Annotated in this window: 58 protein-coding genes (2 of these 58 running past the window's edge); 19 read left to right on the top strand and 39 right to left on the bottom strand. The window is 46.8% G+C overall.

What is annotated here, in order from left to right:
• The 11 genes from BM607_RS00845 to ffh all read right to left on the bottom strand — a co-directional run.
• Nucleotides 1-670, bottom strand: partial view of a sodium:proton antiporter gene (locus BM607_RS00845; RefSeq protein WP_071939190.1) — the 5' portion only. The gene continues 635 nt to the left of window position 1, outside the view; 670 of the gene's 1,305 nt are visible here — the first part of the coding sequence; its start codon is at nt 668-670; its stop codon lies off the left edge, out of view.
• A gap of 43 nt (nt 671-713) precedes the next feature.
• Nucleotides 714-1,049, bottom strand: a complete 336-nt coding sequence (locus BM607_RS00840; RefSeq protein ID WP_071939191.1) for a hypothetical protein — start codon at nt 1,047-1,049, stop codon at nt 714-716.
• Between the two features lie 156 nt (nt 1,050-1,205).
• A complete protein-coding gene (locus BM607_RS00835) occupies nt 1,206-2,390 on the bottom strand; it encodes a hybrid-cluster NAD(P)-dependent oxidoreductase (RefSeq protein ID WP_071939294.1) in 1,185 nt (394 codons plus the stop codon).
• Between the two features lie 131 nt (nt 2,391-2,521).
• Nucleotides 2,522-4,186 carry a hydroxylamine reductase gene (gene hcp, locus BM607_RS00830; RefSeq protein WP_071939192.1) on the bottom strand — a complete coding sequence of 555 codons (1,665 nt, stop codon included), beginning with the start codon at nt 4,184-4,186 and terminating at the stop codon, nt 2,522-2,524.
• A gap of 216 nt (nt 4,187-4,402) precedes the next feature.
• Nucleotides 4,403-5,542: a bifunctional chorismate mutase/prephenate dehydrogenase gene (tyrA, locus tag BM607_RS00825; protein WP_012588257.1), complete on the bottom strand. Its 1,140-nt coding sequence runs from the start codon at nt 5,540-5,542 to the stop codon at nt 4,403-4,405.
• Between the two features lie 27 nt (nt 5,543-5,569).
• Nucleotides 5,570-6,661, bottom strand: a complete 1,092-nt coding sequence (locus BM607_RS00820) for a 3-deoxy-7-phosphoheptulonate synthase (RefSeq protein WP_006085074.1) — start codon at nt 6,659-6,661, stop codon at nt 5,570-5,572.
• A 260-nt stretch (nt 6,662-6,921) separates the two neighbouring features.
• Nucleotides 6,922-7,275: a 50S ribosomal protein L19 gene (gene rplS, locus BM607_RS00815; RefSeq protein WP_006080791.1), complete on the bottom strand. Its 354-nt coding sequence runs from the start codon at nt 7,273-7,275 to the stop codon at nt 6,922-6,924.
• A 34-nt stretch (nt 7,276-7,309) separates the two neighbouring features.
• Nucleotides 7,310-8,056, bottom strand: coding sequence for a tRNA (guanosine(37)-N1)-methyltransferase TrmD (gene trmD, locus BM607_RS00810; protein ID WP_006080790.1), 747 nt, complete (start codon nt 8,054-8,056; stop codon nt 7,310-7,312).
• 15 nt (nt 8,057-8,071) lie between these two features.
• Nucleotides 8,072-8,602, bottom strand: coding sequence for a ribosome maturation factor RimM (gene rimM / locus BM607_RS00805; protein WP_006080789.1), 531 nt, complete (start codon nt 8,600-8,602; stop codon nt 8,072-8,074).
• A 20-nt stretch (nt 8,603-8,622) separates the two neighbouring features.
• Entirely contained in the window at nt 8,623-8,874 is a 252-nt protein-coding gene (gene rpsP / locus BM607_RS00800; protein WP_006080788.1) for a 30S ribosomal protein S16, read from the bottom strand.
• Between the two features lie 218 nt (nt 8,875-9,092).
• Nucleotides 9,093-10,466 (bottom strand): signal recognition particle protein, encoded by a 1,374-nt coding sequence (gene ffh / locus BM607_RS00795; protein WP_006080787.1) that lies wholly within the window; start codon nt 10,464-10,466, stop codon nt 9,093-9,095.
• Between the two features lie 289 nt (nt 10,467-10,755).
• Between ffh and ccsA the strand changes: the two genes are divergently transcribed.
• Nucleotides 10,756-11,544, top strand: a complete 789-nt coding sequence (ccsA, locus tag BM607_RS00790) for a cytochrome c biogenesis protein CcsA (RefSeq protein ID WP_006080786.1) — start codon at nt 10,756-10,758, stop codon at nt 11,542-11,544.
• Nucleotides 11,545-11,643: 99 nt separating this feature from the next.
• Nucleotides 11,644-12,918, top strand: a complete 1,275-nt coding sequence (locus tag BM607_RS00785) for a CNNM domain-containing protein (protein WP_006080785.1) — start codon at nt 11,644-11,646, stop codon at nt 12,916-12,918.
• 101 nt (nt 12,919-13,019) lie between these two features.
• Here BM607_RS00785 and BM607_RS00780 read toward each other — a convergent pair whose 3' ends face one another.
• The 12 genes from BM607_RS00780 to rpoE form a co-directional block, all read right to left on the bottom strand.
• Entirely contained in the window at nt 13,020-13,541 is a 522-nt protein-coding gene (locus BM607_RS00780; protein ID WP_071939193.1) for an Mpo1-like protein, read from the bottom strand.
• 209 nt (nt 13,542-13,750) lie between these two features.
• On the bottom strand, nt 13,751-14,134 hold the full coding sequence (gene acpS, locus BM607_RS00775) for a holo-ACP synthase (RefSeq protein ID WP_071939194.1): 384 nt from the start codon (nt 14,132-14,134) through the stop codon (nt 13,751-13,753).
• The gene (pdxJ, locus tag BM607_RS00770) at nt 14,134-14,871 is read right to left on the bottom strand and encodes a pyridoxine 5'-phosphate synthase (RefSeq protein ID WP_071939195.1); all 738 of its coding nucleotides are present in this window, start codon (nt 14,869-14,871) and stop codon (nt 14,134-14,136) included. The genes acpS and pdxJ overlap by 1 nt, the downstream gene beginning before the upstream one ends.
• A 70-nt stretch (nt 14,872-14,941) precedes the next feature.
• On the bottom strand, nt 14,942-15,652 hold the full coding sequence (recO, locus tag BM607_RS00765; protein WP_006080781.1) for a DNA repair protein RecO: 711 nt from the start codon (nt 15,650-15,652) through the stop codon (nt 14,942-14,944).
• Between the two features lie 28 nt (nt 15,653-15,680).
• Nucleotides 15,681-16,697, bottom strand: a complete 1,017-nt coding sequence (gene era / locus BM607_RS00760) for a GTPase Era (RefSeq protein WP_006085067.1) — start codon at nt 16,695-16,697, stop codon at nt 15,681-15,683.
• Nucleotides 16,694-17,374: a ribonuclease III gene (gene rnc, locus BM607_RS00755; protein WP_006080779.1), complete on the bottom strand. Its 681-nt coding sequence runs from the start codon at nt 17,372-17,374 to the stop codon at nt 16,694-16,696. Before rnc ends, era begins: the two co-directional genes overlap by 4 nt.
• 1 nt (nt 17,375) lies before the next feature.
• Complete coding sequence (gene lepB / locus BM607_RS00750) at nt 17,376-18,293, bottom strand: signal peptidase I (protein ID WP_006085066.1); 918 nt, start codon at nt 18,291-18,293, stop codon at nt 17,376-17,378.
• Between the two features lie 183 nt (nt 18,294-18,476).
• Complete coding sequence (gene lepA / locus BM607_RS00745) at nt 18,477-20,267, bottom strand: translation elongation factor 4 (RefSeq protein ID WP_071939196.1); 1,791 nt, start codon at nt 20,265-20,267, stop codon at nt 18,477-18,479.
• 166 nt (nt 20,268-20,433) lie between these two features.
• Nucleotides 20,434-20,907 (bottom strand): SoxR reducing system RseC family protein, encoded by a 474-nt coding sequence (locus BM607_RS00740; RefSeq protein WP_006080776.1) that lies wholly within the window; start codon nt 20,905-20,907, stop codon nt 20,434-20,436.
• 10 nt (nt 20,908-20,917) lie between these two features.
• Entirely contained in the window at nt 20,918-21,850 is a 933-nt protein-coding gene (locus tag BM607_RS00735; protein ID WP_006080775.1) for a MucB/RseB C-terminal domain-containing protein, read from the bottom strand.
• A 12-nt stretch (nt 21,851-21,862) separates the two neighbouring features.
• Nucleotides 21,863-22,489 carry an RseA family anti-sigma factor gene (locus tag BM607_RS00730; protein ID WP_071939197.1) on the bottom strand — a complete coding sequence of 209 codons (627 nt, stop codon included), beginning with the start codon at nt 22,487-22,489 and terminating at the stop codon, nt 21,863-21,865.
• Between the two features lie 41 nt (nt 22,490-22,530).
• Nucleotides 22,531-23,109, bottom strand: coding sequence for an RNA polymerase sigma factor RpoE (gene rpoE / locus BM607_RS00725; RefSeq protein WP_006080773.1), 579 nt, complete (start codon nt 23,107-23,109; stop codon nt 22,531-22,533).
• A 190-nt stretch (nt 23,110-23,299) separates the two neighbouring features.
• On the opposite strand from rpoE, the gene nadB reads away from it, so the two are divergent.
• Nucleotides 23,300-24,913 carry an L-aspartate oxidase gene (gene nadB, locus BM607_RS00720; RefSeq protein WP_006080772.1) on the top strand — a complete coding sequence of 538 codons (1,614 nt, stop codon included), beginning with the start codon at nt 23,300-23,302 and terminating at the stop codon, nt 24,911-24,913.
• Nucleotides 24,914-24,972: 59 nt separating this feature from the next.
• Here nadB and BM607_RS00715 read toward each other — a convergent pair whose 3' ends face one another.
• From BM607_RS00715 to rppH, 10 genes are all read right to left on the bottom strand, one after another.
• The gene (locus BM607_RS00715; RefSeq protein WP_012088602.1) at nt 24,973-25,413 is read right to left on the bottom strand and encodes a protein YgfX; all 441 of its coding nucleotides are present in this window, start codon (nt 25,411-25,413) and stop codon (nt 24,973-24,975) included.
• Nucleotides 25,394-25,642, bottom strand: a complete 249-nt coding sequence (locus BM607_RS00710; RefSeq protein WP_006080770.1) for a succinate dehydrogenase assembly factor 2 — start codon at nt 25,640-25,642, stop codon at nt 25,394-25,396. The genes BM607_RS00715 and BM607_RS00710 overlap by 20 nt, the downstream gene beginning before the upstream one ends.
• Nucleotides 25,643-25,727: 85 nt before the next feature.
• The gene (nhaR, locus tag BM607_RS00705; protein ID WP_006085064.1) at nt 25,728-26,636 is read right to left on the bottom strand and encodes a transcriptional activator NhaR; all 909 of its coding nucleotides are present in this window, start codon (nt 26,634-26,636) and stop codon (nt 25,728-25,730) included.
• 73 nt (nt 26,637-26,709) lie between these two features.
• A complete protein-coding gene (locus tag BM607_RS00700) occupies nt 26,710-27,096 on the bottom strand; it encodes a hypothetical protein (protein ID WP_006080768.1) in 387 nt (128 codons plus the stop codon).
• Between the two features lie 2 nt (nt 27,097-27,098).
• Complete coding sequence (gene nhaA, locus BM607_RS00695) at nt 27,099-28,268, bottom strand: Na+/H+ antiporter NhaA (RefSeq protein ID WP_071939198.1); 1,170 nt, start codon at nt 28,266-28,268, stop codon at nt 27,099-27,101.
• 117 nt (nt 28,269-28,385) lie between these two features.
• Entirely contained in the window at nt 28,386-29,180 is a 795-nt protein-coding gene (gene thyA / locus BM607_RS00690; protein WP_071939199.1) for a thymidylate synthase, read from the bottom strand.
• Nucleotides 29,177-29,986 (bottom strand): prolipoprotein diacylglyceryl transferase, encoded by an 810-nt coding sequence (lgt, locus tag BM607_RS00685; RefSeq protein ID WP_071939200.1) that lies wholly within the window; start codon nt 29,984-29,986, stop codon nt 29,177-29,179. The genes thyA and lgt overlap by 4 nt, the downstream gene beginning before the upstream one ends.
• Before the next feature lie 42 nt (nt 29,987-30,028).
• Entirely contained in the window at nt 30,029-30,829 is an 801-nt protein-coding gene (locus BM607_RS00680) for a sulfite exporter TauE/SafE family protein (protein ID WP_012588262.1), read from the bottom strand.
• A 59-nt stretch (nt 30,830-30,888) separates the two neighbouring features.
• Nucleotides 30,889-33,123: a phosphoenolpyruvate--protein phosphotransferase gene (gene ptsP / locus BM607_RS00675; RefSeq protein WP_012088598.1), complete on the bottom strand. Its 2,235-nt coding sequence runs from the start codon at nt 33,121-33,123 to the stop codon at nt 30,889-30,891.
• A 23-nt stretch (nt 33,124-33,146) separates the two neighbouring features.
• Nucleotides 33,147-33,671 (bottom strand): RNA pyrophosphohydrolase, encoded by a 525-nt coding sequence (rppH, locus tag BM607_RS00670; protein WP_006080762.1) that lies wholly within the window; start codon nt 33,669-33,671, stop codon nt 33,147-33,149.
• 690 nt (nt 33,672-34,361) lie between these two features.
• Here rppH and mutH point away from each other — a divergent pair.
• Nucleotides 34,362-35,033 carry a DNA mismatch repair endonuclease MutH gene (gene mutH / locus BM607_RS00665; protein ID WP_071939201.1) on the top strand — a complete coding sequence of 224 codons (672 nt, stop codon included), beginning with the start codon at nt 34,362-34,364 and terminating at the stop codon, nt 35,031-35,033.
• A 122-nt stretch (nt 35,034-35,155) separates the two neighbouring features.
• The gene (locus BM607_RS00660) at nt 35,156-36,223 is read left to right on the top strand and encodes an adenylate/guanylate cyclase domain-containing protein (protein ID WP_071939202.1); all 1,068 of its coding nucleotides are present in this window, start codon (nt 35,156-35,158) and stop codon (nt 36,221-36,223) included.
• Between the two features lie 55 nt (nt 36,224-36,278).
• On the opposite strand, the gene oxyR is transcribed toward BM607_RS00660, so the two are convergent.
• The 3 genes from oxyR to BM607_RS00645 form a co-directional block, all read right to left on the bottom strand.
• The gene (gene oxyR / locus BM607_RS00655; protein WP_087486463.1) at nt 36,279-37,190 is read right to left on the bottom strand and encodes a hydrogen peroxide-inducible genes transcriptional activator OxyR; all 912 of its coding nucleotides are present in this window, start codon (nt 37,188-37,190) and stop codon (nt 36,279-36,281) included.
• Between the two features lie 299 nt (nt 37,191-37,489).
• Nucleotides 37,490-37,855 (bottom strand): Hpt domain-containing protein, encoded by a 366-nt coding sequence (locus BM607_RS00650; protein WP_006080758.1) that lies wholly within the window; start codon nt 37,853-37,855, stop codon nt 37,490-37,492.
• Between the two features lie 204 nt (nt 37,856-38,059).
• Nucleotides 38,060-38,989, bottom strand: a complete 930-nt coding sequence (locus tag BM607_RS00645; protein WP_071939204.1) for a TIGR01212 family radical SAM protein — start codon at nt 38,987-38,989, stop codon at nt 38,060-38,062.
• A gap of 587 nt (nt 38,990-39,576) precedes the next feature.
• Here BM607_RS00645 and gltB point away from each other — a divergent pair.
• From gltB to BM607_RS00605, 8 genes are all read left to right on the top strand, one after another.
• Nucleotides 39,577-44,025, top strand: coding sequence for a glutamate synthase large subunit (gene gltB / locus BM607_RS00640; RefSeq protein ID WP_071939205.1), 4,449 nt, complete (start codon nt 39,577-39,579; stop codon nt 44,023-44,025).
• Nucleotides 44,026-44,031: 6 nt separating this feature from the next.
• A complete protein-coding gene (locus tag BM607_RS00635; RefSeq protein ID WP_006085055.1) occupies nt 44,032-45,438 on the top strand; it encodes an FAD-dependent oxidoreductase in 1,407 nt (468 codons plus the stop codon).
• A 347-nt stretch (nt 45,439-45,785) separates the two neighbouring features.
• A complete protein-coding gene (locus BM607_RS00630; protein WP_071939206.1) occupies nt 45,786-46,496 on the top strand; it encodes a 5'-methylthioadenosine/adenosylhomocysteine nucleosidase in 711 nt (236 codons plus the stop codon).
• Between the two features lie 23 nt (nt 46,497-46,519).
• The gene (locus BM607_RS00625; protein ID WP_071939207.1) at nt 46,520-47,509 is read left to right on the top strand and encodes a cobalamin biosynthesis protein; all 990 of its coding nucleotides are present in this window, start codon (nt 46,520-46,522) and stop codon (nt 47,507-47,509) included.
• Nucleotides 47,510-47,564: 55 nt separating this feature from the next.
• On the top strand, nt 47,565-47,942 hold the full coding sequence (locus BM607_RS00620) for a DUF2721 domain-containing protein (protein WP_006085052.1): 378 nt from the start codon (nt 47,565-47,567) through the stop codon (nt 47,940-47,942).
• Nucleotides 47,939-48,565: a trimeric intracellular cation channel family protein gene (locus tag BM607_RS00615; RefSeq protein ID WP_006080751.1), complete on the top strand. Its 627-nt coding sequence runs from the start codon at nt 47,939-47,941 to the stop codon at nt 48,563-48,565. Before BM607_RS00620 ends, BM607_RS00615 begins: the two co-directional genes overlap by 4 nt.
• A gap of 1 nt (nt 48,566) precedes the next feature.
• On the top strand, nt 48,567-49,058 hold the full coding sequence (locus BM607_RS00610; RefSeq protein ID WP_006080750.1) for a nuclear transport factor 2 family protein: 492 nt from the start codon (nt 48,567-48,569) through the stop codon (nt 49,056-49,058).
• A gap of 126 nt (nt 49,059-49,184) precedes the next feature.
• Entirely contained in the window at nt 49,185-49,613 is a 429-nt protein-coding gene (locus tag BM607_RS00605; RefSeq protein ID WP_006085051.1) for a hypothetical protein, read from the top strand.
• Between the two features lie 210 nt (nt 49,614-49,823).
• On the opposite strand, the gene tyrS is transcribed toward BM607_RS00605, so the two are convergent.
• Nucleotides 49,824-51,017: a tyrosine--tRNA ligase gene (gene tyrS / locus BM607_RS00600; protein ID WP_071939208.1), complete on the bottom strand. Its 1,194-nt coding sequence runs from the start codon at nt 51,015-51,017 to the stop codon at nt 49,824-49,826.
• Between the two features lie 126 nt (nt 51,018-51,143).
• On the opposite strand from tyrS, the gene BM607_RS00595 reads away from it, so the two are divergent.
• The 5 genes from BM607_RS00595 (at nt 51,144) to BM607_RS00575 (ending at nt 55,826) form a co-directional block, all read left to right on the top strand.
• A complete protein-coding gene (locus tag BM607_RS00595) occupies nt 51,144-52,550 on the top strand; it encodes a peptidoglycan DD-metalloendopeptidase family protein (protein WP_071939209.1) in 1,407 nt (468 codons plus the stop codon).
• A 20-nt stretch (nt 52,551-52,570) separates the two neighbouring features.
• Entirely contained in the window at nt 52,571-53,680 is a 1,110-nt protein-coding gene (locus BM607_RS00590; protein ID WP_071939210.1) for an anhydro-N-acetylmuramic acid kinase, read from the top strand.
• Between the two features lie 430 nt (nt 53,681-54,110).
• Complete coding sequence (aqpZ, locus tag BM607_RS00585) at nt 54,111-54,806, top strand: aquaporin Z (protein WP_071939211.1); 696 nt, start codon at nt 54,111-54,113, stop codon at nt 54,804-54,806.
• A 164-nt stretch (nt 54,807-54,970) separates the two neighbouring features.
• Nucleotides 54,971-55,351, top strand: coding sequence for a DUF2750 domain-containing protein (locus tag BM607_RS00580; RefSeq protein WP_006080744.1), 381 nt, complete (start codon nt 54,971-54,973; stop codon nt 55,349-55,351).
• A gap of 25 nt (nt 55,352-55,376) precedes the next feature.
• Nucleotides 55,377-55,826, top strand: a complete 450-nt coding sequence (locus tag BM607_RS00575; protein ID WP_006080743.1) for a hypothetical protein — start codon at nt 55,377-55,379, stop codon at nt 55,824-55,826.
• Nucleotides 55,827-55,954: 128 nt separating this feature from the next.
• Here the strand turns inward: BM607_RS00575 and erpA are convergent, their stop codons facing one another.
• Entirely contained in the window at nt 55,955-56,305 is a 351-nt protein-coding gene (gene erpA, locus BM607_RS00570; RefSeq protein WP_006080742.1) for an iron-sulfur cluster insertion protein ErpA, read from the bottom strand.
• Nucleotides 56,298-57,101 carry a DUF6776 family protein gene (locus tag BM607_RS00565; protein ID WP_006080741.1) on the bottom strand — a complete coding sequence of 268 codons (804 nt, stop codon included), beginning with the start codon at nt 57,099-57,101 and terminating at the stop codon, nt 56,298-56,300. Before BM607_RS00565 ends, erpA begins: the two co-directional genes overlap by 8 nt.
• A 74-nt stretch (nt 57,102-57,175) precedes the next feature.
• Between BM607_RS00565 and BM607_RS00560 the strand changes: the two genes are divergently transcribed.
• Nucleotides 57,176-57,671, top strand: partial view of a chloride channel protein gene (locus tag BM607_RS00560; protein WP_071939295.1) — the start only. 1,229 nt of this gene lie beyond the right edge of the window; 496 of the gene's 1,725 nt are visible here — the first part of the coding sequence; the start codon lies at nt 57,176-57,178; its stop codon lies off the right edge, out of view.

The following is a 57,671-nucleotide window of genomic DNA, read 5'->3' as shown; positions in this document are numbered from 1 at the left end:
GATGCAGCAGAAAACCAAGAACGCCACCATAAATAACCCCGCCTAACGCCTCACGAATAAATAACTCAGAGATATGGATAAACGTCAGCGGTTCAGTGGAGAAGGCTAATTGCGATATTGCCACAAAAATCACTAACCCTATGCCATCGTTAAATAAAGATTCACCTTCCACTTGGATAGCAATATCTTCCGGTGCGCCCATTTTCTTTAAAATAGCCAAAACGGCGATGGGGTCGGTTGGCGAAATCAAGGCGCCAAACAGCAAGCAGTGGCTGAGTTGTAGCGGTAGACCCAACATAGGTGCGACCCAAAATAACAGTCCTCCTATGATAAATGTCGATAATAAAGTGCTGACAAAGGCAAGGATTAAAATCTCCCACTTCTGATGCCTCAGTATTTTTAAACGGATCTGCAATGCGCCCGCAAAGAGTAAAAAACCTAACATGCCATTGAGCAGCAAGGCTTGAAAATCGAGCTTCTCTAAGCCTGAGACAAAATACAGATAGACATGCCCGCCTAAGGCCTTTCCCCCTAGGAGTAATAACAAACTCATGCCTAGGGCGATAGCCGTAATGGCCACAGTTTCCTGCAGTTTATGGACGCGTGAAGAGACAACTGAAGTGACTAGCGCCAAGGCGCAGAGGATACATAGAATTTGGTAACTGGACATAAGAGCCTCTAAAAATCATCAATTTAGAGACTCTAGCACAAGTTTAGATTTCTAAACCATCCAATAGATTTAACCACCCTTTAATGATCCTGTGGCAAAACCAAATAATCCCAAAGAGATAAATCGAAAGACTGAGCCAAGTTAACGGCACGCAATAGCCGAGCACTAAAAAGCCAAGAAAGGCGACATTGGAATGCCGTTGCCAACGTAAATGCGACGCCAATAATGGATTACCATGAGATTGACGTTGGGAAACATTAATGAACAAACTTAGCAGCACGGGAAGTAATAATAAGGGAAAGCCCGACATCAAGGCGTATAACAAATGCCCAAGAGAACGGTCTTCAATTTTTGCGGCATAAGTGGTTGTCATTGTCATTGAGAGACTCCAGCCAGACTAATGGACTGGGCGCAAACATCATACGCCCTTGTCATTAACCTTACGTTCTCACTGAGATAAGCGCAACTAAGGATTAGAAATATTTCAATCCATTTAAAAATAAGTCACAAGTAAATGACGCTAATTAGCAGCGCGTTAAAGTTTAAGCGTCACGTCGGATGCTAATGTTGTGGAGCAAGCGAGTACAAAACCGGCCTCAATTTCTGCAGCAGTCAGCGTCATCACACTCGTCGATACGGTTTCTCCCTCCAATACTTGGCATTTACAGGCGCCGCACACGCCCGAACGACAGGCAGCAATAATCGGTAATCCTTCAGACTCTATTCCCTCAAGTAAACTCTGCCCTTGTGTTAGCCTTGTGCTGCGATCGCCAATGGCTAAGTTAAAAGTAGGCAAAGTAAAAGCCCCTGCTTGCGAATTTTCATCTGCTTCTGTAGGCGACTTTGCTTGCATGAGCTGATTACGTGCGGCTTTTTCGGCCGTGGCAAAACTCTCATGGTGCAACCGATTCATATCAAAGTTGAGTTCGGCCAATAACGCTTTTACCGCCTGCATATAAGGCTCGGGCCCGCAGAGATAAACCGTTCGCTCAGCAACATCAGGCACTAAGGTTTGCAGCATCTGCGCAGTTAATCGCCCTATATCAAAACTTATCTTTGGGGAGAATAAAAGTGATTCTGCCGCCGACTCCAGCGCATAACTGAGCTTAAACGCATTAAAGCGGTTCGTCATCGTCTCCAATGACGATTTAAAAATGATATCAGCGTCTGAGCGCGCGCTGTGCACAAAGGCAATATCGGCATCGATTTGAGTGTCAGTTAAATAACGTGACATCGAATACATGGGCGTAATGCCGCAACCGGCACTCAAAAACAAGTATTTCGTCGCGGGGATATCCACTAAGTTAAATTGCCCCGTTGGTGGCAGCACTCGCACACGCTGGCCTGGCTGCAAGTGGTCAATAAGATAATTAGACACCAGTCCACCCGCCACACGCTTAATCGTCACCATCAAGGAATAGGGTCTCGATGGTGATGAGGACAAGGTATAACTGCGGCACACTTGCTCGCCGTTAATCTCGAGCACAAAGGTCATAAACTGGCCGGGTTTATAGTCAAACTTCATCGGCTCGCCCGCTTGAAAACGAAAACTCACCACATCGACGGTTTCATTCCAGCGCTCAATGCACACCAGTTCGCTAAGCGCTGGTCCGGTTTGCGCTGGCCCAGCGTGCACCAATGGATTTACACTTTCGGGTTTATGGGGCGAAGCCGATAATGCCTCCGCCCGTGCCATCACACTCAAATTTATCGCATTCATAGCATTGTTACCTGCAACACACTGCGGTTTAACCATATGAAAAAAAAGAAAGAAAACCGCAGTTAAACAACGACTCATTGCTGATTTAAGCCACGATGTCCAGCGGACTTCAGCAATGAGCACCGACTAATTTACGCCACGTTCAACATGGTCTTTAAATCGGCCTCAACTGTGGTGGTATTGCGTAAGCCAAACTTTTCTTCCAAAATTTTAGCGAGATTAGCGGTTAAAAATGCAGGTGGTGTAGGGCCTGTGCGAATGTTTTTTACGCCGAGTGACAACAGTGTCAGTAACACCACAATGGCTTTTTGTTCGAACCAAGAAAGCACTAAACTCAAAGGTAATTCATTGATATCACATTCGAATACTTCAGCTAGTGCAATCGCTAACTGAATCGCAGAATAGGCATCGTTGCACTGGCCCACATCAAGCAAACGTGGGATACCGTTAATATCACCAAATTCGAGCTTATTGAATTTGTACTTACCGCAGCCTAAGGTCAAAATTAATGAATCCTTCGGTGTCGATTTCGCAAGTTCAGTAAAGTAGCTTCTGTCGGCCTTGTCGCCATCGCAGCCGCCGACGAGGAAGAAGTGTTTAATCGCGCCACTTTTTACATTTTCAACCACTGCTGGCGCAGCCGCCATCAACGCATTGCGGGCAAAACCAATCGTGATAGTGTGGGGGATTTCATCATAGATAAAGCCTTCCAATACCAACGCTTTATCAATCACAGCCGAGAAATTATCGCCTTCGATATGCACCACGCCAGGCCAACCAACGATGCTGCGGGTAAAGATACGATCGCTATAACTGCCCACATTGGGGTCGATAATACAGTTGGACGTCATCACCACAGCACCTGGGAAATTGGCAAACTCTTGCTGCTGATTCTGCCAAGCACTGCCGTAATTACCGACAAGGTGTGGATATTTTTTAAAGGCTGGATACGCCAATGCTGGCAGCATTTCGCCGTGGGTAAACACATTAATACCCTTACCGACGGTCTGCTCAAGGATAAGCTCTAAATCCTTCATATCATGACCAGAGACCAGGATTGCCTTGCCCTTAACTGACTTAGTATTAACCACTGTAGGTTCAGGGTGACCGAACGCTTGAGTTTCACCCGCATCAAGCATGGCCATAATGCGGTAGTTCAACTGACCAATATCCATCGCCGTGGTAAATAGCTTATCGCCATCGACACTCCGTTCACCTAAGAAAGACATGATTTCATGGAAGCGCCCTGCCACATCGGCATCAGTTTGACCCAACACGCGGGCATGCTCCATATACGCTGCGGCACCTTTAAGGCCATATAAACACAATAATCTGAGCCCCATGATGTCCTCATGAACGTCATGCTTATCTTTATTTAGCAGCGCAATCGTTGCCTGCGCGAGCATTTCAATCTTACTGGTCCCCAGCACTAACTGAGCAACTTGCGGCACTTGCTCAGCAACCATGCCCGCTTGTTCACAAGCCGCTTCGTAGGATGCCTTTAGCTGAGTTCGATACTTAGCCGCTTGCTGCGCATAGGCCATAATGCGCTCGTCATCAAAGTTGACGTTGGTTAAAGTGGAGAAAAAGGCTTTAGGCACAAAACTGTCAATTTCAGCATCGATAATGCCCAGTTCGCGAGCTTTAACGGCATAAACAGACACGCCTTGCAGCATATAGATCAGCAAGTCTTGCAGATCTGACGTTGCCGCCAACTTGCCACACATACCTTGGGAATAACTACAACCATTGCCAGCGGGTGTACGAATGGTTTGCTCACATTGAATACAGAACATGGATAGACTCCTAATTTAAATTCATGCTTTATTTTTGCATGTTTAAAACTAGTCTACCTAAACACGCCATAAGCGACAGTCATTTCTAGAATTGGATGCTAAATGTTAGAGAACGATCACCTTTAGCAATCACTAATAAAGGCTATAAAACCTGCCAAAAATCCATAAAAAAACGCCCGTCAATGATGGGCGTTTTTAAGAGTAACTTACTCTTTATTAATTGGTTTTCATATCATTGACCGATTGCAGCATAATACGGCTTTCGCGCTGGAATTGAGGGGCAAAATCCCCAAACCATTTAGCGACGCTTTGGAACTGCTTAATAAACTCGTTCCTGTCACCGCGTTTTAGCAGCTCCAACGCTTCACGGTAGTTATCTAAATAATCACCGATTGCATGTTGGCTATCTTGCTGGGCAAAAATAATATCGGCGTAAAGCTCTGGGCTTTGGGCGAATAAGCGCCCTACCATAGCTAATTCTAAGCGATAAATCGGCGAGCTAAATTGCAGCAAAGTATCAATATCTGCCTCTTCCTTGCACAGATTCAAACCATACACAAAGGTCGAGAAGTGGCGCATCGCCTGCACTAACTGCATTGCACTGTCGTGACGTTCGGGTTCTGCTTCGACAATCCGCGCGCCCCAAATAGCGATCTGCTCAAGCAACCATTGGTATTTCTCTGGCGAGCGACCGTGGCACACCACCACAACTTGTTTCGCCAAACTGCCCACATCGGGACCAAACATAGGATGGAAACCGACGACAGGACCAGAATGCGCCTCAAGCATGGCTTTAACCGGCTCGGTCTTGATGGAGGTCAAATCCGCCAGAATGCAGTCGGCTGGTAACTGAGTCAGCTTTTCACGAATAAGCTCGCAAGTAATCGCAATCGGCACAGTCACTAACACCATGCCCGCATCGGCAAATAGACTATCTGCTTGCTGCCAATCGTCTTTATCGAGCAGATTCACTTGGTAGCCAGATAAGGTCAGCATTTGTGAAAACAATCCACCGAGTTGCCCCTTACCGCCGACAATCACCACTGAGCCAAGATCTTTTTTAACTTGCTTAAAGCCAACATCTTTTTCATTGAGATAAGACTCGCGCATCAAGCGGCGTAAAATATCCTCAATTAATTGCGGCGCAATCCCCATGTTTTTCGCTTCTTCGCGGCGTTTAGCGAGCATGGCGGCTTCACGCTGCGGTGCATAGATCGGTAAACCGGCGCCGTGTTTCACTGTGCCCACTTGCGCCACGAGATCCAAGCGCTTACGCAGTAAATGCAGTAATTGCTGATCGACACCATCAATCAGGCCGCGAAGATGTTCTAATTCGGCCGTTGTTTTTTCATTCATACCTGAGTCCATTAAGCTGTAGCCAATTTAAGCGTTAGCTACTTTAAGCATATCGAAGCGTGCCGGGAGTATTGAAGATAACTTCACCGCGCCGTCACGTAAAATAGTTTCTGTTTTTTCCCAGTTAATACAGGAATCTGTCACAGATACACCATAAGCTAACTCGCTTAATGGCTTATCACAGCTTTGATTGCCTTCATTTAAATGGCTCTCTAGCATGACGCCGATGATCGATTTATTGCCGTTATAAATCTGCTCGAACACATCTTCACACACAGGCTTTTGGCGGCTGTAGTCTTTGGATGAATTGCCATGGCTGCAATCGATGATCAAACGTGCATTGAGTTTGGCTTTGTGCAGCTGCGCCTCACATTCAGCCACGCTTGCGGCATCGTAGTTTGGTGTTGCACCGCCACGTAAAATCACATGACCATCGGGATTGCCCGCAGTTTGTAATAAGGCGACTTGGCCCTGTTGGTTAATGCCCATAAATCTGTGACTGCTGGCTGCTGATTTTAGCGCATTAATCGCCACATCGAGCTTACCATCGGTGCCATTTTTAAAGCCAACTGGCATAGAAAGACCCGATGCCATTTCCCTATGGGTTTGCGATTCTGTGGTGCGGGCACCAATGGCCGACCAAGTCACTAGCTCAGAAATGTACTGAGGACTGATAGGATCGAGCGCTTCAGTGGCGACAGGCAGCCCTAATTCGGCCAACCAAATCATCAGCTCACGGGCCATTTTCAGGCCTTTTTCGACATCGAAGGATTCATCCATATCGGGATCGTTGATCATGCCTTTCCAACCTACCGTGGTACGCGGCTTTTCAAAGTACACTCGCATTAAGATGTAAAACTCATCACTGAGTTCATCGTGCAAGGTTTTAAGCCTTAAAGCGTATTCCTTAGCGGCGGCGATATCATGGATGGAGCAAGGCCCGGTGACGATCAATACTCGATTGTCGCGCTTATGGACAATATCAGCCACGGTTTTGCGGGCATTGAGGATATAACGATAAGCATGCTCAGAAAGTGGCAAGGCATTTTTAAGCTCTTGCGGCGTGATTAAAACTTTTTCTGAACTAATGTGTACGTTGTTAATCGTATCTTGTTGCATGCTTACCACCTAAGACTTAGTGTTTAACCCAGTTGTCGAAGCAGGACTTCAAGTCAGCTTGGGCATTCATTTCGGAAGAAAAATAGCGTAAATCCATCGCAATGTACCTTTGTAATGCTACACCATTACAACTAGGCGACCACTATGCCTGTTCATTCTATTTAGATCAAGTATAAATACTCAAAAAACAGCAACAAAAAACCGCCACTAGGGCGGTTTTCTGTGCGAACACTACGTCTTGTTTTCTGTAGCGGTAACTATTACTTAGTTGCCAGCTTCTCACGGATACGTGCAGATTTACCTGAACGATCACGCAGATAGTACAGTTTGGCGCGACGAACGCGACCACGACGCTTAACTTCAATGCTAGCGATCAGTGGGCTGTGCGTTTGGAAAGCACGCTCAACACCTTCGCCATTAGAGATTTTACGTACTGTGAATGCAGAGTGCAGACCACGGTTACGCTTAGCAATTACAACGCCTTCAAAAGCCTGTAAACGCTCTTTATCGCCTTCTTTAACACGAACCTGAACTACTACTGTATCACCAGCACCAAACGCAGGTACGTCTTGTTTCATTTGCTCATCGTTGAGCATTTTAATGATGTTGTTCATAACTTACTCCGTTCTAGAATTAACTGAGCTACGACTAAGCATGCTTGTTCATTGCTTCAACGAACTGCGCTAATAGAGTCGTTTGTTCGTCAGTCAGAGCTAGATTTTGCAATAATTCTGGCCGTCTCAGTAAAGTCCTACCAAGGCTTTGCTGTAAACGCCAGAGTCTAATTTGTTCGTGGTTGCCACTTAGCAGCACTGCCGGTACGTCAACACCATCAAGGCTTTCAGGGCGAGTGTAATGTGGACAATCCAGTAAACCGTCGGAGAAAGAATCTTGCTCCGCCGAAGCTTGTTTTCCTAGCACGCCAGGAACCAATCTCGATACTGAATCTATCAGAGTCATCGCCGGTAATTCGCCGCCCGAAAGCACGTAATCCCCTATCGACCACTCTTCATCCACTTCCGTTTGAATGATGCGTTCATCAATACCTTCGTATCGACCACAGACCAAAATCAAACGTGATGATTGAGCCAACTCAGTGACGCCTTGCTGATCCAGCTTGCGTCCTTGAGGTGACAAGTAAATCACCTTCGCACCTTCACCCGCTGCGGCTTTCGCTGCATGAATGGCATCGCGCAAGGGTTGCACCATCATCAACATTCCGGGACCACCGCCGTAAGGCCTGTCATCTACCGTATTATGCCTATCATGGGTGAAATCACGGGGATTCCACGTGTGCAACTCGAGCAGGCCGTTTTTCACGGCTCGACCCGTAACTCCAAAGTCTGTCACGGCACGGAACATCTCTGGGAACAGGGTTATTACCCCTAACCACATCTGTTGTACCTCGACTTAGAAGTCAGGATCCCAATCCACTAAAATCTGTTTACCTTGCAGGTCCACCGTTTTGATGAACTGCTCAGGGACAAAGGGGATCATACGTTCCACTTTGCCGAAACTATCTTTAGCGTTGGCCTTAACGAGTAATACGTCGTTCGATCCTGTTTCCACGATCTGATCGACAATCCCCATGTTATAGCCAGTTGTATTGACCACTTCGCAACCGATGAGATCACGCCAGTAGAATTCATCTGCTGGCAAATCGTTCATCTGTTCCGGCAAAATCGCAATCTCACAATTTGTGAGCATTTGCGCTTGCTCCCGTGTTTCTACGCCATCAAGTAAGGCAACAACGGCCTTGCCTTGATAACGCCACTGGGTGACCTTTATTTCGCGCCACTCACCATTTTCTTTAATAAGCCAAGGCGAGTAGTCAAAGATACCTTCAACAGAATCGGTATAGGCGGTGATTTTCAGCCAACCTTTAATGCCATGACAGGAGCCTAATTTCCCCAGTACGACTGGCTGTTGGTTACTGCTCATCAATCTATACCTTAACGCTATTAAGCAGTTGCTTTACGAGCGTCTTTGATCAATTTTGCTACGCGTTCTGTAGCAGCTGCACCGTTAGAAACCCAGTGCTCAACGCGAGCTAGGTCTAAACGTAATGTTTCTTCTTGGCCACGGGCCAATGGGTTGAAGAAACCTACACGCTCAATGAAACGACCGTCACGAGCGTTACGGCTATCAGCAACAACGATGTTGTAAAATGGACGCTTTTTTGCGCCGCCACGAGCTAAACGAATGGTAACCATGCGTTTTCAATCCTCTAATGATTTGCTTTGAAGCAAAAATAAAAACTGGAACCCCGTGTTCGCGAAGAGTCCCAGATAGAAAGCCGGAAGATTTTACCTGAGTTTCCAACTAATGCAACCAAAGATGGCGATTATTACGCCTGCGTCCTTCGTTAGCGGTTCATTGTTACCAGAGTCAACCGACTGATAAAGTGCTAGGTTTAACTAAAAATGTCCGATTAACGGCCTGGAAATTTCATTCCAGGCGGCATCATGCCACGCATTCCGCGCATCATTTTTTGCATGCCGCCCTTAGCAGACATTTTTTTCATCATCTTTTGCATTTGCGTAAACTGTTTCAATAAACGGTTTACGTCTTGGATTTGCGTGCCAGAACCCGCAGCAATACGACGCTTGCGTGAGCCCTTGATTAAATCAGGGTTCTTACGCTCTTTGGACGTCATCGAATTAATGATGGCTTCCATTTGGCCTGTCATCTTGCCGTCTTGGATTTGCGCTAAGGCTTCTGGGGGCAATTGACCCACACCGGGCAGTTTTTCCAGCATGTTCATCATGCCGCCCATGTTTTTCATTTGCTGTAACTGCTCACGGAAATCTTCTAAATCGAAACTGCCACCCTGCTTCACTTTCGAAGCCAGTTTCATGGCCTTTTCTTTATCGACGCCGCGCTCAACTTCTTCGATCAGCGATAACACATCGCCCATGCCCAAAATACGCGAGGCAATACGATCGGGATGGAACGGTTCTAACGCATCAGTCTTTTCACCGACACCGAGGAATTTAATCGGCTTGCCGGTAATATGGCGAATCGATAACGCTGCACCACCGCGTGCATCACCATCGACTTTGGTTAAGATAACCCCTGTCAGTGGTAAAGCTTCGTTAAACGCCTTAGCCGTGTTCGCCGCATCTTGACCTGTCATAGCATCCACAACGAACAAGGTCTCAATAGGCTTGACCGCAGCGTGTAAGCCTTTGATCTCGTCCATCATGGCTTCGTCGACATGCAGACGACCCGCGGTATCGAGGATCACTACATCGATGAACTTTAATTTAGCGTGGGCAATCGCCGCTTTCGCAATGTCGATTGGCTTTTGGCTAACGTCCGATGGGAAAAACTCCACCGCAACTTCTTGCGCTAACGTCTCAAGCTGTTTAATCGCCGCTGGACGGTAAACGTCGGCACTGACCACCAATACCGATTTTTTATGGCGTTCACGTAAAAATTTACCCAGTTTGGCCACACTGGTGGTTTTACCCGCACCTTGCAAACCCGCCATCATGATCACGGCTGGCGGCTGAGTGGCTAAATCTAAGGCTTCATTCGCCTCGCCCATGGATTTTTCAAGTTCACTTTGAACTATCTTAATGAAGGCTTGACCTGGGCTTAAGCTTTTAGAGACTTCTTGGCCAACGGCACGTTCTTTTACATTATTAACGAATTCGCGCACCACAGGCAGGGCAACATCGGCCTCCAGCAGTGCCATACGCACTTCGCGCAGGGTTTCCTTAACGTTTTCTTCAGTTAAGCGACCACGGCCACTGATATTTTTCAGTGTGCGTGACAGTCTGTCGGTTAGGTTCTCAAACATCGTCCTGTTCTATACCTTTAAGAATCTCGATTGATGGGCTGTATTATAACGATGCATGCGCATTATGCTACTGCTGCACCCATCTTGATTGTGGTTAAGTGTTTTACTTGCGCTGAGTCATGTTTTATTGTCGTTAACACACTATTTAACCCTAACAATAAGAATCTGCTAAATTTTGCAACTCATGTCACTGCCCATTTGCCGACAGCTCATGTTATTCTAGGGAAAATATTGATCTGTATGCCCCGTTTATAAGGCACCTTTAACTACACAAATAGGTTAATTACCCATGGTCATCTTTTCTGCCTCAGCCATGTTTTTTTATTGCATTGCATTGGTGCTAGTGACGAGTCGATTGTTCCACCCCGACGGTCCGAATCGCCGCGCCGTCGCAGGCATAGCAGCCATTGCGGTCATTCTGCATGCTGCTGCATTATCCCAAGTAATTTTCACCACCGACGGGCAAAACTTTAGCCTGACGAACGTGATTTCCTTAGTGAACTGGATTATCGCCTTTACTTTTACTGTGTTGATGTTCAGGCTGAAGGTGATTGTCGTAGTGCCCGTGGTTTACGCCTGCTCTGTGCTCTCGGTCGCCCTACTCTGGTTATTGCCGCCTAAGTTCATCACGCATTTTGAGCTTTATCCTGAAGTATTAGCCCACGTCGTATTGTCACTCATGGCCTACAGTGCCCTGATGATTGCCGCCCTGTATGCGATACAACTGGCGATGATCCAAAATAAGCTGAAGAAAAAACAATTTATGCTGAGCCCAGGTATTCCGCCACTGATGACAGTTGAGAAACAACTTTATCATTTAGTGATTATCGGCGTTATCTTGCTCAGTTTGTCACTCGCAACCGGCTTTATCTTCCTTGAAGACATGTTCGCCGATGGCAAAGGTCATAAGGCTATCCTGTCGATAATGGCTTGGTTTGTATACATAACTATGTTGTGGCAACAGTATTGGGTCGGCTGTAAAATTCGTACCGCAGTCATTTACACTTTGACTGGCGCCACCTTACTTTCGCTCGCTTATTTTGGCGCGCGCATTGTCAAAGAGTTAATCCTCAACTAAACATTTAAGTCGGCAAAGGCAGTTAATGCCGCTGCCGACTTGACACTTTTTTTAAATGTCGGTATTTACTTAAGTTTACTGGCCATATTGGAGCCTTTTTTGGACGCTATATCGACAAGCGCACTCCTGATCGTTTTACTAGTGCTTATCCTATTCTCTGCCTATTTCTCAGGCTCAGAAACCGCCATGATGACACTCAACCGTTACCGTCTACGCCACTTAGCCAGCAATGGCCATAAAGGGGCGATTAGAGCTCTGAAGTTGCTTGAGCGTCCAGACCGTTTGATTGGCTTAATCTTAATCGGCAATAACTTAGTCAATATTTTAGCATCGGCCATCGCCACTATTATTGGTATGCGTCTCTGGGGGGACTTAGGTGTCGCCATCGCTACCGGTGTGCTGACACTCGTTGTATTGGTATTTGCTGAAGTCACCCCCAAAACCATCGCCGCACTAAATCCCGAACGTATCGCCTTCCCCTCCAGCATACTGCTGCGATGGTTGTTGATCCTATTAGCGCCCTTCGTAAAAGGCGTTAACCTCATCACGTCAGGCTTTTTACGTTTGATGGGAATTAAAACCGTCAATAGTAGCGATGCGTTGAGCCAAGAAGAGTTGCGCACTGTCGTACATGAAGCTGGGGCTCTTATCCCCCAACGTCACCAAGAAATGCTGTTATCTATCCTAGATTTAGAGAAAGTCACCGTTGAAGACATTATGGTGCCGCGCTCAGATATCTACGGGATTAACGTCAATGACGAGTTTAAGGTCATCAATCGGCAGGTCATCCAAAGTCCACACACCCGAGTGTTAGTGTATCGCGACACAGTTGACGATGCGGTGGGCTTTATTCATTTGCGCGATGCCCTGCGATTACAATCGAAAGAGCAATTTAGTAAGTCATCTCTGCTGCGCGCAGTGAAAGAGCTCTATTTTGTGCCTGAAGGTACGCCACTCAATGTGCAACTGGCTAACTTTCAACAGAACAAAGAGCGCATCGGCTTAGTGGTTGATGAATATGGCGATATTCAAGGTCTGGTGACGCTCGAAGATATTCTCGAAGAGATTGTCGGCGACTTTACTACTTCAATGTTAACCACGCCGAGTGAAGATATCAAAGTGCAGCAAGATGGCAGTTATTTAGTCGATGCCAGCATTACCATTCGCGATTTGAATAAAGAAATGAAGTGGAACTTCCCGACTGACGGCCCTAAAACCCTCAACGGTCTGATCCTAGAATACCTAGAGGAAATCCCCTCTGCCAATACCAGTTTACGTTTAGCCGGTTATCCCTTAGAGATCATCGATGTGGCAGAAAATATGATTAAAACCGTGCGTATCATACCGCTGCATTATCACCCGCCTAGAGCTTAGCTTTCGATTTTCCCCATAAAAAATCGGCCGAACCACATACTAAATATGTCGTTCGGCCGACTGCTCCCCCGAGCAATACTTTTCCCAAGTGATGTAACGAGTTAAATCTTTTTCGCCTCAAGTGCACGGCGCTTTTCAATTGCCATCGGCGTTATCTGGGCATTGAGCGCCTTTTCTAGGCCCAGCATAAAATACACTTCCGCCATCAAGAAGAATGGCCCAATTAATAACTGATTCAAATCATCTACAAAGGCAGGCTTGGCTTTTTCATATTTATGGCCAATTAACTGGAACACCCAGCCCACCACAAATACCCCTATGGCAAGCCAAGTGGCACCGGCAATATGCGCCGCCCATTCAGTTGTGAGCAGTACAGGAACCATAAATAAGATCAGCCCCATTGAGAGCCTTAAGTGTAAACGGACATAGTAGGCCGACACTAACACGCCGACAATCACGGCTAAACTGGTCTCGCCCAGACTGCCCAGCGGAATACGTACAGTGGCCAGCAACAGGAAAGCAGACCAAATAATCAGTGGGATACCAATAAAATGGGTCTGAATATTACGGTGATTTAAATGCACACTTTTGTAGGTCGATAACTGCTCTGCGGCGGATTTCATGTCGGGTTCCTCTTCATTTGCCCCTGCTTTTACCTGCGCCAAATTGAGCGACGCGCAAGCCATAAACTAGCGCAAAACAATTAAGCTGAACAGTAAAAGTAAACGAATTGTTGCACTTTATTGTTTGGTACTTATTTTGATACCCATCCAGAAATGAAAAAAGGAACCCTAAGGTTCCTTTTTGATAGACGACAAACACCAACTTGGGTTTATTGAGACTCTATGATTACCGTCGCAATCGCATAAGATTTTTCATCGGCAATAGAGATATGCCCAACCGTCGCTTTAAGCTGCTGTAAGCGCGCAAGCGCCCCCTCGGTAAAGTGAATCGTCGGCGCACCATCCGCATTGTTGCCAATGTGAATATGCTGAAACGACACGCCGCGGCCAATGCCCGTACCGAGCGCTTTGGCTGCAGCTTCTTTGGCGGCAAAACGCTTGGCAAGATAACGGCTTGGCTGACTATGGGAAGTATATATGGCCAACTCAGCCTCGGTCAGCACACGTTTCGCCAGCTTGTCGCCTGCGCGCGCCACATGGGCCTGAATACGCTCAATCTCGACGATATCTGTGCCTAGGCCGACAATCGCCATTATTCGCCTCGACGACCTTCAAGCATTAACACTTTCATGTCTTTCACTGCTGTCGCTAAACCGTCAATGGCGGCACGGGCGACAATCGCATGGCCGATATTGAGTTCATATAACTCAGGAATCGCCGCAATCGGTTTCACGTTGTGATAATGCAAACCATGACCTGCGTTAACCACTAAACCTTTGCCATGGGCGTATTTGGCCATTTCGCTAATACGCGCTAACTCAGTGGCTTCTTGTGCTTCCGTTTTCGCATCGGCATAACAGCCAGTGTGGATTTCGATAAGCGGTGCGCCAGAGGCAACAGCGGCATCGATTTGGGTTTTATCGGCATCAATAAATAAGGAAACTTGAATGCCCTCAGCGGCTAAACGAGTAACCGCAGCAGTGATTTTATCTAACTGCCCCGCCACATCTAAACCGCCTTCAGTAGTGACTTCTTGACGCTTTTCTGGCACTAAACAGACATAGGTCGGCTTAATTTTACAGGCGATGTTAAGCATTTCTTCGGTCACCGCACATTCGAAATTCATGCGGGTTTTCAAGGTTTTCGCCAGCAGATACACATCGCGGTCTATAATGTGGCGTCTGTCTTCACGTAAATGGATAGTGATGCCATCGGCGCCAGCATGCTCAGCAACGGCGGCGGCATGCACAGGATCAGGATAACTGGTGCCACGCGCCTGACGCAGAGTAGCAATATGGTCGATATTCACGCCCAATAAGATACGGCTCATCGGGAACTCCTTAATGTTGAACGCTGATATTGCGGCTTATTGTACTTAGGCTTACACAAAAAAACAGGAGCTAGGGCGAATTATTCCCATCAATCTTGGTTGGCGTGGCAGCGCTGACGAACAATTGTCGACTCAGCAAAGGTTTAGTCCCAAGTAATGGCTTTAACAGGGAGCGCATCAATAACTTAGCGCTCAAAAAATGCACATCGGTGAGTTGATTATCGTTAAGCGCCGTCAACATAGCACCTTGATAGGCATTGCGAGCACGGGAGTTGAGCACAAATTGAAAGCCTAACTCAGGCACGAGCTGGTAATAATCTTCAGCAACGAGTGGTTCACCCTGAGTATCGCGGCTAAGCGACGGCATGAAACCTAATTCCCGCAGCAAGGCGAGTTCAATATAGCGCAGTTGGGATTGACAAAACTTAGCAGCAAGGCCGACTAAGGCTTGATGATAAATGAGGAACAACTCTTCGGCGTTGTGCTGCACAGACAAAGTGCGAACCAATAACTCATTGATATACATGCCAGCAAACAAACTTTGGCCAGAAAGAGGCACTGCGGGTGCAGCGGCTTCGACTTGGGTTAAGGTTTTTAATTCAGACTTACCGCTAAATTCGAAGATCAGCGGTTGAAAGGGCTGGAGAATACTCTTGATAGAGCGCTTACCGCTGCCGGTTCTGGCAACCACATCGACCCGTCCAATGCCGTCAACTAAGAGGTTAACTAAGACACTGGACTCTCGATACGGACGATGATGTAGAACATAGCCACGTTTCATCGGTAAGCGCGCTCGCTGGAATTAATGCTTAATCGTCGCCGTAACCTAAGCTACGCAAGGCGCGTTCATCATCGGCCCAACCGGATTTCACTTTCACCCACACTTCGAGGAAGACTTTATTATCAAACAAGGTTTCCATGTCCAAGCGGGCTTGAGTCGCAATAGTGCGAATACGTTCGCCCTTGCTACCGATCACCATACGTTTTTGACCTTCACGCTCAACGAGGATCAGGGCATTGATTTGATAAACGCCATTTTCCATCATCTTAAACTGTTCAATCTCAACTGTCGCATCATAGGGTAATTCATCACCTAGGAAGCGCATCAGTTTTTCACGCACAATTTCCGACGCCATAAAACGTTGCGAACGGTCGGTAACATAATCTTCAGGGAAGAAGAAAGGCCCCTCAGGAATCGATGCCGCTGCCAGCTCTAAAATTCGCTGGACGTTAGTGCCCTTGCTGGCTGAAATCGGCAAAATTTCATCGAAAGGATATTTTTTGGCGACTTCTTCCAAATATGGGAATAGTGATTCTTTGTCTTTGATATTATCGACTTTGTTGATCGCCAGAATCGTCTGACGCTCTTCGCCGCCACGGCGTAACTTGCTGAGCACCATCTCATCATCTGCGGTCCATGTCATGCCATCGACCACGAAAATGACCATAGCCACATCGGCAAGCGAACTGGCCGCTGCGCGGTTCATCAGGCGGTTAATCGCCCGCTGCTCTTCAATGTGCAAACCCGGTGTATCGATAAACACGATTTGCTTAGGACCATCGGTATGAATACCCATGATACGGTGGCGCGTCGTTTGCGGCTTTTTAGAAGTAATACTCACCTTCTGACCAAGCAAACGGTTGATTAACGTCGATTTACCGACGTTAGGGCGACCAATGATCGCCACCATGCCACAATAAGTGACATCGTAATGGGCCGACGGCGTTGGCGCGGCCGCATTCATCCTTGCCAGTAATTCATCTAAACTCGGCTCAGTTGCCGCTTTTGCAGCATCGATACCTGACAAGTCTGTTTTTTTGGTCATTTCTTTAGTAACTCCAATACTTGAGCGGCCGCGATTTGCTCGGCTTTACGGCGTGAACTCGCCACACCAATGACGCTTTGGCTCAAGTCTTCAATACGACATTCAACGGTAAATGTCTGATCGTGGGCATCGCCTTCTATGTTGATTACTTGGTAATCAGGCAGCGGCTTTTTAAACCCTTGTAAATGTTCTTGCAGTAAGGTTTTCGCGTCTTTCTGGCTGATCCCGGGTTGGATTTCGGCCAAACGCTCGGCATACCATTTCAGCAATAATGCACGGCAAACTTCGAGATCGGAATCAAGGTAAACGGCGCCAATAATGGCTTCAACCGCATCGGCAAGAATCGACTCGCGTCTAAATCCGCCACTTTTTAATTCACCAGGACCGAGATACAAATAATCGCCGAGCTTAAACTCTTGGGCGATGATGGTTAAGGTATCACCGCGCACTAAGGTAGCGCGCATCCGACTTAAATCGCCTTCGGTCGCCTTCGGAAACTGATGATATAAGGCATCAGAAATCACAATAGATAAAATTGAATCACCTAAAAACTCTAAGCGTTCATTGTGTTTATTTGCCGCACTTCTGTGGGTCAGCGCTTGAGTCAACAGCTCAATATTCTTGAACTCATAACTTAAAGTACGACACAAACGTGGCAAATTTTTAATCGGTTCCATGCTATTTAATTCCACCTACACGCTCAAAACGCACGCCGCTCGGTACCCAAGTTGGGAGGAAGTCGGCTTTTGAACGGTCAAATTCAAAACTAATCCAAATCGCTACCGCTTTACCAACAAGGTTTTCTTCTGGCACAAAGCCCCAGAAACGACTGTCGGTGCTGTTATCGCGGTTATCACCCATGGCAAAGTAATGGCCTTCAGGCACTAAAAACTCACCCGCAGGTAAATTACCTTCGCGCTTAAAATATCCCAGCATGTCGGGACGACTTGGGTTGATCAAAATATCGTGGGCGACTTCGCCCAGTTGCTCCGTGTAACGCAGTAATGGCACGCCATCTTGGCTGTAATCACCACGACTGATTTCAGTGCGGGCGATAACTTGTGGTTCTGGGCAATCTGTTTGCTCAACGCCACAGGCCTTCTGGATCATCAACTGCTTATTACGGTAAATAATTCTATCACCCGGTAAACCGACAACACGTTTGATGTAGTCAATTGTCGGGTTTTCAGGGTATTTAAACACGATCACATCACCGCGTTTTGGCTCGCCGGTTTCAACCAGTTTAGTGCGCCATACAGGATCTTTAAGCCCATAACTGAATTTTTCCACCAGAATGAAGTCACCTACTAAGAGGGTTGGCATCATAGAACCCGATGGGATTTGAAATGGTTCATAAATGAATGAACGCAGGATCAACACAAAGGCAATCACAGGGAAAATAGAGTGCGCGGTTTCGACTATGGTCGATTCACGAATGATTTGGTACTCGGCTTCTTCGGTTAACGTCGCTTGCGAGGCCTTGGCTAACGCTAAACTCTCACGACGCTTAGGGGCGAATGCGAGCACGTCGACTAACCAAATAAGTCCCGAGATCAGGGTGATTAGCACTAGAATAATGGAAAAATACGCTGCCATTGCTTATTGAACTCCTGCTTTAAAATCATTTAAAGGTGCCTAACTCAGCGAATATCATACTTTAGTTAACTTACCGTATTCGACCTTGGTAAACCAAAGTGATAAACCAATGCGATAACCTAACTAAAGCGCCGCAAACAGCGGCGCAATAGTCAACTAAATGGTTATTTCTTATGCTAACGATTACTCGTTTAGCTTAAGTACCGCTAAGAATGCCTCCTGTGGCACCTCAACGTTACCCACTTGCTTCATCCGTTTCTTACCCTCTTTTTGTTTATTTAAGAGTTTTTTCTTACGAGAAACGTCGCCGCCATAACATTTAGCCGTTACGTCTTTACGCAAGGCTTTCACGGTTGAACGAGCAATAATTTGACTGCCCACAGCCGCTTGAATCGCGATATCAAACATCTGACGCGGGATCAGCTCTTTCATCTTATCGACTAAGGCTAAACCACGGTGACGAATGTTGGATCTATGGATAACCATAGCCAAGGCATCGACTCTGTCGCCGTTGATGAGAATATCTAAACGCACCATGTCTGCAGGATCGAAACGAATAAAGTTATATTCGAGTGATGCATAGCCACGGCTAGTGGATTTCAAACGGTCGAAGAAGTCCATGACCACTTCCGCCATTGGCAGATGATACGTCACAGCCACTTGGTTACCGTGGTAAACCATGTTCACTTGCGTGCCACGTTTTTCAATACACAAGGTAATCACGTTACCTAAGTATTCTTTTGGCACTAAAATGTTGGCCTCAACAATCGGCTCACGCATTTCTTCGATGTTGTTAATCGCTGGTAGATCAGACGGGTTATCAACGTAAATCGTTTCACCGCTGGTCATCACGACTTCGTACACTACGGTTGGCGCTGTGGTGATCAACTCTAGGTTGTATTCACGCTCTAAACGCTCTTGGACGATTTCCATGTGCAGCAGGCCTAAATAGCCAATGCGGAAACCAAAACCGAGTGCCGATGAACTTTCTGGTTCGAAGAATAATGACGCATCGTTCAGGCTGAGCTTATTCAGCGCATCACGGAAGTTTTCATATTCGTCAGTAGAAATCGGGAATACGCCAGCATATACCTGTGGCTTCACTTTCTTAAAGCCAGGTAACGGCTTTTCAGCACCGTTTTTGGCTAAAGTTAATGTATCGCCCACGGGCGCGCCGTGAATTTCTTTCAGACCCGCAATCACAAAGCCTACTTCACCGGTTTTAAGTTCGGTTTTATCAGTTTGTTTTGGGGTGAAAATACCGACGCGATCTGCAGTGTGGTTTTGTCCTGTAGACATTACCTTAAACTTGTCACCTTTTTTCAGGCTACCGTGTTTAATTCGCACTAAAGACACTACGCCTAGGTAGTTATCAAACCAAGAATCGATGATCAAGGCTTGCAATGGTGCGTTAGGATCGCCTTCTGGCGGTGGAATTTTGGCAACAATGACTTCTAAAACCTCGTCGACACCGACACCGGTTTTAGCCGAACAACGCACAGCATCCATGGCATCGATACCGACGATATCTTCAATCTCGGCAGCAACACGTTCTGGATCGGCTTGTGGTAAGTCAATCTTGTTTAAAATAGGTACCACATCTAGATTCATATCCAGCGCGGTGTAACAGTTTGCCAGTGTCTGAGCTTCAACGCCCTGACCCGCATCAACCACCAGCAAAGCGCCTTCACAGGCTGCTAATGAGCGCGAGACCTCATAGGAGAAGTCAACGTGACCTGGGGTATCAATAAAGTTGAGTTGATAGACAAGGCCATCTTTGGCTTTGTAATCCAAAGTGACACTTTGTGCCTTAATCGTAATACCACGCTCACGTTCTAGATCCATAGAATCTAAAACTTGAGAATCCATTTCACGGTCGGTTAAACCGCCACAAACCTGAATAAGACGATCTGATAGCGTCGATTTACCATGGTCGATATGGGCAATAATTGAGAAGTTTCTAATTTGTTTCATTATGCTGCAATGACTAATACTGAAAATGGATACGGTTCAAAGGAGCGAAATTGTACCTGATTGCGGTTTCAATACCAATCACATTCACTCCTACTTAGGACAGACCGATAAAACAACGCCCAAAACCGCAGTTAGCTGTTATTTGATAAACAATAACATATTGAAATTATTGAGCTAATTCTTGTAAATTGATGCTCATGCCCAAATAGGCCAAAATCACAGGTTGAGCATCGACTTCTAAGCGTTTGGCCTGTTGCTTACCAAAAGACCACGCAAGCAAGGCACCAACGGCCGCAAAGCCCATGGCACCTAGGTTAGGATTAAACTCAAGTAACTGGCCTAAAAATTGGCCTAACGCCGCGCCAACAAACAAACCAAACAGCGGCATTAAATAGATTAATGCCGCTGCTTTGAGGATCACGCTCTCGGGAAGTCCTAGTTTGAGTAACTCACCTGCCTCGCAGCGGCGCTCACTCTGAATCGAAAATTGCTGGGTTTTCGAGGAAAAAGCCTGAGCCACAGCAGAAGTCCCGCAAGACTCACTGTTACTGCAGCTCTTGCAGGTACTCTTAAGTTCGACTTCAACCGTCAACCAGCCTTGGCTATCACTGGCGACGACTCGGGCAATTTCTTCCATCATAATCGGCGTCCTATTCTAGCGTCAGACTTTTAGCAATGCGCGTTAGAGTTTCTGTCGGCACTTTACCCACAGCAACCACTTCGGCATTACCCACTTTTTCTGAGACTAACGACAAACCATTACGGGTGATTAACTCCTCAGGCAATGGACTTGTACTTGCTCTCGCAACATAAACGGAGATACTCGCTAGCCCATCGGTCAGTGCTATGTATTCCACCGCCTCATGGCTGCCAATCAATCTATGGTGATCACGCACGACCACAGTAAAACCTGCGGGTAACCAAGCAAATTGCCAGTTTTGACCGTCTTGGCGCTCGGCTTGATCGATAACTGCTGGCCATTCTTGCTTATAGGCTTCCTGCAAAATGGCTGGCGGCTCGCTGAATTCGATGAGTTCAATCACCATGATCTGCTCAAGCAATTGCTTATCTTGAGTCAGCATGTCGTATCGCAGCGGCAGATAAGTTTCCATATCAAGCCAAATTTGAAAGCCATAACGGAATTCATCATTGGGCAACAGGCGGATCATTTGCCCCGGGCGCCCAGCAATACGGGTGCGACCACCAAGCACAAACTGATAACCCACTTCTAAATCCGCCATATTGGCAGAAAAAGCGGCAGGCCAAACACCTTGAATATGATTAGAAACAATACTGTATGCAGGCTCGTCGTGCTCAATAAAAGTGACACGATTGCCGACACGCACAGCATTTTTAGGTGGACCGTTAAGGTATTCTAGAAAGGCTACTTCTTGATTATTCACCTTACCGTGCAGGTAAACCAAAGGCCGAATATGATCGGCCTGAAGTTGAATAATCGATGCTTTAAACTCTTTCTCTCGTAAGGCCTGACTCATTTTCTCGAGCCAGACTTTGGCAGGCATATCTTCCTGCGCCATCGCAGGAAAGACCAAGGCTAATAAAGCCAACAGGATTAGACGCAAGCTAACTCCTCGTTATTGATTGACCGGAACGGGTACGACCTCGGTATTGTCCTCTACAACCGCACCGGTATTCAATCGTTGTTGCAACATATGATCTTGAATATAAGTATTAATTCGGCGACGCTGCTCGTTCACCTGATCATTGGTATAACCTTGATTCTGTTGAACTGGACCCGTTTGTAGGCTCACAGGTGATGCGCTACCAATTAGCGGTCTGGTAATCAATACGGGCGATGGTGACGCGGCATCATCGGCGCTCTGATTGTAATTCTGCACACCGACAATCGCAAACATAGCAACCGTCGCAGCAATGGCATATTGGCCAAATTGCTTAAACAAAGGTATGACGCGGTTTTGCTGCGCATTGGCGGCAATTTGCGGGGTTACAGGTGCAGCAACCTTAGACGCATGATGCTTAGGCGCAACTATCGCTGGCTCAAGCTCAATGGCGGCGGCAATGCTAGCAGAGAGATCTAACACAATATTCTGCGGCAACTCGCCACGCATGGCATCGCCTATCATATGATAGTTATGCCATTTATCATGTGAATGTGTATCAGCAGATAACTCTGCCATGGTCTGCGCATCAGTCTCTCCATCGACTGCGGCAGATACCCATTCTTGACCTAATTTATCCATTTTTCACCTGTCTAAATATAAGGGTTTCTTAAAATAAGAATTTAGGCTTCCAGCAACGGCTGGAGCTTTTTATCGATAGCCTCTCGAGCTCGGAAGATACGCGATCTTACGGTCCCTACGGGGCAATCCATGACTATGGCAATATCTTCGTAACTCATTCCATCAAGTTCACGCAACGAGATGGCCATTCGTAATTCTTCTGGCAGCGTTTCTAAGGTATCGAAAATCACTTTTTTGATTTCTTCCGATAACAATAGCCGTTCTGGGGAGGCGAACTCCTTCAGCGCGTCACTGCCTTCATAATATTCGGCATCTTCTGCATCAACATCATTAGCGGGCGTTCTGCGCCCCTGTGATACGAGATAATTCTTCGCAGTGTTTACTGCGATGCGGTACAACCAAGTATAAAATGCACTTTCACCGCGAAAGTTTGGCAAAGCTCGATAAGCTTTGATAAACGCTTCCTGTGCGACATCAGCAACGTCCGCTTGATTCCGTACATAACGGGATATCAAGCTAATGACTTTACTTTGATATTTAAGCACTAACAGGTTAAAAGCGTTTTTATCACCTTGTTGTACGCGCTCAACTAATTGTTGATCACTTAATTGTCCACTCATCCGAGCCGACTTCTCCTAAATCTAAAATGCTGATTTCTCAGTCGCTCGAATCATATTCACTTATGTAGACTCGCGTACTTTGAAAAAGTTCTAAAAAATATACAAAAAAAGTAAGGTTAAAAGGAAAGTACCCATAATCCGTGAGTTGGTTTACCATAGTTGGCACTCTTCAGTCACATCATGATACCCGATGAAACAAGTAGTTGAACACCAATCTGACATATTAGTCATAGGTAGCGGTGCCGCAGGTCTGACACTAGCTTTGCATCTTGCTGAAAAAGCAAAAGTAATTCTGCTTTCAAAAGGCCCACTCTCGGAAGGGTCGACTTACTACGCCCAGGGCGGTATCGCCTCCGTCTTCGACGAAAGTGACACTATCGAATCCCATGTTGCAGACACATTAATCGCAGGTGCGGGTTTATGCGACAAAGACGTCGTCACTTTTACCGCTGAAAATGCTAAGAGTGCGATGCAATGGCTTATCGAATGTGGCGTCGCCTTCGATAAAGAGGAAACCACTGACGGTAATGCAAAAGACGCACCTTACCATTTAACCCGTGAAGGCGGCCATAGCCACAGACGTATTCTGCACGCTGCCGATGCCACAGGTAAAGAAGTGCAAACAACGCTGCAAGAACGCGCACTCGCCCACCCCAATATTCAAGTTTTAGAACGCTATAACGCCATCGACCTCATCACCACTCGTAAGTTAAATCGCCCAGGTAATCGTGTGTTAGGCGCTTATGTGTGGAATCGCAACGAAGAACACGTCGAAACCGTTAAGGCCAAGTTTGTTGCGTTAGCAACAGGCGGTAGCTCTAAGGTTTATCAATATACTTCAAACCCCGATGTCGCTAGCGGCGATGGTATTGCCATGGCATGGCGTGCAGGTTGCCGCGTGGCGAATATGGAGTTCAACCAATTCCATCCGACATGTTTGTACCATGCCGATGCGCGCAACTTCTTACTCACCGAAGCCCTGCGTGGTGAAGGTGCGTACCTGCGTCGTCCAGATGGCAGCCGTTTTATGCCGGACTTTGATGAACGCGCTGAACTCGCTCCCCGTGACATCGTTGCCCGCGCCATCGATTATGAGATGAAACGTCTCGGTGCCGATTGCGTGTATCTGGATATCAGCCATAAAGATGCTGACTTTGTGATGAAGCATTTCCCGACCATCTATAGCCGTTGCTTAGAGCTGGGAATTGATATCACTAAAGATGCGATCCCTGTCGTGCCTGCCGCGCACTATACCTGCGGTGGTGTGATGACAGATATGCACGGTCAAACCGATCTCAATGGCCTCTATGCCATTGGTGAAGTGGCCTATACGGGCTTACATGGCGCGAATCGTCTGGCGAGTAACTCGCTACTCGAATGTTTAGTGTTTGCCCGTGCGGCGTCACATGATATAGAGAGCCAGCTGTATAAAATTCAAATGCCGGGACAAATTCCAGCATGGGATGAAAGTAAAGTCTCTAACTCGGACGAAGAAGTGGTCATCGCCCATAACTGGCACGAACTGCGGTTATTCATGTGGGACTACGTCGGGATTGTGCGCTCGGATAAACGTCTGGAGCGTGCACTGCGCCGCTGCCTGATGTTACAGCAAGAAATTCAGGAGTATTACAGTAACTTCAGAGTCAGCAATAACTTGCTCGAATTACGTAACTTAGTGCAAGTGGCCGAGTTGATTATTCGCTGTGCCATGGAACGTAAAGAAAGCCGTGGTCTGCATTTTAATATTGACCATCCAGAGAAATTAGACGCGCCGCGCCCAACAATTTTATTACCAGAAAAGTAACCGCTTAAGTTCTTATGTGTTTATAGGCTTAGGTTCTTATTTGGCTTGCTGAAAACAGACTAAATCTCGGTATGAGGTTTAGTCTGTTTTATTTTAGCCCGCAGCAACAGCCGACATAAATGCCGATAGTCAGTATCGTCTAACATATCCGCCCAAACCATCAAGAGCCGTAACTGAGTATCCACTTCGATGTACATCAAGCAAACAAAGGGCGTCACCCAAGTTCGCTTTAATACCTGAAAGTGCTCACCCGTTGACAAACGTCCCACGCCTTTATCACTAAGCACAAAATCTAAACGCCAATGCTGCAGTCGCCACAACTGTGATAGCAAGAAAATACAAACTAGCAGGATAAACAGATATTTAAGCAGGGATAAGGCGAGATTGTCGCTTTGAGGCCAGAGCAGAAATGAGCTAGCACAGACACAAATAAAAACGACCAACGAGAGTCGTTGGTCGAAGGAGGCTTTTACGCTGAAACTATGGTGCCGGTCTTCCACGGACTTTCACTACCATACGCGCGAGCTCAGCATCAGGGCACACTTCATGGCCCATAAACCATGCAAACAATTCGGGATCTTCACATTCCAACAAACGGATAAACACAGTTTTATCTTCATCGGACATTTCTTGATAGAAATTTTCAACAAAAGGTTGAAACAAAACGTCTAATTCTAGCATCCCGCGGCGACATGCCCAGCGAACCCTTGCGATGTTCATTAATTCCAAGGTATTTCTCCCAACACAGATTTGGCATTAGTCTATCAGTTCAGTGACTAAAGTGTCGATTAACCCTTCACATTGGCTCACAAAATTAGCATTGTTGGACTTGCATATCGCGTCCCGCAAAGAGATCGCTGAAATCTGTGTCCAACAAGCGCTTTACCGCAGGATGTTGGATCATACGTTCGGCAAACATCACATGGTATTCCTCTTTCACATCCGTGGTTTCACCGAGCAAATTCATCCCATGGGAAATCACTTCTTGGCGATAAATCGACGGCGTGACAAAAATCCCCCGTTTAAGGTAACCAAAGGCCTTCATCATGGCCGCATCGTCGAACTCACCCAAGATACTGACTTTAAGATTTTGTTCGTCAAACCAGCGATATAACTGCTGTCCAAGTGAGGTTCTGCGGCCGGGGATTAATAGCTGGCCTTGCTCTAAACAGGCGGGGAAATCAGCGCTATAAGTATCTGCGGAGAAAAAACTCACACCACACTCGCCCAACTTTTTAGATAAGATTTCGGGATACTTCAGTGATTCACCAGCACAATCGGAGAGGATCATATCCAGTTTATGCTCACGCAAACGCGCCATCAGGCTTTCGTGGGTCGCCTCATAGCAAGCTAAATGCATAGAACTGTCATTGGGGACGACGGATAACAAGACACGGCTAACTAAGGCTTTAGACAAAGCATCGGCTATACCCACTTCGAAAAGCATCGCATCATCTTTTTGATAGTTAAGTAAATCGAGCATTTCGTAGCTAAGACTAAACATCTTATCTGCGTAGCGAAATACCAACTCACCTAACTCAGTGGCTTCCAGTGTCCGCCCTACTCGCTTGAATAAACTGCCATTCAACCTGTCTTCTAGGGCACGAATTTGCCCAGTTATCGTTTGCGGCGTTAAACAGAGGGCTTCGGCCGCCTTAGCAACCGAGCCCTTTTTCTTAATCATCCAAAAATAATACAGGTGGTTGTAATTCAAGTGCAGCATGCTCATCCAGTGTGAATCGTCCCTCATACGCCCAAGGCGCAGAGGGATTATAAATCTATTGTTTTAAATCAGTTTATTGCAAACGCTGGCAATCAAGCAAGTTTGTGACTATGCCTTGTAATTGCTCCAAATCAGTCGCATTACCCAGACTTACCGCTTCAGTGACACCTGACACTAAAACATGACGTTCAGGGATACGTTCAGCGCAATAGGTCCGATTCGCCTCTTGGAAACGTTTACCGCCGCGATATTTAAGCGCCCTTGATTCATAACCATTGGTTTCTAATCTCGCCCCTAAGGAATCAGATTTAAACATCAGAGCGCCATCGACTATCCCTTCAAGATAGCTTTGGCAGGTCTTCGAGTTCGCATCCTGATTACAGGCCGATATTTGCGATGCCGTCGCGGTTGTCGATAGACATAAGAGTGTTGCCATTCCCATTAATTTCAACTTTATCATAGTTATACTCCTTTATTAGGTAACACTTTTGATAACCAGAAATACCCGACTAGCGCCGCCATAATCGAACCGATTAAGGTTCCTAGGCGTGCTAAGTCACCGTACATAGGGTCTGCATGTTCAAAGGCTAACGACGCAATAAACATAGACATAGTAAAACCAATACCGCACATGGCCGCGACTGGGGCAATTTGCTTCCAACCTACGCCATCGGGTAACTGAGCGAGTTTAAGTTTCACCGCAATATAGCTAAACACCATCACACCAATGGGTTTACCTAACATCAGGCCCAGTGCAATACCGACAGGTACCGGAGAAATTAACGTCTCCAAATTCATATTGCCGACATAAACACCCGCATTGGCGAAAGCGAACACTGGCAGAATGAAGAAGGTGCTCCAAGGGTGCAAACTGTGCTCTAAGCCTTCTGAAGGTGAGCTGCCATCCTTTGCCCGTAATGGAATACAGAAAGCGATGATGACACCAGCCAGAGTCGCATGCACTCCAGACTTAAGTACGGCGACCCAAAGGATTAATCCTAAAATGCCATAGGGCAAAAGTGAGGTGACCCCTTTGCGGTTTAACCCAACCAAGCCCGCAATCGCTAAACTGGCAATCACTAAACTGATGGTTGATAGGTCGGTGCTGTAGAACAGCGCGATAATCACTATGACGCCTAAGTCATCGATAATCGCTAAAGCAAGTAAGAAGACTTTCAGTGAAACGGGAACTCGGCTCCCAAGCAGCGCCATAATACCTAAAGCAAACGCAATATCCGTCGCGGCAGGAATCGCCCAGCCCGCTTGTGTGACCGGATCGCCATAGTTAAACAGCAAGTACACCCCAGCAGGGACTAACATGCCGCCAATGGCCGCAAAGGTAGGCAGAGAGGCTTGAGCGACACTCGATAAGGCGCCTTCGAGTAACTCACGTTTAACTTCTAAACCAATAAGCAAAAAGAATACGGCCATCAGGCCATCGTTGATCCACAGAATTAACGGCTTATGAATATCGAGATCGCCAATTTTAACTTGTACGTCAGTGCCTAAAAAGCCTTGATAAAGTCCAGATAAAGGGGAATTAGCCATCAGCATAGCTAAGGCAACAGCAACCAATAATAGGATACCGCCAGCCGATTCTTGGCTCAGAAAATTTCTAATTGCTTTTTCCATCGTGCACTCCTAAAAATCATAATGAATTGAGTGTAGACGAATTGTAACAACAAATATAATCGTAAGTTTCGACCTAACACCTCGGTTATTCCGAGGTATTGGTCGAAAAAATGCACGTTACACGGCGACAGGTGCTTTGATATGGGAATGTGGAGCGTAGTTTGTTAGCTCGAAATCGTCGAATTGATAATCAAAAATTGATTCAGGTCTACGTAAAATCGTCATGGTTGGCAATGGCATTGGCTCACGACTTAACTGCAATGCAGTTTGTTCCATATGGTTTGAATATAAATGGGTATCACCACCCGTCCACACGAAATCACCTAAGGCCAAGTCACATTGCTGGGCCACCATCATAGTTAACAAAGCATAACTGGCGATGTTAAATGGCAAACCTAGAAACACATCACAGCTGCGCTGATACAGCTGACAAGATAATTTGCCATCAGCCACATAGAACTGGAAAAACGCATGGCACGGCGCCAAGGCCATTTTATCCAGCTCGCCCACGTTCCACGCAGAAACGATAAGGCGGCGAGAATCAGGCTGAGATTTTATCTGGGCAATCACTTGTGAAATCTGATCGATAGCATCGCCACTTTGGGTTGGCCAGCTGCGCCACTGGGCACCATAAACCGGTCCTAAATCGCCATTATCATCGGCCCATTCATCCCAAATACTGACCTTGTTTTCACGTAAATAGGCAACGTTAGTTTCACCCTTCAGGAACCACAGCAATTCGTGGATGATAGAGCGCATGTGGCATTTCTTGGTGCTTACCAAAGGAAAACCTTTGCTCAAATCGAAGCGCATTTGATAGCCAAATACTGAGCGAGTCCCCGTACCAGTGCGATCCGATTTATCCACACCTTCGGCTAAGATGTGCTTCATTAAGTCTAAATACTGTTTCATTGCTGCTTACCTTGCTTACGAAAAATCAAGTACAAACCGATTAACACCATAGGGATAGACAGTATCTGCCCCATAGTCATCAATCCCCAGTAGAGTCCCAACTGTGCATCGGGTTGTCTCACCGTTTCAACCATAATACGGAAAATACCGTAACCGACTAAGAACATACCAGAGACGGCACCGACTTTATCGGTACGTTTACTAAACCAGTAAAGTAATAGGAATAGCGCCACACCTTCAAGTGCAAATTGGTACAACTGGGAAGGATGACGCGGATCGGGTCCTCCTGTTGGAAACACCATGCCCCATGGCACGTCTGTGGTTCTGCCCCAGAGTTCACCATTAATAAAGTTACCAATACGCCCTGCGCCTAAACCGATAGGCACCACAGGTGCCACCATATCGGCGACCGCAAAGAAGGTGCGCTTTTGTTTCCAGGCTATATAAATCATCGCCGCAATTACGCCCATCAAACCGCCGTGGAAGGACATGCCGCCTTCTGAGATTTTAAACAAATACATAGGGCTGGCGAGAAAATAATCGAAATGATAAAAAAGCACATAACCGACACGCCCACCCAATATCACCCCAAGAAAACCATAAAAGAGTAAATCTGAAACTTGCTCACGCGACCATACTCCCTTGGAGTGATCAGCTTGTCGGTTCAACAACCACATAGCCGCAACAAATCCGACTAAATACGTAAAACCATACCAACGCAGCGCAGGTTCAAAGGTTTGTCCAAACAGATTAAACGGTCCAAATGATACGATCACGGGATCGATATTGGTGAAACTCAACGCCATAACACATCCATTAGCAGCCTCAAACAGAGGTAAACATAAAAACTAGGTCAGAATTAACTTAAGGCCGACACACAGAAGTAACAGTGCAAATATCTTTTTAAGTACCGATGTTGGCCAAGTGCTCGCCGCTTTTACGCCCACAGGCGCCATCAAGACAGAAGTGATCACTAAACCAAACAAGGCGGGTAAATAGATAAAACCTAAGGTGCCATAAGGTAACTCGGGCGCATTAAAGCCCGCGATGATATAACCTAAACTGCCCGAGAGGGAGATCAACAAACCTGTCGCCGCCGAAAACCCAACGGCGTAACGCATCTGCAGACCAAAGAAGGTTAAAAACGGCACTAACAATACCCCGCCGCCGATGCCCATCAGTCCTGCGACCATCGCAACTAACGCGGCCACAACAAATAATATCGGCGCGCTGGGTAGCTCACGATTCGATTCAGCTTTAAAGGGATACGCCATCTGAATCGACATCAACACCACAAATATCGCAAAGCCCTGCTGCAAAGCGGCAGCGGAGATACGTTCGGCAATAAAACCTGAGGTTAATGCTCCAAGAATAATCCCAGGCAACATCGTCTTAAATAAATCCCAAGGAATATTTCCACGCTTATGGTGCGCTCGCGTCGATGAGATAGAAGTGAGAATAATGGCCGCCAGCGAAGTGGCAATCGCAATATGGGGTAACTGAGCAGAACTAATACCGACCGAGGGCAGAATATAGAGCAGTGCAGGCACTACAATCAAGCCGCCACCGATACCTAATAACCCTGCCATAAAGCCGACAAATGCGCCTAATGCTAAGCAAATAAAAAACACCGACAACAAACTATCCACACGAGTACCTACAGCGTGATAAATTGAGGGCCTTAGCTTAAAGCAAAAGACGACATTAGTTAATTAAGAATTGTTGAGAGACCTTGCTGGTTCAAATATTCTTTAACCAGTTCGCGCACTTGGAAGCCATTTGATAGGCTCAAGGCTTTAGCGAGCAATTGATCCAAATCGGCTCGCGCGACACGGCGCAAGAGATAATTGATCCGCGCTAAACTACCCTGATTCATACTCAATTGATCGTATCCCATGGCCACCAACAAAATGGCGCCCATAGGCTCGCCCGCTAACTCGCCACAAATACTGATATCGAGCTTATGATATCGACAATCTAAGTGAGCCTGATGCAAAGCCCGCAGTATCCCAGGATGATAACTGTCGAATAATGAGCTCACCCGCGGATTGTTACGGTCAACCGCAAGCAAATACTGGGTTAAGTCATTACTGCCAACGGAGACAAAATCCACCCGTTTTGCCACATCATCCAATTGATACAACATCGCCGGCACTTCGAGCATAATGCCGATGCGTGGCATCACTATGTTGCTGTTTACATCGTTCTTAAGTTCAACATAGGCTTGCTGCAGATATTCTAAGGATTGATCGATTTCATCTAAGTTACTGACCATGGGCAGTAAAATACTTAATTGCTTACCATCGCCACCTGCCTGCAACATGGCCCGTAACTGCACCAAAAATAGCTCAGGATGATCCAGCGACAAACGGATCCCGCGCCAACCAAGGAAAGGATTGTCTTCTTTAATTGGGAAATACGGCAGAGGTTTATCACCGCCAACATCCAAAGTGCGCATCACCACAGGTCGACCAGACGCCGCCGACAAGACCTGTTGATACACTTTCACTTGCTCAGATTCACTCGGGAAACGTTGTTGCAGCATAAAAGGGATTTCGGTGCGATACAGCCCAATACCGTCGGCACCTTCGGCAATTTCAGAAGCCACGCCGCTGAGTAATCCCGCATTTAAATACAAACGAATACGTGAGCCATCTAAGGTCACAGAAGGCAGTGCTAATTCTTGAGCATACTGGCGTTGCAGCGCTTTTTGCGCCGAAATTAAGCTGCGATACTCACCAACAATCGCCGGTGATGGCGACACCAATAGCTGGCCACGGCTGGCGTTCACCACTAAGAGTTTTTGATCAATATTGGCGGATAACAGTTGTTCTACACCGGTAATGGCCGGCACACCTAAGGCGCGGGCTAAAATAGCGGCATGGGAGTTTACGCCGCCAAGCTCAGTGACAATCCCCGCAAGTTTCTGCCTTGGGAACTCAGCCAGCATAGTCGCATCGGCTTCGCGGGTAATTAAAATTACAGGTTTATCGGGTTCAAGCTCTAAACGCTCTGGCTCAATCAGCTGGCGCAATACTTTTTGGCCTAAGTCGCGGATATCGCTTGCCCGCTCCTTAAGATAAGGATCTTCCATCGCCAAAAATTGCTGAATATAACGCAAGGACACTCGGCTTACCGCCGATTCAGCAGCCCAACCCAATTGCACCTCGCGGGCATACTCTCCGCCTAAACTGGCGTCATCAAGTAATAGCTGTAATGCATTGAAAATAGAGACGACTTCGTCATCTTGCTCGCGATCAAACCGCTGAGACAAAGCGCCAATCGCTTCTTTACAACGCACCATAGCAGTCGTTAAGCGGCTCGACTCATAGGCAATATCGTCAGAGCGCACGTCGGGCTGCTCAAGGGGGATTTCTCCACCGAGCACAAAAGCATACGCAATGGCGATACCGTTTGACGCCGACGTACCTTGAAATAGAATTTGTTGATGATGGGAACTGACTTGGGCTTTTTGTTTTAAGCCGCGCACCGCCATTGCTAACTGGGCGGCGAGCGTCATCAGGAAAGCTTCTTCACCTTCACTGAATTGGCGCGCACTCGCCTGCTGTACCACTATCACCCCGACCACGGCTTTCTGGTAGATGATAGGTACGGCTAGAAAGGCGCGGTACTCTTCTTCGGCGACTTCAGGGAAAAGTTTGAATCTGGGATGAAGCCTTGCATCCGCTAGGTTAACGGCCTCTTCCCGCTGGGCTGCGAGTCCCACTAAACCTTCAGTCAGCGGCATACGTACCCGACCAACGGCGCTTTTTTCAAGACCGTCGGTTGCAGATAACACCAGTTCTTGCTCTTCTAGGATATAGATGGAGCAACATTGGGTTTCCATCGCCGCTTTAGTCGATGAGACTAAGACTTCTAATGCGGTTTCCAAACTGTGGGCAGATGCCACAGCCTGAGTAATATCCCTAAGCGTATTTAACACTGTTTTCAATCCTCTTTTGAAAATCAGCCCGTTGTTTTTTGCCTTCCCCGTTTCCTAGGTATTTCTAGGGTCTGGAATGACAATGCCGTTACCGCAAACTCTTTCATCACCTTACGATAAACATCACGCTTAAATGACACGACTTGCCGCACAGGATACCAATAACTTACCCAGCGCCAATCGTCAAATTCAGGATGCCCAGAGGAACTCAAATTAATCGCACTATCTTGGCTTTTCAGTTGTAACAGAAACCACTTTTGTTTTTGCCCAATACACACAGGTTTACTGTCTTGCCTGACTAAACGCTTTGGCAAACGATAGCGTAACCAAGAACGGGTCGAGGTTAGGATATGCACGTGTTCGGGTCTTAGGCCCACTTCTTCATATAGCTCACGGTACATTGCCTCTTCTGCTGTCTCGCCATCATCGACACCACCTTGAGGAAATTGCCATGAGTGTTGACCAAAGCGTCTGGCCCACATGACTTGGCCATATCTGTTACAAATTATAATGCCCACATTTGCGCGAAAGCCGTCGCTATCAATCACATGGACTCCAAATCACATTAAATTTTAATAAACTGATTGTTTCATAAAGCTAGTCTCTCAGCAAACCTCTATTTCACCCTAGGCATTGGATAAAATCACACTTAAAAGACATTTATCAACAAAGCTAGGGGATGAAATGCAGGGATATCCACATTTTCTGTGGATATCTCTGTTTGAAACTCAGGTAAACTTGTTATAACGCTCAAAAAACATCTATTTAGCGCCATTTGATCAATTTAGAGTTAAAACTTTATCTAAAATAAATTCAATAACTTGAATGAAAACTATAATTTATTAATGGCAAAAAAAGCAATAAAGCTCATTATTTAACCAGCTAGAGCTATTTCTATGGTTCTCACGATATTACTCAACTTTATACACAAATAGTGTCCACAACTGTCCACAAAAGCCGGAATAAATGCCCTTTATTCGCATTGACTTGGGGTTTTTATTAGGTTATGGGACGCATTTTACTGAGTTATCCATAATATCTGTGGATAAGTATGTGGGGAACGCAAGGGAAAGCAGAGAGTAACTTTGAACACTTTTTTGCAAAACGGGGGGTAACTCGGATATAAAATTTAAAATCAGTTACTTAGAATAAAAATATTCGGTACAAGTTTACTCAAATTGCGGAGTTCATTTTTTAACCGCCATTGCTAAGCGGTTATTTTTAAGTAAAATCCAGCCATGAATCGAATAATTCCCCCCGAAAATCTCCCTGAGCTACTCGAACGCGCCCATATGATGGCTGGCGTGAGTTTGGCGCAAATTGCAGCCCAAAGAGGCCTAAGTGTCCCCAAGGATCTTAAGCGGGATAAAGGCTGGATCGGCCAGTTAATCGAAATGGAACTGGGCGCGACGGCAGGCTCTAAACCCGAGCAAGATTTTCTGCATTTAGGTGTCGAGCTTAAAACTATCCCCATCGATTCACAGGGACGACCATTGGAGACCACTTATGTCTGCGTGGCGCCGCTGTCGAATATCCAAGGGTTAACCTGGCAAAATAGCTTAGTCTGCCATAAGTTACAGCGAGTCCTTTGGGTACCCGTTGAAGGTGAGAGACATATTCCTGTGGGTGAGCGCCGTATTGGCACCCCAATATTGTGGGAGCCTGATCCACAGGAGTTGCAATTGCTGCAACAGGATTGGGAAGAGATCATGGAGCTTATCGCCCTCGGCAAAGTCGAAAAACTCACCGCACGCCACGGCGAAGTACTGCAATTACGTCCCAAAGCCGCCAACAGTAAAGCATTAACGCAAAGCATTGCCGAAGATGGCAGCCTCAAAATGACCAACCCTAGGGGTTTTTATTTAAAGACCAGTTTCACCGCCATGATACTTAATAAGGTTTTTGGTTAATATTTAGTGACGATATAGACTTAGATTGATCCAGATCACAAATTTCACTGGCACTAAGGTGACTCTTTTCTATAAACTACGGCATTCTGAAATCACAGCCGTATTCGGATACCCATCACGCAGTGAGAGCACGTAGACAAGCGAAAAAACTCCTTTTTGCGATTTTAGCTTGGGCGATTGCCATGGCTGCATTCGTGTTTTTTCGATATGCCCAATCACCAGAACTGCCCCAATGGGCGGTAGGTTCGGCCGATCTCGCGACACTTGCTATCTATATGGGGATAATTTTTGGCAGCCTGCATTGGATGTCGAACGTTATTGCTGATTTCAGTGCTATCAATCGCCTCCCCTATGTGTTTTCTGTCATCTTTAAAGGCTTGTTTTTATTACTGGGGGCGACGACATTAGCTTACATGACCCAGTTCTTGAATATGTGGGCCATCGAAAATCACATGTCGACCCTAAGACAAATGCTGACGGCGCACATTCTCTACAGTCCTTCATTCCAAGCATTGATCGTCTATCTGGTGGTCGTGCGAGTCAGTTTAGCCTTCGTCGAGCAAATGGCGCTGTTAGTTGGCCCACGTATTCTGCTCAACATTGGCCTCGGTAAATACCATAAGCCAAGGTACGAACAACGATTATTCCTTTACTTAGACATGGTCGCCTCGACCACACACGCCGAATCACTTGGGGATTACCGTTTTAGCCGCTTGATCCAAGATAGCTTTAGTTTGCTGTCTGATACTGTGACCAACAACGAAGCCGAGATTTATCGCTATATGGGCGATGCCGTGTTGATCCACTGGCCTTTAGAAGAAGGGATAGTCCACGACCGCTGCATGAATATCTATTTTGAATTTAGTCAGCAGCTTAATTGGCAAAGACGTTACTTTGAAGAACACTATGGCTTTGTGCCTAAGTTTAAAGCGGCGGCCCATTGTGGCCAAGTCGTAGCAGCGGTTGTTGGCGTGCAAAAACAAGAGATTAGTTTCTTTAGTGATGTGCTCAATACCCTAGCGAGACTGCAAGATCAGTGTAATCCCTTGGGGCAACGCATGTTGATCTCGGGCGCACTCGCGGGACGTTTAGATAATCCCAACACGCAATATCACCTATCGAATCTAGGCCCAGTCAAACTCAAAGGGAAACAACACTCTATCGAAGTGTTTGGCGTTTCCCTACTCTAATTTATCATCACATTTAAGCGTTGAGTTGCATTAACACTTTACAGTTGAAGAGAGCTTATTGTTCTTCTTTGGTTAATAACTTTTGGATCATTAAACCTAAGGTGCGGAAGGTTAAGATCCGACTGGTCGTTTGACGCCAGACAAGGCCGATATCACGGTAAGGCGCTTCACCCGGCGGCGTCATCACCACCAAATCTGTGTCATTCAAAATACCCGCATCGATTGCCATTTGCGGCAGGAATGTGGTGCCCAGCTTACTGTTCACCATCTGCACTAAGGTATGCAAACTGGTGGCGGCAAACGGATTCACTTTCGCGCTATCCCCAAGCTGACAGGCAGTGATGGCATGCCCCGTAATGCAATGCTCGCTTTGCAGCAGGAAAATACTCTCGTCTGGCAAGGCTTGGTAATCGATCGGCTGATGGATTTCTCCGGCTAAATCCTTATGGATCACCATTTTGAATGGATCTTTACCCACTTTCATACTGTGATAACCGCTGGTATCCACAGGCAAAGCAAGGATCAATAAATCAAGCTCACCCTTACCTAAGGCATCCAACAAACGCTCAGTGGTATCTTCTTTCAGTAATAAACTCATCGCTGGATAAGACTGCTGGCATTGGCGAATAACACGGCTCAATAGGAAAGGCGCAATCGTAGGAATACACCCTAAACGTATATCGCCTGTCATCGGCTCGCCTTGGTTTTTCACCAATTCAACCAAATCATCCACATCGGTGAGAATTTTACGGGCGCGCTGCACCACTTCTTCACCAATAGCGGTAAACATAAACGACTTATGGTCTCGCTCAATCAACTGATGCCCTAACTGCTCTTCTAAGTTTTGGATCCCACTCGAAAGCGTCGATTGGCTGACAAAACACACCTTAGCCGCGCGGTTAAAATTCTGCTCTTGATGGAGATTCACCAAATAGAATAAGTTTTTTAAGCTAGGTAAACTTTTCATTTTCTCGATTGCCATTAAGGTTATGAATTAAGAAATTAAATCTACTCTAGCATAACTGAAAGCCAATAACGCGGCATTAGATTTCAAGAATGTGAGCCGAATCGACATTCAACCGATTAGCTGTAAACCTTAAGTGGGAGTAACAAACAAAGAGGAGAAAAGCACTCGCGGGGAAACGTAAAAAGCAACAAACTCAGCCGTCAAACTAACGCAATATCTAACGCAACAATCTAACGCAATCATTCACTCAATTGGGCGCAACAACAGATGTTATTGCTGCGCCTTAGCGTATCGATATCTTATGCTTTAGCTTGGAGGAACAACTTTAACTGTTGTAGATCCGCACTCGCATGTTCGACGATCTCAGCAACCCAAGCGCCGTGTTCAGCATCCCATCTTGGCTCTTCACCGTGCTGCAATAACTGGGCGATTTGCTGAATGCGTTTTAAACCTACCGAACCTGCGGCACCTTTAAATTTATGCGCTTCTGAACATAAGGTATCTCTATCTGCAGCGTCGTTAGCCTTCACTAGATTTCCTACATATTCAGGCATTAACTGCTCAAATAACACCACACTCTTAAGTAAAGTACCGGCACCAATGGCGCTACAGTACTGTTCGAGAGTATTGAGATCTAGGATTACTTCTAATTCAACTGTGGCCATGAGGCCTCCCTTAAGTGGTCCAATGCTTAAAACGAATTTATCACATGATACCCACTAAAATTGTCTGTGCAACTTATAGCGATATCCATGGCCAAATTCAGATTGAAATTAACAAAAAACAAACTAATAGTCGTAAGTAAACACTTACAAAATAATAGCGACGACATAGCATTTAAGGAGGAAATGTATCCCACTAACTTGCCTCTATCGTTGCGCTAATACGTGCCCTTGTCCACCATAAAGCTGTAAATTATCCACAATTGCCACCAATCCATCCCATCGATAGGCACACCAATCTGGTGCTAATAACATAGGTTTTTTCGCATAAGCAGTGACGCGGTGGAAAATCACTTCCGCGGGTGTATGGCGGATCATCTCACCGACACTGCGAGCATAATCTTCAAGACTCAGTAAAGGTAAGCGCCCACTTCGCCACGCCTTGGCCATAGTGCTACCTTCGACGACATGCAAAGGATGCAACTTCAAGCCATCAACGCCCTGCTGCAATACCGCCGCTAAGGTCGCCATATAATCGCTATAGGTTTCATCGGGCAAGCCAAGAATAAGATGAGTGCACACCTTAAGACCGCGAGCTCTCGCCCTCGACACAGTATCACAATAACAGGCGAAATCATGGCCGCGATTGATCTTGCGCAGCGTTTCATCTTTAGCGGTTTGCAACCCAAGTTCTAACCACACATCAACACCGTTTGCCTGATAACTTGCCAGTAAATCCAGTACATTATCTGGCACACAATCGGGGCGAGTTCCTACACACAAACCCACTATCTCGCCATCTTTAACGGCTTCATCGTACTTAGCCATTAACACCTGATACTCATCATAAGTGCTAGTGTAAGCCTGAAAATACGCTATAAATTTATCGGCTTGCGCCTGAGGTTTCGCCTCACGATAACGACTCTTACCCTGTTCGAGCTGCTCGGTAATACTCAGCACATCAGCAGTTTGGTGGCTAAATGACGCCACATTGCAGAAAGTACAACCTCCACGCCCCAAGGTGCCATCACGGTTGGGGCAAGTAAACTTGGCATCTATGGTGAGTTTTCGCAGTCGCGTACCATATCGCGCCTTGCAAACGGCACCAAAGGTGTTCACATATGCATCAAGCCCCATCAGAGCACCCACCAAATTTCATATCGCTTCATTGAGAATAACCAAGATAAAATCACAAATAGAAAAGAAAATACGTGAACAAATAGAAGAAAAAGCTTAGTGTAAACAAGGTAGCGAGAGGTTTCTTGGCGCTACATCAAATTCCCGCCTGACCCATACCCTTATTGTCAGAAATGTGCGCATCCTCAAATTAACGCGCTTACCATTGAGATATTGCTCACATCAAAATGAATAATAATTCAACAATTTTAATTTTTTATTTATTTACTGTGTTTGCAATAAAAATCACTATTTCTAAATCAAAAACAATCCCACCAGCATGTTACATTTTAGTAAACCCATAGTTTCCTCATTTTTAAAATTCTTTTTATTCATAATGTTATACAGCACTTTTTACTGTTAACGTTAACGTAAAGCAATTATGATTTGTGTATGAAACATGAATTAATACCCATGTTTTATGCAAATTTTTGGTTTGACCTTTATTGAATCTCAGGCTAATTTGGGTGGTTCGGGTGCATATCTATAGAAAGTCTTTACATTTTCTCCCCGAGTAGTAATCAGTTGAGGTCTAGGGAGGTTTTTGTATGAGCTTATATCATCCCAGTTTTGAGCGGGACAATTGTGGTTTTGGGTTGATAGCACAGATGGATGGCGAAGCCAGCCACCGTATAGTGCGCACGGCAATCCATGGTCTAGATCGCATGAAGCACCGCGGTGGCATTGCCTCCGACGGTCGCACTGGCGACGGCTGTGGTTTATTAATGCAATTGCCAGTGCAATTTTTTGAAGCGATTGCCGCGGAAAATGATTGGCATTTGAGCCGTAAATTTGCCGTAGGTATGCTGTTTTTAAGTCAAGATGATGAACTGGCCGAACAAGCCAAGTTTATTCTTGAGCGCGAACTTGAGCGTGAAACCTTAAGTATTGCAGGCTGGCGCAAAGTGCCGGTCAATCCCGATGTGTTAGGTGAAATCGGCAAGGCTAGCCTGCCACAGATCTACCAAGTGCTGATCAACGCCCCCATTGGCTGGCGTGAAAAAGACTTGGAACGTCGCCTTTATATGGCGCGTCGCCGCTTAGAGCAGCAAATCACCGACGATAAGGACTTCTATGTCGCGAGTTTGTCTGGCCAAGTTATCGTCTATAAAGGCTTGATGATGCCTGTAGACTTGCCCGCGTTTTATCCCGATCTCGCGGACATTCGCTTAAAAAGCTCTATCTGCCTATTCCATCAACGTTTCTCAACGAATACTTCTCCTAAATGGCCATTAGCTCAGCCGTTTAGATATTTAGCCCATAACGGCGAAATCAATACTATTACGGGTAACCGTCAATGGGCCCGCGCCCGTGCCTATAAGTTTAATTCACCGCTACTGCCAGATTTGCAGCAGGCCGCTCCCTTTGTGAATGAAACAGGCTCAGACTCTTCTTCCTTAGATAACATGCTGGAAATGCTGTTATCCGGTGGCATGGACTTATACCGTGCCATGCGTCTATTGATCCCGCCTGCTTGGCAAAGTAATCCAGAAATGGATGACGAACTAAAAGCCTTCTACGACTTTAACTCCATGCACATGGAGCCTTGGGATGGTCCGGCAGGTATTGTGATGACCAACGGTCGCCATGCCGCCTGCGCCGTTGACCGTAATGGTCTGCGTCCATCGCGTTATGTGATCACAAAAGATCGTATTTTGACCTTAGCCTCCGAAGTCGGTATTTGGGATTACGCCGCCGATGAAGTGATTGAAAAAGGCAGAGTTGGGCCCGGTGAGCTGCTGGTACTCGATACCTTGAACGGCCGCCTGTACCAATCCTTTGAAATTGATAACGACTTGAAACGTCGCCACCCTTACAAAGAGTGGATGGCGAAGAACAGCCGTACTTTAACGCCAGCGGAAGATTTAGCCTCTGAACAACATGGTGCCAGCGAGTTAAGCCCTGAGCTTTTGCTGCAATACCAAAAACAATTTGGCTATACCCGTGAGGAATTAGAACAAGTCATTTGGGTACTGGCAAAACAAGGCGAAGAAGCCACAGGTTCTATGGGCGACGATACGCCTATGGCGGTATTGTCGAAAAAGTCACGTTCACTGTATGACTATTTTAGGCAAAAATTCGCTCAAGTGACTAACCCACCCATAGACCCATTACGTGAAAAACACGTTATGTCCTTGACCACTTGTATTGGCCGTGAGCAGAACCTCTTTAATGAAACGACCGGTAATGCCTACCGCGTCATGTTCAACTCCCCCATCTTATTGTTCAGTGATTTTAACCAGTTACTGGGATTAGATAGTACTTACTACCGCGCCAACATTGTGGATCTGAATTACGAGCCACAGGAAGGATTAGAAAGTGCCATTCGCCGTATCACAGCCGAAGCCGAGCGTTTAGCCCGCAGCGGCACGACTTTGTTGATCCTTTCGGATAGAGCCATAGGTAAAACGGCGCAAGTGATCCCTGCGGCTATGGCGGTCGGTTCTGTGCAACAAATGCTGGTAAATAAGAGCCTGCGCTGCGACACCAACATTATTGTTGAAACCGCATCGGCGCGAGATCCACATCACTTTGCCGTCTTGCTTGGCTTTGGTGCCACCGCGATTTATCCGTACCTAGTGTATGAATCAATTTCTGAACTGGCGAAACGTCATCAGTTAACCGACACCACAGCACTGATGCTGAATTTCCGTTACGGCATCGAAAAAGGCCTGCGTAAGATCATGTCCAAAATGGGCATCAGCACTGTCGGTTCCTACCGTTGTAGCCAACAGTTTGAAGCCATCGGCATCGCCAGCGACGTGATTGAACTGTGCTTTAAGGGCGTGATCAGCCGTATCGAAGGCGTCAGTTTTGCTGAAATCGCCCAAGACCAAGCGATTCTGCACAAAGCAGCCTACCGTGCCCATGTGCCATTACCGCAAGGTGGCCTACTGAAATACGTTGAAGGGGGTGAGTATCACTGTTTCAACCCTGATGTTGTCAACACTTTGCAGGCGTCATTGATCGACAAAAACTTCGCAACCTATAAAAAGTTTGCCGACCTCGTCGACAATCGTCCAATAGCCACGCTACGTGACTTAATCGGTATCAAGGGTGCGCAGGCATCAATTGATGTTGCTAACGTCGAAGGCGCAGCGGGCTTGTATCAACGTTTTGACAGCGCAGCCATGAGTATCGGCGCCCTCAGCCCCGAAGCCCATGAAGCGCTGGCTATCGCGATGAACCGCTTAGGCGGCCGCTCGAACTCAGGTGAAGGTGGTGAGGATGCTCGCCGCTTTAATACTGAACGCAACTCTGCGATTAAACAGATTGCCTCGGCGCGCTTTGGCGTTACGGCGCACTACTTAGTCAACGCCGATGTGTTACAGATTAAAGTCGCCCAAGGGGCAAAACCCGGTGAAGGTGGCCAGTTACCCGGCCATAAAGTGAGTGTTGAAATCGCCGGACTGCGTCATGCGCGCCCAGGTGTGACCTTGATTTCACCGCCGCCGCACCACGATATTTACTCTATCGAAGATTTAGCCCAGCTGATTTTCGACTTGAAGCAAATCAACACGAAAGCGCTGATTTCAGTCAAACTTGTGTCTGAACCCGGCGTGGGCACGATCGCCACCGGCGTAGCTAAAGCCTATGCGGATATGATCACGATTTCAGGGTATGACGGCGGCACAGGTGCCAGCCCAATCACCTCAGTGAAGTATGCGGGGAGTCCGTGGGAGCTAGGTTTAGCCGAAGTGCATCAATCGCTCGTGGAAAACGGTCTACGCCATAAAATTCGCCTGCAAGTCGATGGCGGCTTAAAAACCGGTACAGATGTGATTAAAGCCGCGTTGTTAGGCGCCGAAAGCTTTGGTTTTGGTACAGTGCCTATGATCGCCCTAGGTTGTAAATACCTGCGTATTTGCCACTTGAACAACTGCGCGACAGGCGTGGCGACGCAAGATAAAAACCTGCGTGACAACCATTACCATGGTCTGCCAGAGCGAGTGATGACTTACTTTGAGTTTGTCGCCGAGGAAGTCCGTGAATGGATGGCGACCTTAGGGGTGAGCAAGTTTGAAGACTTAGTCGGTCGCAGCGAATGGTTATATGCCCTCGAAGGCCAAACCGCTAAGCAACAAGGTTTAGATCTGTCACCGATTTTGTATCAACCCAAAGTGCCTGCAACCTCTTCACGCACTTGGCAAGAAACCAATCCACCAGCGGATTTAGGACTGCTGAACCAACATTTATTAAACGAGTGCCAAAGCGCCGTCGATAAGGGCGAGTGTTTCGATGCCGCTTACAGCATCAACAACACCGACCGCTCCGTTGGCGCGACCTTGTCAGGCTATATCGCGAGCACGCTCGGCGTCAAAGGCACCAAAGCGCCGGTTAAACTGAGCTTTAACGGCAGTGCCGGCCAAAGCTTTGGCGTGTGGAACAGCCCAGGCCTTGAGTTAAAACTCTGCGGCGATGCTAACGACTATGTCGGTAAAGGCATGTCTGGCGGCCAGATAGTGATTTATCCGCCTATTGGCAGCCCGTTCCAGAGTGAGCGCAGCGCCATTGTCGGTAACACCTGCCTTTACGGCGCGACTGGCGGCAAGTTCTTTGCCGCAGGTCAAGCGGGCGAGCGTTTTGCGGTCCGTAACTCAGGGGCGATTGCCGTGGTCGAAGGGCTCGGTGATAACGGCTGTGAATACATGACCAGCGGTATTGTGGTTGTCCTTGGTAAAACAGGGGTGAACTTCGGCGCAGGTATGACAGGTGGTTTTGCCTATGTATTCGATCAATTCGGCCGCTTCAATCGCCGTGTGAACACTGAGCTTGTCGATACTCAAAAACTCGAATCACCTATTCATCAACAACATTTGAAAGGTCTGATTGAAGCCCACGTGGCCGAAACGGGCAGTGAACATGCCAAGATGATCTTAAGTGATTTTGGTAACTGGTTAGATTGCTTCGTATTAGTGAAACCTAAAAATATTGCCGTGGCCGATCTGCTCAAGTTAGAGAAATCGAGCCCAGAATTAGTTGTAAAAGCGGGGTAATGGCGCATGAGTAACGATTTTCAATTTATTGAAGTGGGTCGTAAAGACCCCACCAAACACCCTGCGGCTAAACGTGCGACTCAGTTTATTGAGATTTATCAGCCTTTTGCTCAGCCAGAAGTGGCGCAGCAAGCGGATCGCTGTTTAGATTGCGGCAATCCTTATTGTGAGTGGAAGTGCCCACTGCACAATTATATTCCTAACTGGCTCAAGCTAGCAGAACAAGGTCGCATCATGGAAGCTGCTGATTTAGTGCATGAGACGAACACTCTGCCCGAAATCTGCGGCCGTGTTTGTCCACAGGACAGACTCTGCGAAGGTGCTTGTACCCTTAACGACGACTTTGGTGCTGTCACTATCGGTAATGTCGAAAAATACATTACCGACACAGCCATCGCCCAAGGCTGGCGCCCCGATATGAGCAAGGTCACGCCGCGCGCTGAACGAGTAGCGATTGTCGGTGCAGGTCCTGCGGGTTTGGGCTGCGCGGATATTCTGTCTCGTAACGGTGTTAAAGCCGTGGTCTTTGATAAATATCCACAAATTGGTGGTCTACTCACCTACGGTATTCCGTCTTTTAAACTCGACAAGGCCGTCATGGCGACCCGTCGCAGTGTATTAGAGGGCATGGGCATTGAGTTCAAACTCGGTGTTACTGTGGGTAAAGACATCCCATTTACTAAACTGCTCGAAGAATACGATGCCGTCTTCCTAGGTATGGGCACCTATACCGCGATGAAAGCGGGCCTTGAGGGTGAAGATGCCCAAGGCGTATACCAAGCCCTACCCTATTTGATTGGTAACACCCATCATTTAATGGGCACCCAGAATACTGAAACGCCCTATCTGAACCTTGAAGGTAAGCGTGTGGTGGTATTAGGCGGTGGTGATACCGCGATGGATTGCGTGCGCACAGCCGTCAGGCAAGGTGCCAGCAGCGTAGTGTGTGCTTACCGCCGTGACGAGGCCAACATGCCGGGTTCACGCCGCGAAGTGCAAAATGCGCGGGAGGAAGGCGTTAATTTCCTGTTTAACCGTCAACCTGTGGCGATTAAAACCCAAGATGGCAAAGTAGTTGGCATTGAATGCGTCGAAACCGCCATGGGTAAAGCCGATGCCAGCGGTCGTCAACGCGCCGAAGCGATTGCGGGTAGCGAACAGTTGCTCGAAGCCGATGCGATAATTATTGCTTTCGGTTTTCAACCTAGCCCAGCACCGTGGTTTGCCGACCATGGCATCGAGCTCGATCAATGGGGCCGAGTTAAAGCGAGTAAGTTAGACGAAAATCCATTCCAAACCACAAACCCGAAAGTGTTTGCCGGTGGTGATATGGTGCGCGGTTCTGACTTAGTCGTGACAGCCATTGCCGAAGGTCGCGATGCTGCTCAAGGTATTCTTAACTACTTAGACTAAGCGCTAAGCTTGAACGCCAATGTGTTTGTTTTATCGCTGAAAAACTGTTTTTCCGCTGTCGTTTAACAAGCACTGCAATGGCTAGACTTAGGCAAACGAGTCCAGCCATTTTTTGTGATTTGTCGCCATCGGTTGATGGAAAAATAGATAAGTAAAATAAACAGATGAAATAAATAGATAAAAGTGTGCATCTTAGGGTACGCACTTTTTTCGTTAACCCTTCCCGCTTTTTACCCAGTCATTATCAAGCAATCCCAATCTCACCATAACGACAGCACAAAACTGTGTGGTATATTAGCCAGCATTCTCGTGTCCCACTCTTAAGTGTTGAATCAAAAAGGTCTCCCATGAAAATTGGAATTATTGGCGCAATGGAGCCAGAAGTCGCTCACCTGATCGCCGCCATGACAAATGCGACATCGCAAACTATTGCTGGTATTGAATTTATTGCTGGCACTCTTGCGGGTAAAGACGTTGTCGTAACTCGCTCTGGCATAGGTAAAGTCGCCGCAAGTATTGCGACCACACTGCTCATCGAAAAATATGCGCCGGATGCCGTGATCAACACAGGTTCTGCCGGTGGTTTTGTCGATACGCTGGCCATTGGCGATATCGTGATTTCTTCTGAAGTGCGTCACCACGATGTGGATGTCACCGCCTTTGGCTACGAAATTGGCCAAATGGCGCAGCAACCTGCTGCGTTTATCCCAGCCGCACATTTAGTTGAAGCCGCCAACAAGGCCATTACGCAACTGGGCGAAGTCAAAGCGATTGAAGGGTTGATCTGTACTGGCGATAGTTTTATTTGCGATCCTGTTCGCACCCAAGCCATGTTGAAAAACTTCCCAACGATGGCCGCCTGTGAAATGGAAGGCGCGGCAATCGCTCAGGTTTGTCATCAGTTTGGTGTGCCATTTGTGGTGATCCGCTCTTTATCGGATAACGCCAACAATGACTCGCCAGTGGATTTTGATTCTTATATTGTCAAAGCGGGTTACCACTCAGCGCTGATGGTGATGCTGCTACTTGAGCAACTGAATCCTAGCGCAGTAAAATAATCACTTAAGCGGAAAAGTACCGAATGCACACCTCTTTTTATCAACAACTTGTCGAGATAGATGGCGCTTTGTTTGAAGGCTTTTTGGTACTTTTTTTTGCTTTGTTATTGGCGCGGTTAGCGCCATTGCCACGGGAAATGCAGCCGCTTATTTGGTTTGGCCATTTAGCTAAGCAACTCGCCGCCAAGGTAAATCGTCCAGAACGCTCTCCAAGTCAACAAGCCACAGCAGGCTTTTTAGCTATGATGCTGTTACTGTTTCCGTTTTGGGCCATTATCACATTTTTGCTCGAACTGGCCGCCTTTCCATGGTTTTTCGAATTTTTGGTGCTTTATCTATGCTTAACCGATGCAGGGTTTAGCCAAGTCGCCGATGAAATCGCTAAAGCCTTAAAACGTGGAGACAATGCCAGCGCAAAAAAGCTTTTACAGCCTTGGGTAGTGCGCGATACCGATAGTTTGTCGGAAATCGGCCTAGCCAAAGCCACCATAGAAAAACTCGCCACAGCGCCTATTTACGGCACAGCATTGACCATTTTCTTTTTCGCTATTGCCGGAGCACCGCTAGTGCTGGCGGTGCGTATGCTCAAACAACTCGAATTGAGCTGGCCGCCCATTCAGCCTAAGTATCAACATTTTTGCAGTACTGTGAATGGCGTATCGACCCTCTTACTTGCGATCCCCGCTTGGCTGTGGAGTCTATCAATTGCCATTCAAGGCGGCCCTAAGGCATTCGCTAAGCTATTTCGTACGCCGAAAAATCATCCCGCGATTCGAGGCTATATCCTCAGTGTGAATCTGGTGGCGAGTATTTTACGCATCGAACTCGGTGGACCTCAAAAGTTTAATGGCGTGCGTATTAATGTGGACAAACTAGGTTATGGCCCGCAGCCGACCAGTGATGCAATTGCCCCTGCAATCAAGCTGACCTCCCGCGCCTGTGCCATCTGGTTTAGCTTTATCATTATCCTGCCCTTGTTATGGGCAGGTTTACGTTGGTTGCATAGCATGTGATATTATCCCCCTTCTCTTAGCATTAAGTTAAAGGCTGACTATCTTGCTCGAAAACATGCATGTTTCATTAACAACCCCTGCGTTGTTATTTCCTGCTATCTCATTGTTACTACTTGCTTATACCAATCGCTTTTTTGCCCTAGCGGCATTAATCCGAAACTTGAGCAGTGGTGAAAAACCCGTACATAAAGATCAAATCAAAAACCTGAGCCAGCGCATTACCATTATTCGTCGTATGCAAGAAGCGGGCGTATCGAGCTTTGCCCTGTGCGTACTGTGCATGATTTTCATCTATGTCGGCTTTAATAAAACTGGCTCAGTGATCTTCGGCGCTAGCCTGCTACTGCTGCTCTATTCACTGATTTTATCTGTGATTGAAATCCGCATCTCTGTTGACGCATTAAATATCCATATCAAAGAGATGAGTAAATGAGCCAGTGGATCTACTTTTTTGATTTATGGGGTACCGCTGTATTTGCGCTATCAGGCGCACTCGCCGCAGGGCGTCATAGAATGGACCCCTTTGGCGTCATAGTGCTCGCCTCGGTCACCGCTGTGGGCGGCGGCAGTATTCGGGATGCCTTGATTGGCGCAACACCTGTGTTTTGGATCCGCGATCCCAATTACATCATAGTAATCCTCGCAACTGTGCTCGCCTGTTTGCTGTTAGTGCGTCGGCCTCGTAAGGTGCCTGAATATATTTTGCCGGTCGCCGATGCCTTTGGATTAGCCTTGTTTACTGTGATTGGTGCCGAAAAAGCCCTCAATATGGGCTTGAGTGGCATGATTGCCGTGGTAATGGGCTTGATCACAGGCGTGGGAGGAGGCATTATTCGAGACTTACTGTGCAGACAAGTTCCTATGGTGTTACGTACAGAAGTCTATGCCACAGCTTCAATCATAGGTGGTATCGGCTATACCGTGAGTTTAGCCTACGGTATGGGCGAGAAAACGGCGCTGTTTCTGGCGATGACCAGCGCCCTATTTATCCGCTTAAGCGCCATCAAGTGGCATCTGTCGTTACCGGCCTTTGATCTCAAAACCAAGAGGGAATAGTTTGCGAATATTGTGTCTTATTTTGTGCCTCATTTTTGTTCCAGCCCTCAATCCTGCAGCGGCGCAAGCCAACTCAGGTGAAATGCCACAAGAACAGCAGTTAGCCGTAAAGTATATGAATGCGCTAACCGAACACGACTACAAGACACTCAGAAAATTCTATAACCGTGAAAGCGTCTTCTTCGACAAAACCGCCAACCGTAAATACACTGGCGGCCGCTTTATCATCGACTTTCTCGAGCGCGCCCACGAGGGCGTGCTCGAGTACGACTTCAACATAGAACATATGTATAACGCCGGTTCTTTAGTGGTGATGATAGGTAACTATCACTTCAAGGGACCCGGTGAACAATTCGGCAAACCTGGCAAAATCATCGACATAGCGATTCCTGGCGTCACGAGTCTTAAACTCGATATGCTCAACCATAGGGTGACTGAGCATGTGGATCTTATCGATTACCAGACCATGTCTGACCAATTAGCGATGCAGTAGTCACAAAATTTAGCTGTCTTTGAAACTTGATCCCTAAAAACGGGTCGAAACTAACAATGAGTCAATACCACTGAGTGTTTCGCCTTCGATAGGTTGACTGAGTCGTTTCGTTTCAATGAGGTTTGTATGAAGTTTTTTGGATTGATAGCCCTACTCGCCCTTAATGGCTTAATGCTGGCTCCCAAAGCACAGGCCTTACAGCCCATAATCGTGTCCTACGCAGTTCAGCCAGTCAGTCATTTTAATCAGCAACTGCGTGTCGCTCAGGCACAACATCAACCTTGGTCGGAAGACCCAAGTCAGATCAGCAGCCAATACGCAGGCAACAAATTTACCTTAGTGCGAACCCAAACCAATAAAGACAGCATTTTAACCTATCAGGTGAGCGAGCTCTCCAAGCAACATCCACAAATGCTGTTGATTATTTCCTTGAAGCAGAATGCTAAACAATGGCAGGTGAGTTCGGCGCAACTGGCGTGGAAATGCAGTGGTGGGCAACACTTTGGCACCGACAGATGTAATATCGCCGAGCATGAGGCCAACACAGCGCCTTAATCTTATGGGGTGAAACAGACTTAAAAACAAAGAGCGCCCTAAGGCGCTCTTTTTGTTCGATTAACGACTTTTTCATTTAACAGACAATGGCTTAAACCAATGTAAGTCAAACTAGAGTCAGGTAAACCACTGTCATCTGAACTAAAGTGACTTAAACAAAGTCACTAAAACTAAAGCGACTTAAACTAAAGCTACTTAAACTAAAGCTACTTACACTAAAGTCACTTTGGCAAACTTGCGTTTACCGACTTGGAATACCGCGACAGTACCAGCAGACAAAGTCATACGGCTATCGTCCAGCTTTTCGCCGTCCATCTTCACCGCGCCTTGCTTGATCATCCGCATGGCTTCTGAAGTCGACGCCACTAAATCAGCATCTTTCAACAGATTAGCAATCGCCAGACCTTCACCCGCCACTAACTCTACGGCGTCGATATCGTCAGGGATCATGCCCTTAGCGCGATCGACAAAGGCTTGGTGCGCACTTTGTGCAGACGCTTCATCGTGGAAACGTGTGATGATTTCTTTAGCCAAGGCAATTTTAATGTCACGTGGGTTAGACCCATTTGCCACATCTTGCTTAAACTGCTCAATTTCAGCCAGTGGACGGAATGACAACAGCTCAAAGTAGCGCCACATTAAGTCGTCCGAAATCGACATCAGCTTGCCAAACATTTCGTTGGCAGGTTCGCTCACGCCAATATAGTTGTGTGCCGACTTAGACATTTTCTTCACGCCGTCTAAACCTTCGAGCAGCGGCATCATGATCACAGCTTGTGGCTTTTGGCCTTCCGCTTTTTGCAGTTCACGGCCCATTAACAGGTTGAACTTTTGATCTGTACCACCCAGCTCAACATCGGCCTGCAGCGCAACTGAGTCATAACCTTGCAATAAAGGATACATAAACTCATGGATTGCAATAGATTGGCCCGAGGCATAACGCTTCTTAAAGTCATCGCGCTCCATCATACGAGCCACAGTTTGCTTAGAAGCAAGGCGGATCATCCCCGCTGCGCCCAATGGCTCTAACCAGCTTGAGTTAAATTCGATACGGGTTTTAACCGGATCAAGTATCTTATAAACCTGTTCTTTATAGGTTTCTGCGTTCGCTAATACTTGCTCACGGGTTAACGGTGGACGCGTACTGTTTTTACCGCTTGGATCGCCTACCATACCGGTAAAGTCACCGATCAAGAAAATGACTTCATGACCTAACTCTTGGAATAACCTTAATTTATTTAAGATTACTGTGTGTCCAAGATGGATGTCCGGAGCGGTAGGATCGGCGCCTAACTTAATACGGAGTGGACGTCCTTCTTTGAGTTTTTCCAGCAGATCCGCTTCGAGTAAAATCTCATCGGTACCACGTCTAATTTCTGCTAATACTTGGTCTAAATCAGCCATCTCGGCAGGGACTCCTAAGGCCATGATCATAAAATGAAGAGACTTATGTTACTTGTTAGCCACCACAATTGAAAGTGTGTACACTAACGGGATTATTTAAGTCTCTGGTTATCGGTATCGGCGTCAATGGGAAAGGTTATAACGTTATTTAAATTGTTGCCTAAAAAGCATCAAATTCTCCTCAGCATTCTTTCAGTTATCACTATGATAACCATGCTACTACCTTCTGAAGAAGCGCAAGCTTCAAGACAAACCACCAGCATAGATGACCAAGCTCAAATCAACACCCGTTATGATGTGCCTTTAGCGTTTCGCTCGCCTGAACGTCCTGAGTTATTAGAGGGCCAAACAGACAATGCGGCCACAAATGCTGCGCCATTATCGTCAACCGACGCGCTTGCCGCGGGTGATGCCAATAATCCAGCTACAGAATCCTTAGAGAGTGCCCATCACAGGGATGTCGAGCATTTTAACGTGAAAAATGGTGATACCTTAGCCGCGGTATTTGATCGCGCAGGTTTAACCAGCAAAGACGTGTATGAAATCACCCAACTCCCCTTAGCCAAGCAAAACTTACTTAAGATTATGCCGGGCGAAGAAATCGTGATTTCGAAAGATATAAATGGTGATTTGACCGAAGTGCGTTATCGCGTGAATGCAATTTCGACGCTCATCATCACCAAGAATCAAAATCAATACCAAGAAAAAATCTCCGAGAAGGATGTGGAAATCCGCAGCCATTTCACCAGCGCTAAGATTAAGAGCAACTTCTGGAACGCTGCCGTCGATGCAGGCATGACAGCAAACCAGATCATGCAGTTATCGACCGTATTCGGCTGGGATATCGACTTTGCCTTAGATTTACGCGAAGGCGACAGCTTTGCCATTATTTATGAGCAAGAATATGCCGATGGCGAATTTTTGCGTAACGGCAATATCTTAGCCGCAGAATTTGTAAACCAAGATGAGCGCTATACTGCCATTCGCTATACCGACGGTAACTATTATTCCGAGAATGGCACTAGCATGCGTAAAGCCTTCTTGCGCTCGCCAGTCGATTTTAAATATGTCAGCTCAAACTTCAATCCAAGACGTTTGCACCCAGTAACGGGCCAAGTCAAAGCCCATCGCGGTGTGGACTACGTAGCCGCCATTGGCACGCCCATTAAAGCAGCGGGTAGCGGACGCGTCATCGAGGCGGGCTACAATCAATTCAACGGTAACTATGTGTTTATCAAACACAACGATACCTATACCACCAAATATCTTCACCTCACTAAGCGCAACGTCAGTAAAGGAGCCAGCGTTAAGCAAGGGCAAATCATAGGTACTTTAGGTAAAACGGGGCGCGTCACGGGTGCACATTTGCATTACGAATTTATCGTCAATGGCGTCCATCGCAATCCAAGAACCATAACGCTACCTAAAGCCGAATCGATTGCGAGAAAAGAAAAAAATCAATTCGATGCACTTAGCCAGCAATTGATGACTACACTTTCGCAAAACAAGCAAACGCAATTGGCAATGCAATAACGACGGACGGATTCCTCCCAATGAAAAACGCTTATTATATTGGACTTATGTCAGGCACCAGCATGGACGGTGTCGATGCCGTATTGGTCGACTTTTCTGGCGCGCAGCCGCAGCTTATCGCCAGCCATACCGAAGCCATACCGAGCCATTTGCTCAAAGGCCTACAGCGCCTTTGTTCACCCAGCACAGATGAAATTAACCGCCTCGGCCGTTTAGACCGTAATGTGGGTGAACTGTTTGCTTTAGCAGTGAATAATCTACTGACCAAATGCGCCATTGCCAAAGAAGAGGTCATCGCCATTGGTAGCCACGGCCAAACCGTGCGCCACATGCCAAACCTCGAAGTGGGATTTACCCTGCAAATTGGCGACCCGAATACTATTGCGACCGAAACCGGTATTGATGTGATTGCCGATTTTCGCCGTAAAGATATTGCCCTAGGTGGGCAAGGCGCGCCCTTAGTGCCGGCATTCCACCAGCAAACCTTTGCTCAAGTCGGTAAAAAACGCATCATTTTAAATATTGGCGGCATAGCCAACATTACTTATTTACCGGGCAACAGTGACCAAGTACTGGGTTTCGACACGGGACCTGGCAATACCTTGATCGACGCTTGGATCCAGCAGGTGAAAAGTGAGCCCTTCGATAGAGATGGTGCATGGGCTGCGTCCGGCAAAACCGACCAAGGCCTGTTAACGCAACTGCTTTCGCACCCGTATTTCTCCCTTGCTTACCCTAAAAGCACCGGCCGTGAGCTATTTAACCAAGCTTGGTTAGAGCAGCAATTATCGCCCTTTAATCATTTAGATGAAGAAGATATCCAATCGACGTTATTGGATTTAACCTGCCACAGCATAGCCCGCGATATGATTAAATTATCGAATGAAGGGGAGTTGTACGTCTGTGGTGGCGGCGCGTTCAACGGCCAACTGATGCAGCGTCTTGCCACCCTATTGCCTGGTTATACCTTGAATACCACCTCAGCTCTTGGCGTCGACCCTAAATGGGCTGAAGGCATCGCCTTCGCGTGGCTCGCCATGCGTAACCACTTAGGCTTACCCGCCAACCTCCCTGCTGTCACAGGCGCCTCCCGCGAAGCTGTACTCGGCGGAAGATTTAGCGCTAAGTAATTTACCTTCTCAAAATATCAAGCGATAACCTAACCAAGAGCTTCTACATGAAGCTCTTGCTGTATTTACGCCTCAACGTATCGATTCCCCCTCTTCCAGCCTAAATTAATCAAGAAAATCAGCAACCCATTTAAAGCCATCTATTATTAATGACTGATAGTGGTAGCAACAGAGTATGAGTAAACAACTCCGTCACTGAAGCTTAATCAAATTTCACTATATTGAAGCTGATGCTGAATATTGCTGTAAACCAACTCAAACACTTGGTCATTGCCTCACAAGCGTTTGACAAAAAATTGCTGTTAAGGGAGCTCGTGTCTCGAGCGCGATTTTGCTCACTCAGACAAAATCCGCCAATAGACAGGTAAATAAGGAATAAAGACGCACTCGTTAACAAACAAGTGTCTTTAACATAATAGGAAACCAATCAATGAATATGTCACAAAAAATGGCGGCGGAGTTTCTTGGCACCTTGTGGTTAGTCCTTGGAGGCTGTGGCAGTGCGGTACTTGCCGCTGCATTTCCCGAGGTGGGCATAGGCTTACTCGGTGTCGCACTTGCGTTTGGCTTAACGGTTCTGACTATGGCCTTTGCGATTGGCCATATTTCAGGTTGTCACCTTAACCCAGCGGTGTCATTCGGCCTTTGGGCTGGCGGACGTTTTCCAGCGGCAGAATTATTGCCCTATATCATAGCCCAAGTCGCGGGCGGGATTGCAGGGGCGGGTATCTTGTATCTTATTGCTTCTGGCCAGGAAGGATTTTCACTCGTTGGCGGATTTGCCTCTAACGGTTTTGGTGAGCACTCCCCTGGCGGTTACAGCATGCTGTCGGTCATGATTTGTGAAGTTGTTATGACACTGTTTTTCTTAATCATTATTTTAGGTGCCACCGATGAACGCGCGCCCAAAGGGTTTGCCCCGATTGCGATAGGTCTAGGCTTAACCTTGATCCACCTAATCAGTATTCCAGTGTCCAATACTTCGGTGAATCCTGCACGCAGTACAGGTCCTGCGTTGTTTGTCGGTGACTGGGCGGTATCGCAGCTCTGGTTATTCTGGGTAGCACCGATTGTCGGCGCGATTTTGGCAGGCTTTATCTATCGCTACTTCCGCGCGGCAGAATAAACATCGAAGATCTAACACAACAGCGCCCTCTTGGCGCTGTTGTTCTTTTTCTAATCCCGCTCTAATGTTACCATTTAGCCAACTGGTGAATTTTGCTGTGCCCTAGGTTTTTAGATTAGAGACACAACAGGCTTCGCCCTATTCAAGCAAAAGAGATATTTTTCATGAGCAAGACTGTTAAAACCCTCGCTGAGACAGCAGCAATGACACCAGAAGCCCGTTACGATTACCTCGTTGAGCAAGTCAAAGAACATAAAGTTCTTTGGACATTACAAGACCAAGACGGTTGCGTAATGCTGACTACTGAAGAAGAAGATTGCATTCCAATGTGGCCAACCGAAGAAGCGGCTGAATCTTGGGCTGTGGATGAGTGGAGCGATTGCCAAACATTAGCGATCCCATTCGATGAATTTCACGAAAGATGGGTGCCTGGCATGGAAGATGACGACCTGTTCGTTGCCGTGTTCCCAGTATTAGATGATTTAGGTGTGGTTATTCCACCTTATGAGTTAGATCAACGATTAGCGCCTAAGCAAAGCCATTAATCTCAATCGCTAAGCGAGAATGTCTATGAGCGAGCAAGAATCGGCTATACCGACACCTAAGGCTGACGCGGCCGTGAGTTCACGTTTACCCAAACGACTGATTGCCCTGCTGCTAGTGTATGTTGTTGCGTCCGTGAGTGGCTTAGTCGCTAAACAAGGCGTGTTATTTTGTCTACTGACACTTTTAATGGTGATTGCCATTATTGGTCGACAAAAGGCGGCGCTTATCATGCTGCGTGGCTACACAGTCGTGCAGCTTGGCTTGATTAGCATGCTGCCAGTGATCATGTACGATCCCGGCAATTTAGTGGTAGGCCCGACGACGGTGCATTTAGGTGAATGGCAGGGCAAACTGCCTGACTATGTGATTTTTATCGCGTTAATCATCTTGTCATTACTGCAAGTCTGGGTCGCTTTTGATAAAAAGGTAAAGGCGTGGTTTAAACCTAAGCTTAACCTGAACATCATGAGTTAAGTTCATAGCATACTGAATTTTGCCCAACAAAAAGCCGTCATTGCGACGGCTTTTTTGATCTCACTTCACACCTTAAAGGCGCTAAGTGAGCAGTCTTTATAGAGAAACTCTTTACACAGAGACAATCTTTATACAGAGAAACTGGCACCACAGCCACAGGTCGTGGTTGCGTTAGGGTTTTTCACGAAGAAGCGAGAACCTTCGAGTCCTGAAGTGTAATCCACTTCACCACCGACTAAATATTGTAGGCTCATAGGATCAACAACCAAGAGAACGCCTTGTTTTTCTATCGTAAAATCGCCGTCATTGACCTTTTCATCAAAGGTAAAGCCATACTGAAATCCAGAACAACCACCACCAGTCACATAGACTCGTAGCTTAAGTGCAGGATTCTGCTCTTCTTCCAGCAAACCTTTCACCTTAGCGGCTGCCGCATCGGTAAATTGGATTGGCATTGCTGTATCAGCTTGATCAGTCATTACTACCTCTTACATCAGTTTTCTGGGGCAAATTATCCTTTACCTGACTGTTTTGTTCAAGTATTACCCGTGGTTCTTTTTCACCCTGTAATAACTCAGGGGCACTATAGACATGTTCTGTCTGCGAATTCTTGGTCCAGCGGCTCGAAGGCACCAGCACTTTGACTTTCACTTGCTGTAAACTAAAGCCTGCAGGAACAGTGACCTTGGTATCTATGACCTGAAAATAGCGAAAATCAAATTCCAACTTAGAGCCCGTGAGTTTGTTCACACTCAAGCTAATGGATTTCCCCTCCTGCACGCCAATTAATGTCAATTCGACTCGACCTTGAATCGCTTGCTTGCGCTTTTGCAACTGAGTCAATACCAGTTTGAGATTGTACTCATCGGCTAAAACACCCGGCGTCATTTCAAGTCCGTGGATGGCGACACCTTCGGCATTATCATCCGGTGTCATAATGCTACGGTAAAACGCCAGCTCATGTTCCAATTCTTTTTGCTTTTTCATCTGCTGGCCAAACATATCTTGCATTTGGGCGTTAGCCTCACGCTCGACGGACAGCTCTAGATTTCGGGTCGCTAGCAATTGGGTCTGTGTTTCTAATTCAGCACTCAAGCGTTGGGCTTTGCTGCTGATGTGTTTAACCACGGGCTCATCGCTGCTTAGTAGCAGAAAACTTATCCAAGCCCCAAAAAGAATAGAAACTAACACTAAAAGCGATAAATACACTGAAGATGGACGATACTTGAGATCCATCACTTGCAGCCGATCTAGCCAACGATGATAATTTGGCATTAGGTAACAGCCCCTTATATAAAATACAATCAACTCAAGAACGAGTTCGATACAATACAACTCAGGCCAATGCAGTGCAATTAACGATAAATAAAGTCGCTATTCAACATGCCATAGTCACAGCCAAAAAGTATTTAACCAATGAGCTACGTGACCATTTATCCCAAGCGAGGATCAGTGCACAACTGTGCATACTGGCACTGCTGTTTGCCATTTTCGCATCCTGCGTGATCTTACTGTTTCGACTCTTGCTCGTTTGGGCCAATCATTACACCCAAATACAGGCGCTGGATTTTACGGGGAACATCGCCGACTGGCGAGCCCTGTTACCACTTTTAGGCGCAATATTAATTTGGATTGTGGCTAAGCTAGGCTCCAAACGTTATAAGCGTATGGGAATAGCCTATGTGTTACATAGAGTTAAACTGCACTATGGTAAAATTCCGCTGCAATCTGCCGTAGGGCAATTTTTTCAAGCACTATTCGCCCTCGGCACCAATTTCTCCGTCGGCCGTGAAGGTCCAGCCATTCATCTGGGTGCTGTCAGTGCCAGTTTTCTCGCCGAAAAAT

This window comes from Shewanella sp. SACH, from assembly GCF_001887095.2.
Lineage (GTDB): Bacteria > Pseudomonadota > Gammaproteobacteria > Enterobacterales > Shewanellaceae > Shewanella > Shewanella baltica.
This window is presented reverse-complemented; position numbering and strand designations above follow the sequence as displayed.

Excerpts from the sequence above, each read along its gene's own strand:
- BM607_RS00840 (WP_071939191.1), bottom strand. The coding sequence starts at position 1,049 with ATGACAATGACAACCACTTATGCCGCAAAAATTGAAGACCGTTCTCTT.
- BM607_RS00835 (WP_071939294.1), bottom strand. The coding sequence starts at position 2,390 with ATGAATGCGATAAATTTGAGTGTGATGGCACGGGCGGAGGCATTATCG.
- hcp (WP_071939192.1), bottom strand. The coding sequence starts at position 4,186 with ATGTTCTGTATTCAATGTGAGCAAACCATTCGTACACCCGCTGGCAAT.
- tyrA (WP_012588257.1), bottom strand. The coding sequence starts at position 5,542 with ATGAATGAAAAAACAACGGCCGAATTAGAACATCTTCGCGGCCTGATT.
- BM607_RS00820 (WP_006085074.1), bottom strand. The coding sequence starts at position 6,661 with ATGCAACAAGATACGATTAACAACGTACACATTAGTTCAGAAAAAGTT.
- rplS (WP_006080791.1), bottom strand. The coding sequence starts at position 7,275 with ATGAACAACATCATTAAAATGCTCAACGATGAGCAAATGAAACAAGAC.
- trmD (WP_006080790.1), bottom strand. The coding sequence starts at position 8,056 with ATGTGGTTAGGGGTAATAACCCTGTTCCCAGAGATGTTCCGTGCCGTG.
- rimM (WP_006080789.1), bottom strand. The coding sequence starts at position 8,602 with ATGAGCAGTAACCAACAGCCAGTCGTACTGGGGAAATTAGGCTCCTGT.
- rpsP (WP_006080788.1), bottom strand. The coding sequence starts at position 8,874 with ATGGTTACCATTCGTTTAGCTCGTGGCGGCGCAAAAAAGCGTCCATTT.
- ffh (WP_006080787.1), bottom strand. The coding sequence starts at position 10,466 with ATGTTTGAGAACCTAACCGACAGACTGTCACGCACACTGAAAAATATC.
- ccsA (WP_006080786.1), top strand. The coding sequence starts at position 10,756 with ATGGTCATCTTTTCTGCCTCAGCCATGTTTTTTTATTGCATTGCATTG.
- BM607_RS00780 (WP_071939193.1), bottom strand. The coding sequence starts at position 13,541 with ATGAAATCCGCCGCAGAGCAGTTATCGACCTACAAAAGTGTGCATTTA.
- acpS (WP_071939194.1), bottom strand. The coding sequence starts at position 14,134 with ATGGCGATTGTCGGCCTAGGCACAGATATCGTCGAGATTGAGCGTATT.
- pdxJ (WP_071939195.1), bottom strand. The coding sequence starts at position 14,871 with ATGAGCCGTATCTTATTGGGCGTGAATATCGACCATATTGCTACTCTG.
- recO (WP_006080781.1), bottom strand. The coding sequence starts at position 15,652 with ATGAAACGTGGCTATGTTCTACATCATCGTCCGTATCGAGAGTCCAGT.
- era (WP_006085067.1), bottom strand. The coding sequence starts at position 16,697 with ATGACCAAAAAAACAGACTTGTCAGGTATCGATGCTGCAAAAGCGGCA.
- rnc (WP_006080779.1), bottom strand. The coding sequence starts at position 17,374 with ATGGAACCGATTAAAAATTTGCCACGTTTGTGTCGTACTTTAAGTTAT.
- lepB (WP_006085066.1), bottom strand. The coding sequence starts at position 18,293 with ATGGCAGCGTATTTTTCCATTATTCTAGTGCTAATCACCCTGATCTCG.
- lepA (WP_071939196.1), bottom strand. The coding sequence starts at position 20,267 with ATGAAACAAATTAGAAACTTCTCAATTATTGCCCATATCGACCATGGT.
- BM607_RS00740 (WP_006080776.1), bottom strand. The coding sequence starts at position 20,907 with ATGATGGAAGAAATTGCCCGAGTCGTCGCCAGTGATAGCCAAGGCTGG.
- BM607_RS00730 (WP_071939197.1), bottom strand. The coding sequence starts at position 22,489 with ATGGATAAATTAGGTCAAGAATGGGTATCTGCCGCAGTCGATGGAGAG.
- rpoE (WP_006080773.1), bottom strand. The coding sequence starts at position 23,109 with ATGAGTGGACAATTAAGTGATCAACAATTAGTTGAGCGCGTACAACAA.
- nadB (WP_006080772.1), top strand. The coding sequence starts at position 23,300 with ATGAAACAAGTAGTTGAACACCAATCTGACATATTAGTCATAGGTAGC.
- nhaR (WP_006085064.1), bottom strand. The coding sequence starts at position 26,636 with ATGCTGCACTTGAATTACAACCACCTGTATTATTTTTGGATGATTAAG.
- BM607_RS00700 (WP_006080768.1), bottom strand. The coding sequence starts at position 27,096 with ATGATAAAGTTGAAATTAATGGGAATGGCAACACTCTTATGTCTATCG.
- nhaA (WP_071939198.1), bottom strand. The coding sequence starts at position 28,268 with ATGGAAAAAGCAATTAGAAATTTTCTGAGCCAAGAATCGGCTGGCGGT.
- thyA (WP_071939199.1), bottom strand. The coding sequence starts at position 29,180 with ATGAAACAGTATTTAGACTTAATGAAGCACATCTTAGCCGAAGGTGTG.
- lgt (WP_071939200.1), bottom strand. The coding sequence starts at position 29,986 with ATGGCGTTGAGTTTCACCAATATCGATCCCGTGATCGTATCATTTGGA.
- mutH (WP_071939201.1), top strand. The coding sequence starts at position 34,362 with ATGAATCGAATAATTCCCCCCGAAAATCTCCCTGAGCTACTCGAACGC.
- oxyR (WP_087486463.1), bottom strand. The coding sequence starts at position 37,190 with ATGAAAAGTTTACCTAGCTTAAAAAACTTATTCTATTTGGTGAATCTC.
- BM607_RS00650 (WP_006080758.1), bottom strand. The coding sequence starts at position 37,855 with ATGGCCACAGTTGAATTAGAAGTAATCCTAGATCTCAATACTCTCGAA.
- BM607_RS00645 (WP_071939204.1), bottom strand. The coding sequence starts at position 38,989 with ATGGGGCTTGATGCATATGTGAACACCTTTGGTGCCGTTTGCAAGGCG.
- gltB (WP_071939205.1), top strand. The coding sequence starts at position 39,577 with ATGAGCTTATATCATCCCAGTTTTGAGCGGGACAATTGTGGTTTTGGG.
- BM607_RS00635 (WP_006085055.1), top strand. The coding sequence starts at position 44,032 with ATGAGTAACGATTTTCAATTTATTGAAGTGGGTCGTAAAGACCCCACC.
- BM607_RS00630 (WP_071939206.1), top strand. The coding sequence starts at position 45,786 with ATGAAAATTGGAATTATTGGCGCAATGGAGCCAGAAGTCGCTCACCTG.
- BM607_RS00625 (WP_071939207.1), top strand. The coding sequence starts at position 46,520 with ATGCACACCTCTTTTTATCAACAACTTGTCGAGATAGATGGCGCTTTG.
- BM607_RS00620 (WP_006085052.1), top strand. The coding sequence starts at position 47,565 with ATGCATGTTTCATTAACAACCCCTGCGTTGTTATTTCCTGCTATCTCA.
- BM607_RS00615 (WP_006080751.1), top strand. The coding sequence starts at position 47,939 with ATGAGCCAGTGGATCTACTTTTTTGATTTATGGGGTACCGCTGTATTT.
- BM607_RS00605 (WP_006085051.1), top strand. The coding sequence starts at position 49,185 with ATGAAGTTTTTTGGATTGATAGCCCTACTCGCCCTTAATGGCTTAATG.
- tyrS (WP_071939208.1), bottom strand. The coding sequence starts at position 51,017 with ATGGCTGATTTAGACCAAGTATTAGCAGAAATTAGACGTGGTACCGAT.
- BM607_RS00595 (WP_071939209.1), top strand. The coding sequence starts at position 51,144 with ATGGGAAAGGTTATAACGTTATTTAAATTGTTGCCTAAAAAGCATCAA.
- BM607_RS00590 (WP_071939210.1), top strand. The coding sequence starts at position 52,571 with ATGAAAAACGCTTATTATATTGGACTTATGTCAGGCACCAGCATGGAC.
- aqpZ (WP_071939211.1), top strand. The coding sequence starts at position 54,111 with ATGAATATGTCACAAAAAATGGCGGCGGAGTTTCTTGGCACCTTGTGG.
- BM607_RS00580 (WP_006080744.1), top strand. The coding sequence starts at position 54,971 with ATGAGCAAGACTGTTAAAACCCTCGCTGAGACAGCAGCAATGACACCA.
- BM607_RS00575 (WP_006080743.1), top strand. The coding sequence starts at position 55,377 with ATGAGCGAGCAAGAATCGGCTATACCGACACCTAAGGCTGACGCGGCC.
- erpA (WP_006080742.1), bottom strand. The coding sequence starts at position 56,305 with ATGACTGATCAAGCTGATACAGCAATGCCAATCCAATTTACCGATGCG.
- BM607_RS00565 (WP_006080741.1), bottom strand. The coding sequence starts at position 57,101 with ATGCCAAATTATCATCGTTGGCTAGATCGGCTGCAAGTGATGGATCTC.